The organism is Pinibacter aurantiacus (assembly GCF_019130065.1).
GTDB classification, from domain to species: Bacteria; Bacteroidota; Bacteroidia; order Chitinophagales; family Chitinophagaceae; genus Pinibacter; species Pinibacter aurantiacus.
The window spans coordinates 461,372-519,042 of the sequence record NZ_JAHSPG010000015.1; the positions used below are offsets into that span (position 1 = coordinate 461,372).

The following is a 57,671-nucleotide window of genomic DNA, read 5'->3' on the forward strand; positions in this document are numbered from 1 at the left end:
CACTTATGTGCTGTTCATGATGGCCATGACATTGATCACAGATTTCTCAACCGTTTTGCTCGACACCGCCGATAACCAGATCATACTTTCGCGTCCTGTTTCCAGCAAAACAATTTTCATGGCGAGGCTGGTGCACATTATGATCTATCTCTTGCAATTCACCATTGCACTCAGCCTGTTTCCTATTGCATTTACATTCTTCAAGTATGGACCGCTCACCGGTATTGGGTTTTGCGTCACGACATTCCTTACTGTTTTGTTGGCCGTGTTTACCACTTATCTTTTTTATCTCATCATGCTTCGTTTTAGCAATGAGCAAAAAATAAAAGAGATCGTTACCTACTTTCAAATATTCATGACCATCTTTTTTGCGATGGCTTATCAAATTGTTCCACGCATCATCAATTTTAAATCATTGGCAGGTTCGTTTGAATTGCATTGGTACGCTTATTTTCTTCCTCCGGTTTGGATGGCGCTTTTGCTGGACGGATTGCATTCACTTTCATTTGATCGTCTGCATATTTTAATGGCTGCACTCGCCATCGGCATGCCTGTGATCACTTTTTGGGTATTGAACAAATACCTCGCACCGTATTTTTCTAAAAAACTGTCTGTCCTTAACAACGATGCTGTTGAAGTATCAAAAGGAACAGACAATAATGTTCAAAAACGATCCATTGCGCAAAAGCTTTCTACGCTTGTTTGCAAAAAAGGTTTCGAGCGAAGCGCTTTTGAAATGACATGGAAAATAACAGGACGCGATAAACAGTTTCGACTGCAGTTCTACCCGAGCCTTGCATATATACTCATTTTTGTATTTGTGTTTGTTTTCAGAAGCAATCAAAGCATTGGTGAAAGCTGGGAAAATTTACCCGCCAGTTCGAATTTTCTTGTACTGATCTATGTCCCATTGTTCACCATTTCAATGGGAATTATGGTGATGGCATTCAACGAAAACTTCCAGGCTTCATGGATCTTTTACAGCACACCTGTTGATAAACCAGGCGAATTATTAACCGGCTCGTTGAAGGCACTGCTGGTAAAATATTTTCTGCCCGCCTATTTAATCATGTTTGTTCTGGCATTGTACATCTGGCACTGGGCCGTAGTTGATGATTTCTTTTTTGGCCTTTGTAATAATATACTTTGCTTTTTCATCATGGCAGCACTAACGCCGCATTATCTCCCATTTTCCCGGCAGCCAAGCACACAACAGCAAACAGGAAAGGTAGTGGTGGTACTCGTACAAATGGTAATGATCGGCGCACTGATCGGCATTCATTATGTGCTGATAAAATTCCCAATAATTTTCTACGCAGTCATCCCTTTCCTTGTGGCAGGAGTTATAGCAATTCTTAGAAACCTGCAAAGATTGCCGTGGCGGCGGATTGTCACCGCCTAATTTGAAAATATAGAAATTTGAAAATGCATTCTGTGTAACTTGCTAAATATTTTATAAAGGCAGTTTGCATCACGAGCATTTTCAAATTTCCAAATTCTCAAATTTTCAAATTATTCCATGGCTGTAAATATCGAGGCGTATAATAGCATAATTGACGAGCTAAAATCTACAAGTGTGCAACTGGTTGCTGTTTCTAAAACAAAACCGGTGGAAGATATCAGGACATTGTACGATGCAGGACAAAAGGATTTTGGAGAAAACTATGTGCAGGAAATTACAGAAAAACAGCCAGCCCTACCGGCAGATATCCACTGGCATTTCATCGGTCATTTGCAAAGCAATAAAGTAAAATACATTGCGCCTTTTGTTTACCTCATTCATGGCGTAGATAGTTTAAAGTTGTTGCAGGAAATAAATAAACAGGCCGCAAAAAACAATCGCGTTATTGATTGCCTTTTGCAAGTTTATATCGCACAGGAAGAATCAAAATTTGGACTGGATGAAAATGAATTGCAGGAAATCGTCGCCAATCTTTCATCATTGCAAAATGTGCGTGTTACAGGATTAATGGGAATGGCCTCTTTTTCAGATGATCTTTCAAAAGTGAGAACCGAGTTTAGTAACCTCAAAACGATCTTCAATAAATTAAAATCCCGGGAACTTCCAGCCAATTGTCAGCCCACCATTCTTTCCATGGGCATGAGCGGTGATTACCAGCTTGCCATTGAAGAAGGCAGTACCATGGTAAGAATTGGAAGTCTGCTGTTCGGCGCGAGGAAGTAGGGCATCGGAACGCAGATTTTCAAGATCGTCATGATTTATTATGATTTTCTTGAATCTTTTTGCAAAACCGTGAGGATGATGTGTAAGAACGAATTTCACATTATTCCCAATCTTAACTCATCATGAAAATCATGACAATCTGCGTTCTTTCTTCAAAATCCGTGTAAATCAGTCCAATCTGCGTCATCTGTGTGCTATCTTCCTCACATTTGCTTAAATTCGCAAGCCCAAAAGGCATTTTTTAAATATGAGCGAGATTAAGAAAGAAGAAGAAAAATCACTCAATTTTCTTGAAGAAATTGTGGAAGAGGATCTAAAGAACGGTCGTTACAAAAGCATTTTAACACGTTTTCCTCCGGAACCCAATGGTTACCTGCACATTGGCCATGCCAAAAGTATTTGCTTGAACTTCGGTCTGGCGCAGAAATACGGCGGCAAAACCAATCTCCGTTTCGATGACACCAATCCGGTTACAGAAGATACAGAATATGTAGACAGTATAAAAGATGACGTTCGCTGGCTCGGTTTTGAATGGGCCAATGAGTTGTATGCGTCAGATTATTTTGAACAGCTTTACAACTTTGCCGTGGAGCTGATTAAAAAAGGTTTTGCTTATGTGGATGATAGTTCTGCAGAAGAAATAGCCAAACAAAAAGGCACACCTACAGAACCGGGCGTTCCCAATCAATACCGCTCAAGAAGTGTGGAGGAAAACCTTCAACTTTTTGCGGACATGCGTGCCGACAAGTACAAGGACGGCGAAAAAGTTTTGCGTGCCAAAATAGATCTGGCTTCGCCAAACATGCACATGCGCGACCCGATCATGTATCGCATCAAGCATGCGCATCACCACCGTACGGGCGACAAATGGTGCGTCTACCCGATGTACGATTTTGCACACGGCCAAAGCGATAGTATTGAGAATATCACGCATTCCGTTTGTACGCTGGAGTTCATTCCTCACCGCCCGCTGTACGACTGGTTCATTGAGAATCTGGCCATTTTCCCATCCCACCAATATGAGTTTTCCCGACTTAACCTTACCTACACGGTAATGAGTAAGCGCAAACTGAAGCAACTGGTGGAGGAAAAACACGTTACCGGCTGGGATGATCCGCGAATGTCAACCATCAGCGGATTCCGTCGTCGTGGTTACACACCGCAAAGCATCCGGACCTTTGCAGAAAAAATAGGTGTTGCCAAACGCGAAAACCTCATCGATGTGTCGTTGCTGGAATTCTGCATCCGTGAAGACCTGAATAAATCGGCGCATCGCAGAATGGTGGTGTTTGACCCATTAAAAGTGATTATTACCAACTATGAAGAGGGTAAATCTGAAATACTGAAAGGCGAAGACAATCCGGAAGATCCAAATACAACATATCGCGACATTCCTTTTTCGCGTGAATTGTTTATTGAAAGAGAAGACTTCATGGAAGTAGCTCCTAAAAAGTATTTCCGCCTTGCGCCGGGACAAATGGTGCGTTTGAAAAGCGCGTACATCATTAAATGCGACGATTTTGTAAAAGATGCCGACGGCAACATTACAGAACTGCATTGCACTTATATTCCTGAAAGTAAAAGCGGCAGCGATACGAGCGGCATCAACGTGAAGGGCACCCTGCATTGGGTAAGCGCCCCTCATGCTGTTCACGCAGAAGTTCGCTTATACGACAGGCTTTTCAAAGTGGAAGATCCATCCAGCGAAGAGGGTGACTTTAAAGATTACATCAACCCCAATTCTTTGGAAGTAGTCGAAACTGTTTACGCTGAACCTGCGCTGGCACAGTCTAAATTTGAAGACCGCTACCAGTTTTTGAGAAAAGGTTATTTCTGCCTTGACAAAGATACATCCGAAGAGAAATTGATATTTAATAGAACGGTGACGTTGAAAGATACCTGGGCAAAAGAAGTGAAGAAAGGATAGTATTCTTTTGCAGCCTATAGCCAAACGCCTAATGCCTAACGCAAGTCCCTGCGTTTAGCGTTAGGCGTTTGACATTCGGGGCCCTCTGATTATTAGAAATTTTTCCAAACTTTTACCTCTCTTTCTTGTTATAACTAGTTGTTAGCTAATTAGCAAAACCCTAACACACTAACAGAAAAAATTCATTATCTTCAGATAACCGCCTACCCTTTACTGCCGCACTTTTTTTATATCTCAGAACAAAAGAAGAAAATATATGAAAAAACTCCTTTTTGCCGTATTCCTGTTTTTTTCTGTTACCGCTGTTATTGCACAGCCAACCGTTACGGAACAATTTCAAAAGATCTCAACGATGGAGCAGGCTCAAAAATTTATTGATGCCAATGCGCCGCTCAAGCCGGTCATCTTTAATGTTGTGGCGGGCAAGGACACTACCATGATCGCAAAGCGCTTGTTGCGTCAAACAAAGGGCAATGTGTTTAACGTGGGTTATACCACCTACAAGGTGCTGGAATCAAACGAGTCTGTTAAATACCGTGCCAGCTACATTTTCCTGGATGGCGGAAGTCTAAGCCCAGCGGAAGTTGACAGCATGAAAAAGATCATTGCAAAAAAGATCGATGCAGGACAATCGTTCGATGCCTTATCGGATCAATACACCATGGACGGTAACACCACACATGGTGATACGGGCTGGTTCTTTGGTGAGGAAATGATGCCGAAAGAATTCCAGGATGCCGTTTCCAAACACAAGACAGGCGAAGTGTTTTATGTTGATGTTCCCGATAAACAATGGCACTACATTGTAAAGAAAACTTATGACGATGATCTTAAAAAAGAGATGACCATTCTTAGGGCAAACGGACGATAATGAATTTATGTATAGAGCATGTCCAAATCCCTGCTTGACAATTGAGCGGGGATTTATTTTTTAAGCTCGTCTATGCGCATTTTAGGTAAATTGTCCGGGAAGTTTTTTTGAATGTATGTGATCATGTTTTCGCGAATGTAACAGCGAAGATCAAAGGCCTGACCCGAGTTTGCAGCACTCATCAGCGTCCTGATTTCCATAACTTTTTCTGTAATGTTCGTTACCTGCACAACGCCCACTTTTCTATCCCAAAGAGGTGATAGTTCCAAAAGCCGCATGTATTCTATACGCAAAGGTTCAATGGGCATTGTATAGTCTACATAAAAATAAACGTAGCCAAGCAAATCGGATGTATTGCGCGTCCAGTTTTGAAAGGGCTTTTCAATAAAATAGTTAATGGGTAATACAAGGCGACGCTTATCCCACAAATTCATCACCACATACGTAAGCGTAATTTCCTCTACCCGCCCCCATTCATTTTCAACGATCAGCACATCGTCAATGCGTATGGGTTGCGTGAAAGCAATTTGAAAACCTGCTAAAATATTAGCGAGCGATTTTTGCGCTGCAAAACCAATAATGATACCTCCAACACCCACACCGGTAAGCAGCCCGGCTCCGATTTTTTTTAGCCCATCAAAACTCAGCAGTACGGCGCAAATAGTTACAATAACAATGATCCCTACAATGAGTCTCCAAATAAACTGCACCTGCGTGCGTATCTTCCGCTCACGAAGATTGTCCGCTTTTGAAATATCGTAAGAATGATAAATATAGTCTCGCAAAACGTTTACCAACCCAATGAGTACTGCTGCAAACGTAATGGTTAAAAAAATACTCACTGTTTTATCCAGGTTGCTTTCAAAAGCAGGCCTTACCCGCATAAAGGGCAACATGAAATTGAATACCAGCACGGGAAGAAAATAGTTAAACGGCCTGCCAATATTGCTAAGAATGGATTTTGGCAAAGAATAATCCCGTCCTGGTTTCACAGCTGTATACCGCAGCGAAACCGATAGTATAAATTTGATAATGAACGCCAATATAATAGACGCACTTACCAATAATAAGTTCCACACCCAATCGGGTAACTTTCCAAATACACTTTGCAATTCGTCCATGGGCGGCAGGTTTATTATGCTAGAAACATTACAAACGATGTACCGGGAATGAGGACAAAGCTGAATAACTGAATAACCGAATAACTGAGTAATTGAAATTCAAAGTGAATGATCGAATGTAAACTTTCAGTTATTCAGTTACTCAGTTATTCAGTTACTCAGTTATTCAGTTATTGACCTGCGGTTACCTCACACTATCATACTGCATCACAAACTTGCTAAGATCCGGTGCATTCTTTTTTTGCCGTTGCAGCTCGTAGTTATAGATGATGTTGCCAACTTCTTCAAAAAAGGGATAACCGATCGTGTCATAGTCGTATTTATCGTCGTTTAAAATACCGTCGCTGTTGGTGTAAATAGTGGCTGTCAGCATAAACTCAACACCGTTTAGAAAATCGACAACATAGGCAGCATCAGTGAGAAAGCCATAGCTCCAGCCTGCTTTATTAAACACTCTTATATAAGGGGGTATTTTTTTCTTGCCTGCTTTAAAGAAGAAGAATTTGGTGTAGCTGTCAAAATATTCAGTAGTGTCGTATTTGGGAAAGTTTGTCTCAGAGGGATATTGCGACATGTATTTGTAGAGGAAACGATAGTCATCATCAGAGAGATCAAATCGTTTGGAACTGCTTACCGATGAAGGAAACAACACGGCCTGCAACATTTGCTGCATGTCCGTCAAGGCAAACTTATTATGTGTGGTAAAATCCATCGGCTGCATGATGAGGCTGTCATTTCTATCTAAATGTCCATTGCCGATTTTAATCTGTTTTGAAAAATCAAATTTGAAATTGCTGTAGGCTGCGGGTTGCGTGTAAAGCAAATGATCTCCATTCACAAATCTCACCTGGCTCGTGTGGCGGTTTTCATCTTCATTCATCGGAGCAAAAGAGCGGGTTATAACGGTGTTCCTATAGCCTTTTTTCTGCAGCGCGTCATTGATGTATTGTTGACCGTCAAACTCGTATAATCTGTTATAGGCATCATTATCGCTTATCAAAAATATCTTACGAACATAATGCGCAACCGACGGCAGCTTGTTTTCGCTTGTTGAATCGATCCATGCATTTGTTTGCTTGCTGTAAGAGCTGTCGAGCAACATGGTAGTGTATTTATCAACCATTGGCACACGCAGCTTATGAAGCTTTTCCAGTGCCAGCAAGGCAATGGGCAATTTCACTGTTGAGGCCGGATTGAAATACTGTTCTTTATCTACGTGTAAATAATAGTTGGTAAAGGTTGGATTGTTGTGTTTGCTCCTGTCAATTTGTGTGTAGATGAGCTGATATCGAAAGCTGTCGGGCTTGTCAAGGATATTCAATAACAAGGGCGAGCCTTTTTCAATCAATAGTTTTTGCAGGAAATCGTCGGAGCGAGATTGAGCCTGCAAACCTGCAAGAGCTACAAAAATTGGTATGAAACAAGATAACCATTTATACATACAAGATTTTTATCGATTACTTTAAATGAGAAAATCCTATTTATGATAAATTTGATCTGCCTAGCTATTCTGTCTCACTAAAGAAATTCAGTGATAAATTCATCCGGCGTCAAAACCGGCAGAGCGGCTATTGCTTCTTTTTTAAGGCGCTTATCCCGGCTTATGAAATAATTGATTTCATTGTGTATTGAGGCATAATACTGCAACGCATCTTCAATATCATCAATTTTGGAATTCAAGGCAAGCAACGTTATTTCATGTGGTGCATCTATTGCCTGCACATTGGTCAGTAATGTAATTAGTAAATTTCTCGCCTCTTTTTTACCATATTCCTTTACCAAAAAATATCCGGCTATATGTATAATTGTAGGAGTGATGAACGCCTGTACCTTTTCATCTTCGATCAATTCAAAAATCTCTTTAATTTTCTCATGCCCTGGACGTTGGAGAAAAAAATCCAAAAGAATATTGGCATCAAGAAATATTTTAGAACCCATATTTTTTTGCATTTTCTTTGTAGTACAATTCCTTCAAATCGATACTGGGGTCAATATTGGGCTTTTTCAATTTAGCCACAGCATCGATTATACTCTTTTTCCTGGCAGGTCTTATTAGCTTTTTTAAATAATTTTCTACCAACTCAGAAACACTAACATTGTTGCGCGATGCGTAATTCTTTACATTATCAAGTAGCGATTCCTCTATTGTAATATTTAGTCTTGTTTTCATACGCTCTTAATCTTTCTCAAATATACGCATATTTTAATTTTATGCGCATAAAGTAAGCCGGCACAAAAAATCCCCCGAAATACGGGGGATCTATATAGAAATTGATTCTTTGTAGAATTATGCTACTGCCTTGTTTACCAATGCAGCCGCTTCGCTCAACAAGATGGCACTTTGTACTTTCAGGCCACTCTCGTCAATCAGCTTCTTAGCTTCTTCAGCATTTGTACCTTGCAAACGAACGATGATAGGAACAGTAATGTTGCCCATTTTGCTGTAAGCATCGATAACACCTTGCGCAACACGGTCGCAACGTACGATACCACCAAAGATGTTGATCAGGATCGCTTTTACTTTAGGATCTTTCAGGATGATGCGGAAACCTGCTTCTACAGTTTGAGCATTTGCAGTACCACCTACGTCAAGGAAGTTTGCAGGCTCACCACCGCTCAATTTGATCATATCCATGGTTGCCATTGCAAGACCGGCACCATTTACCATACAACCTACGTTACCATCCAATTTTACGAAGTTCAGGTTGAATTTACCTGCTTCTACTTCTGTAGGATCTTCTTCGCTGATGTCACGCATTGCAGCCAGGTCAGGATGACGAGTCAAAGCATTATCATCAAGGTTCATTTTACAGTCAACTGCTATGATTTTTTCATCGCTTGTTTTGAACAATGGATTAATCTCAAGCATGCCGCAATCCAAACCTACATATGCATTGTAAAGATTGGTCACAAATTTTACGCAATTTTTAAAAGCTTCGCCGCTCAATCCGAGGTTGAAAGCAATTTTGCGAGCCTGGAAGGCTTGTAAACCACCACCAGGGTGAACCCATTCTTTAAAAATTTTATCAGGAGTGTTGTGTGCAACTTCTTCAATGTCCATACCACCTTCGGTGCTGTACATGATTACATTTTGTCCTTTTGCTCGATCCAACAGGATACTCAGGTAAAATTCTTTTACCGGATTAGGACCTTCATAATATACGTCTTGAGCTACCAATACTTTGTTCACCAGTTTGCCGGCTTCGCCAGTTTGGATGGTTACCAAAGTACCACCCAAAATATTTTGAGCGATCTCCTTAATAGCTTCTGCATTTTTGCCAACCGCTACACCACGTTGTTCTGATCCACGAATTTTTCCTTTACCACGGCCACCCGCATGGATCTGCGCTTTTACAACTGCAAAAGGACCACCATACTGAGTTTTAATTTGTTTGTAAGCTTCTTCTGCTTCGCCGGGAGTGTCGCAGGCAATACCTTCCTGAACCGGCACATTATATTTCTTTAGTAATTCTTTGGCTTGATACTCATGAAGATTCATATCAGAATATTTGAGTGCGAATTTAGGGTAAAATGATTAAACGGGAATTAGGAATTAGAAATTAGGAATTAGAAAGTGAAAATGTGTGGAAGTAACCTGTCGGGCACAGATGTGTGAGGGCTTGCAAACACCACTGTTGAATTAATATTAAAATAATATCGAATAGCATCACTCAATAAAAAAGGAGAACCGTTTTAAAATCGACGATTCTCCTTTTCAATTATTTGGGCGAATGCGATTCGCCCCTACTTCCTCTTCGGCAACACACTCCAATATATTAACACCACTCTTCTACGTTCGTCGACAGGTTTGTAATCTGTAATTTTCCCTGCTGGCAATTGCTCTCCTTTGCCTATTGAAAAGAAAGAATCAGAAAGATTGTTTACCGGAAACGAACTGCGCTGCAATCTATATTGTTCGCGAAGAATACTTGTAATGGCGTTCGCTCTTCTGTTCGACATTTCAACATTCAACTGGATTCTGCCAGGGGATGGCGAAGACATATTTTTTGTAAGGTCTTTGTAAAGCTCGCTTCCGGGAGTGAAGTTTTCTTCATCTGCATAACCTAACACTATAAACGAAGCGTGCAATTCTCTGTCGGAATGTTTCGCCGCAAACCTCAAAACTTCATCGGTTACTGTTCCCAGCATTTTTTCTGCTTCTGTATTGCTTTCTATTTTATATTGACCAGAACCAAAGAAAACGGCTGTGTTTAGTTTGGCAAAGGTATTTGCAGCAAGGAGTTCGTCAAAAAACAGCACATTCTCAAGATCTGCTTTATACAACATGCTTACATGACTGAAATGCTCCTGAGCTTTTCTATTTCTTCTTTTGTTTTTATAGCCGTTGGAGGCGATCGCATCATATTGCTGAATGCGGATTTGAATACTATCACGAAGTTGCCTGATGTACTGATACGTGGCAGAGTCAGTCATTTCGTCCAGTTCTCCACTATTTCTTTTTGAAATTCTCCTGGCGTCAATAGAGTCAAGCTTTTGCAAGAGAGATACCTGTTCACTTTTTTGCTCTTCAAGTTGCTTTTGTAAACTGTTTGCTTTTTTGTTACTTACACAACTTGTCAGCGCAACAAGTATTAATGAGGCTACGGTGAAATATTTTTTCATAAAAGAGGTCTTGATCAAATAAAAACACGCAAGTGTTTTCACTTATGTGGGTCGCAAAATTAGAAGTATCTCCCATTTGACTGTGTCAAAAAAGGACATAAAAATGTTGCAATCCGAATCGATCGTGACCTTATTTTTTTGAATATAACCTATCTTCTTCCTGGCGCATGTCGTTGCTGGTATGGCGTGATCCATCATGGCTCCACCCGGGCGCGCCGAACAGGTAACCCATTCGCGCTTTTAGTGAGATGCCTTTTTGCGTTACATCTTTCCAAATGCTCACCCATTCATGAAACACCAGGTACAACGGATTTTGTTTTTCAAGTGGGGAAGTCAAACCAAAACGAATGGGTTGATACTCTTCTATTGACAATTCTCTTTGAAATGTTCCAAAAAGTTTGTCCCAGAAAATAAGCAGCATTCCCATGTTCTTGTCAAGATATTTGGGATTTGAAGCGTGGTGAACTTTATGATGTGAGGGTGTTACAAGAATATATTCGAGAAATCCAAGTTTGCCCACTTTTTCAGTATGTACCATAATTCCCCAGATTTGCGTAGCGGAATAGATAAATACTATATCCAGCGGTTGAAATCCGCAAAAGGCCAGCGGCAGAAAAAATATGAATCTGTATAGCGGCTCAAATACGGATGATCTGAAACCTGTAGTGAAATTATATTTTTGAGACGAATGGTGCGTTACATGCACTGCCCATAAAAATCGGAGGGTATGATCCATTCGATGCAGCCAGTAGTACATAAAATCCTCAAACAATACCAGGATGAGCCAGTATGCAATAACATGATGGATCTCCACAATTCTGTGGGCATAGCACCAGGCAAGCACTCCGACATAAATCGCTCTGAAAACCAGGTCGATACCACCGTTCAGCAACATCATATAAACGTTTTGAAAGGTATCTTTTACTGTATAGGTTTCCTGTTTGCGAAGATTACTCAATACAATTTCCAGCCCGATAATAAAAATGTATAGCGGCGTACTAATCAATAAAAGCAACTGTTCCCGAAAATGCACAACTAAGGTTTTTAATAGTTTTAGGAAATAAACTGCAAATTTGCAGTTTAATTGCACACCGAGCAAACCATTCCACCTTATTAACCAGCCATTTATTTAATAATAAGTTGTATTTCAATCGTTATCATGAGCAAAGAGCTTCTTCATAATTGGGAAAAGAAATCTGCCGAAAAGCAAAAACAATACAAAAGTTTTTTGCAGCGGGCAGATAAGAACAAGGTGCTGAAACAGCTTCCCGACCTGCATGAAGAGGCATTTACGCATGTTGACTGCCTGCAATGTGCCAACTGTTGTAAAACTTACTCTCCTCGCTTCAAAACACCTGATATTAAGCGCATTAGCAAACACCTGAAGCTAAAAGAGGGTGACTTTATTGAAAAATATCTTCGCCTCGACAGCGATGGCGATTATGTGGTGAAACAATCTCCCTGCCCATTTCTTGGTAGCGACAATTATTGCAGTATTTATGAAGTTCGCCCGTCCGATTGTGAGCGTTTCCCCTACACCAATGAAGATGTGATCTTAAAAAGAATGAATATTACCCTGAAGAATTCAACGTTTTGTCCGGCGGTGTTTTATGTACTCGAAAAACTGATGAAGAGTTGAGAATTTAGAGTGGAGAATTGAGAGTTAAGCTTTCAGTGTGGAATTTTTTAAATATCCATTAGCTCTCAACTTTCAACTCTCCATTCTCAACTAAAAAGTGCAACTTACGTTGCACTTTTTTTGCTTTTTTCTCCATGTTTATTTAAGAATCGCCCTGCTGATCACTATTCTTTGCACCTCGCTGGTGCCTTCATATATCTGGGTAATTTTTGCGTCCCGCATTAGTCGTTCTACGTGGTATTCTTTTACAAATCCATAACCACCGTGTATTTGAACCGCTTCTGTACTCACCCACATGGCGGCTTCTGATGCAAATACTTTCGCCATTGAAGAACTAAGTGTGTAATCTTTTTGCTGATCCTTTTCCCATGCAGCTTTCAGGCAGAGCAATCTTGCGGCTTCTACTTTTGTAGCCATGTCTGCCAGTTTGAACTGTATTGCCTGATGATGCATGATCTCTTTACCAAATGCCTTTCTTTCTTTTGAGTATTTCAAAGCCAGTTCGTAAGCACCGCTTGCGATACCCAATGCCTGGGATGCAATTCCAATACGGCCGCCGGCCAGTGTTTTCATTGCAAATGTGAAACCAAAGCCATCTGCACCAATCCTGTTTTCTTTTGGCACTTTCACGTCGTTGAACAAAATGCTATGGGTATCACTACCGCGAATGCCCATTTTGTTTTCCTTTGCACCCACCACAACACCCGGCAAATTCTTATCTACAATAAACGCGTTGATTCCGTGGCTTCCTCTGGCTGGGTCGGTCTGTGCAATTACAAGATATACTGAAGCAGAGTTACCGTTGGTGATCCAGTTTTTGGTACCATTTAGCAAGTAATGATCGCCCATGTCTTCCGCAGTCGTACGCTGTGAACTCGCATCGCTTCCTGCTTCTGGTTCGCTTAAAAGAAATGCACCAATATATAGTTGTCCGTCCTTTTTGCCTTGCGCAAGAGGAACGAGATATTTTTGTTTTTGTTCTTCACTGCCAAATGTTTCCAATCCCCAGCAAACAAGGCTGTTGTTAACGCTCATGGCAACACTTACACTGGCGTCTACTTTACTCACTTCCTCCATGGCAAGAACATAGCTGATAGCGTCCATGCCGGCACCGCCGTATTTTGGATCCACCATCATTCCCATAAAACCGAGATCTGCCAGTTTCTCTACCTGTTCTTTCGGAAATTTTTGTAATTCGTCTCTTTCGATTACACCTGGTAAACACTCAGTTTGAGCAAAATCCCTTGCTGCTTTTTGTATCATCAGGTGCTCTTCGTTCAATTGAAAATCCATATGGCCGATTTGAAATTTATTGCCAAATATAGAGAAAGTTGTTTCACTAACTAATGATCGTTAGTAAATTTTTTTACAAAAAAACGCAGATTTTCATGATTGTCATGATTTGTAATGATTAGAAGAAGGTTTTGAAAACGACGATGGCGTAAGCACATCAAGATGGCTTCGATATGGAACGTCGATTTTTTGATAAAACCGGATAAAAAGGAAAATCATGAAAATCTTGAAAATCATGACAATCTGCGTTCGATCCCACAAAAAAAAGAGCCCCCAGCCCCTCAGGAATGAGGGCCTTTAGGGGCTCAGGTTAATAAAAACCAAATCACCGTGAGAAAAAGATTTTTAGCGCTCTGACCACGGTGACATTTGAGTGGTGTCTTAAGGTTTACTACTATTTTGCAACCGCAAGTTTCCTGCGGTTAAATTTTTCGAGTTGTGTATCGCAATCTGAAATTGAAAAGTCGGGATCGGCTTTTACTTTCAGCATCGCCATAATTTGTTGCTCTATCTCTATTCCTTTATCGAAATTGCCAGTCTCTACAAGAAGACTCGCATACGTATCCATGAATACCGGTTTCTTATACTGCATTGATGTCTCGGCCAGCTTTAATGCTTTTTGCAACACATATGGATCAGAAGATTTTTGCAGCAGCTTCCAGCACGTTGCATTTAACCAGTCTATCTGACTCGATGTATCTTTTTTGGGATATTTTGTAAGAATGGCCTCCATAGCGTCAACGTAGCCTTTCCAGTCGTTACTGCGATCTGCAGAGGCGGCATCACACTCAAGGGCAAGCATGTATCTTCCTGCAAAATTCATTTGATTGAGGCTGTCTTTCAGCTCCTTTAAATCTTCAACAGGAAAAATGGTGTTGGCTGCTTTTTGAATTGAGTTGCGATAGACTTCTACAAAATAATCTGACACAGAATCGGCTGAGAATTTTTGTTCGTAGCTTTTTTGATTCTTACGTACGTATTGAAAAACGGGCGACTGCTCTGTTCTAACGTAGCGATTTATAAAGTACCAGTTTTCTTTGGTTTGCCATTTTGCTTTTGGTGTTTTGCTGAAATATTCTTCTATTATTGCTCCTGTGTTTTCATGCAGCCCTTCCATCCGCGTCATGAACTTTGACATAAATGCAACACTCCTGTCGCCCTTTTTATACTGGGCCATCAGCGACTCAAGAGCATCTCCGCCCAATGACATTTTTCCGAATCTAAGAAATACTTTGCTGTCGACCGCGCCTATCTGCTGGCTGATCAATTTGCCTTCGGCAGTAATAAACAGCAAAGTTGGGTATGCGCGAACGTTATATTGTTTTGCCAATTGCGGGCCTTCGCCTTTTTCCATGTCAATTGATGCATTGATAAAATTGGCGTTGTAGTAATCGGCTATTTCATTTCTTGTAAACACTTCTTTGGCAAGCTTTTTACATGGACCGCACCAGCTAGTGTAACAATCCAGAAAAATTGCTTTCTTCTCTTTGGCTGCCCTGGCTTTAATTTCGGCCCAGGAGCTGTTATGTTCAAAGCTGATGGATCTATCCTGCGCATGCAATGCAACGCAAGTCAGCACGTTTATTATACAAAAAGCAAAGTATTTCATCTGCATATTTTTATTGTTTTTGGCCAGATGTTATTGATGAGTTATCTATTATTGTTTTTGGCCTCATCGAACTACGTTTCGCAACAAAAATTTTCATCGCAGTTGTACAAAGTTGCTCGAAAATTTTTATGGCTCATTTCATGTTATGTGTCTGTGTGGTGAATGGCGAATTGACAAACCGTGAAGTACCGATCATGAGCTGTAAACTATTTTCACGATTGCCTATTCACAAGTCTCCACTTTAGTGATTTAAAAGCGTTTCAATTGTTTTATCCATCTCCGGTAATCTGAACGGATTGTAAGCTGCCAGTCCAAATCTTATTATACCCGATTGATCAATTACGTATGAAGTGGGGTATGTTTTTATGTTGTACTGAATTGAAATACCGTTTCTTTTAGCGGGTATCATGGTATAGTTGAAATTACCGCTCGTTACAGCTTTGATTTTTTCCGCACTGTTGTCATTCACTTCAAACGCCAAAAACACTACATCTTTGGCTTTGTATTTTTCTACCAGCTTATTCAGTTCAGGCATTTCTTTTTTGCAAGGCGCACAACCAATGAACCAGAAATTCAACACGACTACTTTTCCTTTCAATTCGTGCAGGTCATACTTTACGCCATCTACATCCGTTACTGAAAACAAGGGTGCCGGTTTGTTCATTTGCGATGCAATTATTTTCTCACGCTCAATGCTTTCAGGCGTTTTTGCAAATACCAGTTTTCTGAATTCTTCAATCGCTTTCTCCTGCTCTTCCTTTGTTGCTATTCTGGCAACTTTTAGCCTGACCACAAAGCTGGAATCAACGTAAGTGTCTGTCGTTAATTTATAGTCGCTTTGATCTAAACGATTTTTAAATTCGTAACGATGCACTTTTTGAAAGTCCTGTGACAGGCAAATAATGTCGGCCTCTGAAACACCTTTTACATTTGAAACAGAATCTGCGTAATGCAATTCTTTATCAGAATTTACTTTTTGCAATCCTGACAAATACTTCGTTTTTCTTGCTTCCACCTGGCTTGCGCTATCGACTGCTGTCTGTGCACGCAACACACCAGTTGAAGACAAAAGAGCCAGAACCGATAAACTAAATACTTTCCTACCCAACATGATTTGATTTTTATTAAGTCGTGAAACGCCAACCGTAATCGTGAGTTTCATTCACACCTGAACTACCCTCACGATTTCCTGTTTACGATTGACGTTTCTCGATTATTATTCTGCAATAAGTTTTGGAATTGTTTTACCTAGTTCTTCAAGTGTGTAAGGATTGTATCCTACATATCCCATACGAACGATGCCTTTTTTGTCGATCACGAAGTTGGCAGGGAACACTTTTACCTGGTACAACGCAGCAGCATCTTTACCGCCTAAAGCCACCTGGTAAGCAAAAGGAACTCTTTTCAGGAATTTCTGAACGTCTGCCACTGTTGTTGCAGGAACCACTTCCGGTGCGAGGAACACTACATCTTTATTGTTCTTGTATTTATCAACAAAGGTGTTGAGTTTAGGCATCTCTTCTCTGCATGGAGGACATTGTGTAAACCAGAAGTTCAACACAATAACTTTTCCTTTCAGACTTTTAATGCTTACTTTTTTTCCGTCGATGGTGGTAACTGTAAAATCAGGAGCCGCACTACCAACAAGCTTGCTCACTTCTACATCGTTTTGCGCAATGGAAGTACCTTTTTTAGGTGCATAATATCCTTTAAGCGACGCTACTTTTTTCTCTTGTTCTTCGGGAGTTGCTCTGCGAAGCACAAATGCTTTTTTGCTATAGTTGATATCGCCATACATATCATCAACCCATTCTCCTGAAGGATCGAACAAAAATTTCCTGTATTGTTCGAATGGTACGTTAATGTATTCTGCAGTATAGTATGCCTGGTCCGTCAACTTGTAATTTTTATCTGCCGCAGCTTCATTAAAGGCTTTCTTAAATTCCGGCGTGGCTGTAGCCAAATTTGTCAAACCATTCAACACAACTGCCTTTCTCGCTGCAATTGAATCAGCATTTTTGAAGGATGGAGCTGTTGAATCGATGTTCACGAACTTTGCAGACTGGGCAAAGCTACTCTGCGCACACACAGTTAAACCAACTGCAAACGCTAGTAATTGTTTACGAGATATTTTCATTTTCATTTTTTTACTAAAGTGATTTTTTATTTTATTTTCTTGTTTTGACCGTCATACTCACAAATGATTTAAAGGGTCTAAACAATTCTTTTTGAACAATGATGCTTTTAAATTTTATACTGCCATTATTTCTTTACAAGATTTACCCCTGCGTCTTTAAACAAGGTCAATGCAGTAGAAAGCGTTGACGCATTTACCGTTTTAAATTTTGACCCTGAAGTGGAGCTGGAACTAACGTCTACTGTGTAAGTAGTTTTTTTACATTGCGACAGATCAACAGCTGCCCCACTGCTACCCGCTGTATCATCAAATGGATTAGTCAGGAGGTATAGCCTGAATGTTGTAGCCGCTGGCGTCCACGGCAGAGTAAATGATGTCAGGGCATTATTATCAAGATATAAAAAGTAGCTTCCGCTGGCAGGTGTTGCGTTTGGAAGTTTTGAAGCATCTACTGAAGCAATATTATTGAAAGAAAATTTCAAAGTAGCGAGCTTTGTGAGTGCCGTAAGGTCTGGTAATGAAGTGAGTGCGTTATTAGTGCATGACAGAGTTGTTAAATTCGTAAGCGTTGAAATACTTGCCGGCAATGTTTGAGCGTTTGTATAAGCGTATGTTAATGAGGTCAAAGCTGGAGTTTGCGAAAAATCAACTGAGGTTAGATTAGATGGCCCCCCAAAATTAGCGGATCCTCCACCACACGATAATGTAGTTAAATTCGGATTATTCAATTTCAAATAAGCAAGTGCAAAATTAGTTGAGCAATCCAACGATGTTAATGCAGGACATTGTGTTACATCCAGCGAATCTATCTGATTGTTGGAACAATTGATTTTAGTTAAAACCGGGTTGTTTAATTTTAACGACCTTAAATTAATTCCCCCCCATAAAGATTTACCTCCATTCGTTGGTTGATTGCAAGCTAAGTTGGTTAGCAAGGGGCAATTCGACACATCCAATTTAGAGATGCTTGTGGAGCTGCAGTCCACATTGGTTAATTTCGTGCAATTTGTCAAAGGCAATAAACCAATTCTATAATTGTGAGAACATATTAAGTTTGACAAATTCGGAAGATCTGCTACACTGGTTGACAATACTTGTATATCGTTGTAACTGCAGTTCAGCGATGTCATCTCAGACACCTTAGTGATATACAATGAAACAATATGTCCAACGCCGGCTTCCATAAAAGAGTTACTTGGATTATACCAGCTGGTTGAAGTATTCATGTTTCTATTTCCGGTACAATCGAAGGCACTCAAAGAATCACCTGTTATTGTAACGGTATAATCACCCAAACGTGGATATGTATGATAAGCAACTACAGTAACACCTGATCCTGCTGGATATAAAGAATCCACTCCATCACCCCAACTCACTTTGATATTTTTTCCGTTCAGATTAAATGCGGGAGTAGCAACAGAAAAATCGCCTTTATTACTGCTGGTAAATGACCCAACTTGCGCAAGCTGTGCAAGCTGCATTGTTATTGAATGGTCCGCTAACGGAGTATAAGGAGGAAGAGAAGGATTGTTTATATCAACCTTTTTACAAGAGAAAAAGATTATCTGTGCGCTGATTATAGCTATGAGCAACGATGCAATTTTATTCATCTGCCAATATTTTATTTTTTAACAAAATTTCATTTAACGTCTGCTGGCTCTAAATGATCATTCAACCTACCATCCGGGGTTTTGAGTTAATTTATTCCCTGGTATGTCTATTTCCGATTGTGGAATAGGAAACAGATAATTTCTTGCTGCAAAAGTTTTTGAATTGTTGAAATTCGTACCATAGGAATAAGTTTTGACGCCTGTTGTCGCATTATAGGTAATAGTTACTTTTCGGGTCGGAGTGAATCCCGTAGCACTATTAAACCAGGTAGTTGCCGTGCCCCATCTTTTTGCATCCCAGTAACGTTGATCTTCGAACGCCAGTTCCACACGACGCTCATGCCGAATAACTGTATCCATTCCTCCCTGTGTTAAAATACTTGCCACCTGTGGCATGCCCGCGCGGGCGCGAACCTGATTTACCGCGGCCAGAACGGAAGCATCCGGGCCAACTGCTTTATTTTGCGACTCTGCATAATTCAGCAGCACTTCAGCATAGCGGATCAATGGCCAATTATAGCCGCTTGCAGCACCAGAACCGCTTGGGGTAATACTTTCATTGATAAACTTCCTTAAATAATAACCGGTTGGAGTGGTAGCGTTAGTGTATGCCTGACCTGATGAATTGACCATGTCCTGGCCGCCGCTATACATTTGCATACTCCGGTTTCTAAATGCTACTCCATCATATAAAATTGTTGCATAAAATCTCGGGTCCCTACCTGCATAAGGATTTGCAGCATTATAACCCGAACCGGAAGCTCCAATCGCCAAACCCGTTTTCATCATCTCATAGTCATCAACCAGATTTTGGGTAGGGCAAGTGCTGCCCAAGCCTCCATAGTAAGGAGATTGGTTATTATAATCAAAATAGGTTGCGAGTTCAGCACTATTGAAATTATGTTGTACCGACAATATCATTTCGGCATTGTTTGGACTAGAGAAAATACTGCTATAATTTTTTGCCAGAACTGATGAATCTGTGCTGGCAACAATCAATAATGAGTTTGCTTTCAAATCCATAATGCCCTTAGCAGTAGCTGCTGCTGCTGCCCAATCCTGTGGTGACTGAGTAGATGACGCCTTCATCATTTGTACTCTACACTTTAAACCCCACGCGGCTTGTTTTGTTATCCTGCCTAGATCGGCAGTCGCGTATTGAGCAGGCAAGTCATTTGCAGCCGAATCAAGCTCGCTCACAATAAACTTTTGACAAGAATCAAGTGTATTGCGTGCGTGGAACATTGTTGAATCAACTGCTCCCTCAGCGACTGTAATAATAGGTACAGCACCGTAGTATTGAACTAAGTCATAATAATAATATGCACGCAAAAATCTTACTTCTGCTTTCAAGCGTTTGTTCAATTGTGGATCACCGGGTACGCCGTCAATTTTTGAAAGGTATATATTGGCTCTGCGTATGTATGTATAACGTGAACTCCATATTGGCGAAATCGTCCTGTAATAAGCATCATAGGTAGAAGTCGAATAATATTTCTGAGCAGTACTATTTGTATTTGCAGGTACCGCATCATCAGTAAGACAACTCATTAGCCATGCACCTCCGGTAATAACATTGGAACCGCCGAACCCGCTTGTTAGTTGAGAATAAAAATTATTAGTGTACAAAACTACGTTACTCTGATTTTCCCATAATTGAGGATCAGTGATCTGGTCCACAGGTTTCTGATCCAGGACCTTGTGACAACTTGCAAAAAGAAAAACACTCCCGGTTATTATTAGTGCTAAAAAAGTTTTAACTCTCATCTTTCTTCTTTTTAAATTAGATTACTTGTATTTGTTAAAATCCAACATTAACACCCAAATTCAGTGAACGCTGAATTGGATAATATCCTCCGTTTTCTAAATTCACATTTAGCATTTCCGGGTCAACAATATCTATTCCCGATTTAGCCCAGGACCACAAATTGGTCGCTCCCGCAGAGAACATCACGTTAGATAATCCAATTTTTTTCACAGCATGAGCCGGCAAACGATACGATATTTTTAGGTTTTTAAATCTTATATAATCTCCTTTAACCAACCAGAATGTGCTTGGATGACCAGACGCTGAGTTATTGGTTGAAAAAGCAGGAGAAGAATAACGGGGATAGCGTGCATCTCTGCTTTCCGGTCTCCATGCATTTTCATAACCATATACTGTCTGGTTTCCCGGTTGGAATTGAGCCACATTTCCGCCTGCTCCCTGCAAAAAGGTGTTAACAGAGAAATTTTTCCATTGGAACGTAAGATTTAATCCGAAAGAATAAGGTGGAAGATTGGTGTTGTTGATTATGACCATATCTTCTCTATCAACCTTCCCGTCATGATTTAAATCCGCATACTGTATATCTCCCGGTTTCAAGCGTGTGTTTCCAGCTCCATCCTGATTAACCGGATAGTTGTCGATATCCTTCTGCGTTTGAAACAAACCAAGAGATTTATAATAAGCCTTGTATTGAACGCCATGTTCCTGATATCTTCCATAAGCGGGATAAAGTGTGGAATAGTTGGGATCAACAGCTCGACTATTGGTATAACTGAAATTAAATGTGGTTTGTAAGGACATATCCCTTTTTAATTTCGTATTATTTGTAAGAGAAACTTCAAATCCACTAAAGTGCTGTTCTCCTGAATTAGTGTATGGGGCACTAATTCCCAAGGTTGCCGGAGTACTAAATGATTGACTTACCTGTAGGTTGGAAACATGTTTATCATAGATATCAAAAGTTCCGCTAATGAAGTTTTTCCATAATGAGAAATCAAGGCCAATATTCCGCATTAAGCTTTTTCCCCAGGTTACATTTGTATTGGGCAGAGTACTGTTGGCCAACACGAATGCAGGCTGATAAGTGCTACTGGTAGTTCCGTTCCCTCCAAAAGCGTATCCTCCGCCACCGCCGCCAGGGCCGGAGTTAATGACATTGTAATTGTAGTAGTAACTATACGCGGCACTTTGATCAATTCCCGTAAGGCCTATTGACGCCCTTAGTTTAAGGTCATTAATAAACCTGACATTATTTTTAATAAATTTTTCTTCGCTTATACGCCACGATACAGCAGCCCCTGGAAAATAACCCCATCTTTTACCCGGGGCGTAATGGTTAGAGGCGTCAGCACGCATGGTATACTCCAAATAGTATTTTTTTGCAAAACTGTAATTTAAGCGCATAACACCACCGATTCTGCCATCCTGCGTTTCTGTTCCTCCATTCGTCTGTCCCGTAGGCGAACCACCGTTAATAATCTCAACACCGTCAATAAGTCCGTAGCGGTAAGCCTGCAAATATGTAGTGGTGGAATAATAGTTTGTTCCTAAAACTGTTAGTCCCAAATTATGTTTAGCAAATGTTCTGGAATAATCAAAACCAAGGTCAGTGTTATAAGAACTAACACTTCCAAGATCCTCCGTGAGCGAATTGCTGTTTGTTGGCGAGTTTTGGAAGCCACCGGTTTGTCTGTAGCCTGTCGGCGATACCGCATCAGGCATAAACGTCTTGTAAAATTTTTGTAACTTTTTGTATTGTAAATTATTGAAACTAAGACTGTTGTTCACTTTGATAGTTAGCCCTTTAATAGCAATAGGTGTGTATGTGAAGTTAGCCTGCACAGACATGTTGCTACTTTGGTTATGTATATATCCCGATAGATCCGGTTGCGTATTCGCCCATTTGTTAGAGCCTGATGGACCATATAGAGAACCGTCTTTATTGAAAATAGGCGTAAGAGGATTGGCTGTAAGAATATCCAGGAATACACCTGATTGGGAAGCAATCGGGCTGGACTGATTAGTAGTAACATACTGCATGTTTAATCCCAGCTTCAAATCGCGATGGAGCTTAATATCTAAATTAGAAAGAATTGAATAACGTCTATAGTCATACGCTGCAAGAATACCTTTCTGGTCGGCTATTGAACCATTCACGTAATAACGAACCGCCTCAGTACCCCCCGAAGCTCCAAGTGAGTGTGTCTGGGCCATAGCATTACGTTGAACATCGCTCTCATAAAGACTTTTGGGATTATACACCCACGGATACTTCCCACTTTGAATTGAATCGATTGCTCCAGGCGAATAGTAAGTTCCTGAACCGTCATTTTGATACATTTCATTAGAGGCTTTAGCGTAGTCAACACCACTAAGCATTTCAGGGAATTTGGATGGTTTATCCCAACCAAAATTAGCCGTATAAGTAAACTGGGGCTTGCCCAATTTACCTCGCTTGGTGGTGATCACAAGAACACCATAAGCTCCCTGCATTCCATAAACAGCGGTTGCCGCATTATCTTTCAGGACTGTGATGCTTTCAATGTCATCCGGGTTTATATCATTCAGTGACATTCCAACACTACCACCGGAGCTTAAAGCAAATTGATTAGAAGACTTTACTGTATTATCAGGAGAAGTTGGACGATCTCTATAAAGAGGGACTCCATCCAACACAATTAAAGGCGCATGCTTGGGATCCGGGTCATTGCCGCGGATCATAATAACAGGTCTGCTACCAGGTGCACCGCCAACCGCGGCAATAATGGCTCCGTTTATCTTTCCCTGCAAAGCATCTCCAACATTTATAGCGGGAACCTGCATGATCTCATCTGCCTGAATGGTGGAAACAGCAGTAACAACATCTTTTTTTGCTTGCCTTCCGTATCCTACTACTACGATTTCCTCGGTTTGACGATCGACTTTTTCCATAGAAACACGGATCGACGTTCTGTTCCTTACGTTGATCTCCTGATACTTCATGCCGATGTAGCTAACCATCAAAAGCGGTTTATTTGCCTCTGGTATTTTAATCGTGAAGCCACCGGTATTATCGGTTTGGCAACCGATGTTTGTCCCTTTGATGAGCACAGTGGCCCCAACTATGGGCCTACCATTTTCATCTACTACTAAACCCTTCACTTCTGTTGGCGGATCAACAGATTGCAAGCCGTTTTTTTCAATTAATGTGGAACGTGGTTCTGATGAATCCACTACAGCTATTGCCTCTTGATTGACCAATGAAGAAGAAGTTGTAGATGAAGTCTGAATCTCTTTTATGATGTAATTTTTATTATTCAGGCGTACAAAAGTTAACTGGAAAGGAGCCAGTAATTCTTTCAAAGCATGATTAATATCCTTGCTGGGATTGATCTGGTATGAGGAGGTCAAACCTTCTACTTTTGTTTCAAACAGCAGGTTAACCTTATAAACATCTTGAATTTGTTTCAGGATTTCTTTTAATTGCTTTCTAGGCGTGTCTGATTCATTCTGCAACATCAAACTGGAAAGACTTCTTTCTTGTCCCTGGCAAAAAAGTACATTGAGTCCCAGAAGCAGGACCAAGGCTGCAGTCATTTTTCTCATGCTCGTTGGTTTAGCGTTAGTAGCGGTTAGTGTTTTAGTATAAGCGAATCACCCTTTTGGTCAAGTTTTATATCCAGCAGAATTGAAAGTCCATTCAGCAGGATTTCTTTGTTATCGGATGAAATGGCTCCCGATATTTTTTTGTTCCACAGCTTCTCATCCTCCACTCTTGCTTCCAGCCCGTAACTATCTTTCAGCAATTCCAATACTTCTTTTAATGAAGCGTTGTCAAATTCCCATTTGTGCTCTTTCCACGCACTTGCTGCAGATGATTTTGCTTCCGCATTTTCAATCATCAGTGAGTCATCCGCAATTTTCACCAACTCGCCAGGCTTCATTGTCATTGAGGGAAACTTGTTGTTAGCGGATCTTAACTCTATGCTTCCCGATGTTAGTGCGATACTTGCCACGTTGTGGCGATTGCTAACATTAAATGACGTCCCAAGCACTTCAATATCTACTCCGTTTATGTGAACAATAAACCGTTCGTTTGGCGTTACAGGTGCCGCTCCTTTGTGTAAATGATTTACGTCAAAGTAAGCTTCACCTGTTAACCAAACTTCTCGGGGTTTAGTGGTGTTCCATTTATCAGAATATCTGATTTCGGAATTTGCATTCAGAGTAACCTTTGAATGATCGGGTAGCTCCAACTGCTTGATTTCAGCGTATAGGGTATTAATCTTAGTTTCCTTTACGTAAGCCAGATAAGTAATGATACCAGCTCCTACCGTTAACAGCAGCATTGCGGCAACCCTTATCCAACTTAACTTTCGAACCAGCCTTCGAGGCTTTGTTTCAAGCGATTCTCTCATTATACCTTGCCACATTTTCTGTACCTGTTCTGTCGTGGGCGCTTGATCCCTGACAACGCTGTGCAGCAAAAACTCTTTTGTTTTAACTATTTTATCAGCCAGATGAGGATAAGCCTGGAGCACTTGCTTCCAGAGCTCATCGTCTGCCTCTGGCTTATTTTTGCACCAGGCAACAAAATCGTCGTCAAGCAAAAAATCCCTGACTTCGTAGTGTCCGTATTTCTCAATTCTTTCCTCCATAGGTTGGTATATACTATCTAATAGACGGCAATGCCATAAAGTGCCCCATAAAAAATTATTTTTTTATAAAGTTTTTTGTCCGGTGCGTAAAAAGTTCTACCTGGTGCGTAAAAGGAACAATAAAACGAAAAGGTGTGTTGTTGGAAGTAGCATGCGAAGTGTTTCGAGCGCCCTTGCGGTAAGCTTGTAGGTGGCACGAACTTGCATATTCATGATATCGGCGATCTCATCAAATCCCATATCCTGGTAAAATCGGTAATAAATGATTTCACGCTGACGGGGTGTAAGTTTGTCGAGAGCCTCTTCTATTTGTTGTTTGATCTGCTGGAAATGTTCGTTTTGGGTAAGTTTTTCATCCAGCGCCAATTCAAAATGGAAATCAAGGGCCCGGTCATCTTCCACTAAAACGGGAAGTGCATTTATTTTTTTATAAAGACTGTTTCTTAATGATTTATATAAATAGTTTTTAACGGAACCCGGAATACTCAGTCGTTCCCTGCTAGCCCACAAAGTGCAAAACAGGTCCTGAATTGAATCTTCAACCAATGTCACATCATTGGTAAATTTCATACCATAACTATATAGCTGGGCAACGAATGAGTTGTACAATTTAGCGTACGCATCTCCGTTACCAGATTGAAACTCACACCATATTTCAAGTTCATTTACCATATGCTCGTTACATCGGAGTTTGAACTTAAAACAAAGCTGGTACTGTTGTCGATTGTGAAAAATGAAATTACGCGGTCTGCGAGATGAGCGAAAAATTCATATGGCGATAACAAGTATTGCATAGAGTACACTAACAATTCAGGCAGATGGGTTTTCTTTTAATTATTCATTGTTTCAAAATATCGAGCCGCCGTAATAGCCGCCCAATAAGGGTTTTATCGTCCTGTGGTATTATTAATGCATCGTTGTTTTCTTAAAAGCAGGTTTAGTTTTTTCTTTTTCGAAAAATCAAATATATGATTTAAGGACATAAAAAAACTACCTGTTTAACAAAATAAATTACCATCAGATTAAAGAATAAATATAATTGTAGTTGATGAAACTCGAAAGAATTGCCTAAAAATGAAGTAGAAATACTTGAAGATATTTTTTCACATCTAACGTTTATAGTCAAACAGCGTTGCGGTGAAAACGCCATGTTCACGCTTCTTGAATGCCACGTGCCAGTTACCGTTATAGCGGATTAATTTGGGCACAAGATATTCTCCAAACTTGGTAAGCTGCACTTCCATGTGTACATCAAAATCATAGACTCCGGCATCGTAACTGAGATCGTATTTACGACCAACAATCTCCATCGTATTGCCGTCAAACCATGTGGTCATTTCATTAATCACCACATCGTTCTTTTCGCTACTGCTAAGATCGCTGCGGGCTTTTATTTTGAAAACGTAACAATTCTGTCCGAGATATTGCTCCATGTCAATCGTGAAATCATACAGCTTTGCCACATCATCGTCAAACAACGCCACTTTATTACCGATAAATGGAACGCCGGGAATTTTTCTTCCGGGATTAAAGAAGAGCATCTTCAATTGTTCTTTGTGCTTTTCAATGCCTTTCTTATCGCTCAGGTTGCGATCGAGGTCTTTTACAATGTTATTTTCGCCACAAACCGTACCATTTGTAAACATAAGCCCCGCGTACATTTCCAGCGTGTAGTAGTTCCAGGAACTATCGCTTTTATAAATATCGCCATGTGTGGTTTGCTGTAAAATATTCATGCTGCGGCAGCCATCCTTCACTACTTGCTCAGTTTTGCTGTCGAGCATCGCTTCGAGCTCGCCGTTTTTGTCGAGCATGCGTACGTCATTGAGGGAAACAAAACCCAAGACCTTTAAGTTGCGAAAAGCTTTGTAGAAAGTTGTGTCTGTTTGAATTCTGTGAATAAAAGAGGCGACATCAAAATTGCTGCGGACAATCACTTCTTTTAAAGTGACAACTTTTTTGTCGATTGTAACAATGCTATCCTGCGCCAGTACACCCTGGGCACAAAAAAAGAGAAAGAATAAAACCAATAGATATTTTATATTCTTTCTCATGTAAGGAACGGGGTTTGTAATTCGTTTCTATTTTGTGAACATTATTTTTTGTAGAGACGCATGATAATGCGTCTTCATAATGAAGATGACATGCAGCCTACAGAGACGCATTTTCGTCTGCTTTACAGAGACGCATTTTCATGCGTCTCTACTTGGCGAACATCATTTTATAATCCACTCTTATTTTACCCTTCGATATATCATCCAGTTTTCCTTTCAGCAATTTCTTTTTCAAAGGTTTCAAATAATCGATGAACAATTTTCCTTCAATGTGATCGTACTCATGCAAGATAACCCTTGCAGTAATACCATTAAACGTTTTAACATGGTGTTCAAAATTCTCATCCTGATATTCGATGGTTACAGATTCTGCTCTGTAAACATCTTCACGGATTTTTGGAATGCTTAAGCAACCTTCGTTGTAGGCCCATTCTTCACCATCCAATTCTGCTACATGTGCATTTATAAAAACCTGTTTGATGCCCTTATCGTTTGGATATTCCTTTTTTTCGTCCTCGTCAAGATTATTGATAATCTGCTCGCTATCAACTACAAAAAGTCTAATGTCACGGTTCACCTGCGGGGCCGCAATACCAACGCCGTTGCTATAGTACATTGTTTCCCACATGTCCGCAATAAACTCATTTAGCTTTGGGTAATCCGGGGTTATATCCTGTGCCACTTTTCTCAATACCGGGTGTCCATATGCTACAATTGGAAGTATCATCTTTCGAATATTTGTTAATTGGCAAAGGTAACTACAATTTGAAAATTTGAAGATTTGAAAATTTGAAAATGGCGTTTAATGTCTAAAAACGCCGCTCATACGATTGACTTTCAGCAAGTTGGAAAGTATAGAAGCAAGCTGAACCTAAAGCATTTTCAAATTTTCAAATTCTCATATTTTCAAATTTGCTGCAAGTACTCCTGCAGCATAATGGTCGCGGCAATTTCATCCACGAGCTTCTTGTTCCTGCGGTCTTTCTTCTTCATGCCGCTTTCTATCATGCTTTGTTTGGCCATTTTGGAGGTGTAGCGTTCGTCCACCATTTTGTAGGGAAGAGTGGGAAAATCTTTGACAAATTGTTTCACAAATGCATTCACAAGCGGCGTCGCGTGCGTATCTGACTCATCCCAGTTTTTTGGCTCGCCAATAATCACCAGCTCCACCTGCTCCTGCTGAAAATACTTTTTGAGAAATGGCATCAATTCTTTTGTGTCAACAGTAGTGAGGCCCGTTGCAATGATCTGCAAAGGATCTGTAACTGCTATGCCGGTGCGGCGAAGGCCGTAGTCTATGGAGAGGATTCGAGCCATGGGCTAATTTGAAAATTTGGGAATTTGAGAATTTGAAAATGGAGAGAACGGAACGCAGATTTTCAAGATTGTCATGATTTTGATGATTGAAAATTTCTTGTCAATGATTCAATTATTCAACCTTCAGTTATTATCTCAAAAACAAGTCACTGATCACAAACACAGCAAACACTACGCTCGCTATTCCATTCGCAGTCATGAAGGCAATGTTCACCTTGCTAAGGTCATTGGGTTTTACAATGGAGTGTTGATACAACAACATGCCTACAAACACTGCAATTCCCACCCAGTACAACCAATGAAAATGGCCGTAAACACCTGCTGTTATTACGCAAATCGCACTGCATAAATGCAACAACTCAGAGACTCTTAATGCTTTTGGCTTGCCCAAAACAGACGGTATGGAATATAAATTTTGTGATTGGTCAAAGTCAACGTCCTGTAAAGCGTAGATCACGTCGAACCCGCTTACCCAAAAGATTACTGCGAGTGAGAACAAAATTGGTAATAACTCAAATTTTCCAGTTACCGCCAAGTATGCACCAATGGGCGCCAATGATAAACCAAGCCCCAATACAAGGTGGCAAAGCGGTGTAAATCTTTTTGTATAGCTGTAAAACAGAATAACAAACAAGGCAACAGGAGAAAGAAAAAAGCAAAGTGTATTGATGAAAAAACAAGCTGCCATGAAAACGACGCAGCAGATAATAGTAAAACGCAAAGCACTGTCTGCAGAAATAATTCCGGCAGGAATTTCACGGATGGCGGTGCGTGGATTTTTTGCATCAAAGGCTCTGTCCAGATAACGGTTGAAAGCCATGGCGGCGCTTCGAGCAGTTACCATACAAACGAGAACCAATACAAATTTCAATACCAATTGCTGCCAGCCGATCGTATTTTCTTCACTGTTCATTTTAACCATTGCCAGAAAAAAACCAATCATCGCAAAAGGCATAGCGAAAATGGTGTGCGAAAACTTTATCAGGCTCAAATAATTTTTTACTGTACTCATTGGTCAAAATATTTGCTTAACCGTTCTTTTATTTCTTTATCTGTTATTGTTACTTGCTGAGATTTATCGTAGATGCTGATCAACAGAATCGTTTCAATGCTAATTTTCACAAATGTAATTATTCTTGCACCACCGCTCTTCCCCTTGCCTTTGCTTGAAATAGCAATTCTAACTTTATAGCAGTTGTTCCCGAGAGAAGTTCCCATAGTAGGATTCTCCGTCAATTCATTAATAAAATTCTGAAGATCAATTTTTAAAGAAGGATATTTTGATGCAAGTCGTTTGATTTCTTTTTCAAAATCTTTCGTATAAACAATCCTATAACTCATTCAATAAATTATTCACGTCTTTTAATTTCTTCTTTCCTTTTAAGAATGCAGCAGCATCTTTCGCACCACTTTCAATGCTGTTAAGAATATCTTCAGACGTAGGCTCTTTAAATACCTCTACCCGAACTTTCATTTTGCGAAGTACTTGCATCAGCAAATTAAGTTCCTGATCATCATGAGGTTTTATGACTAGCGTATCCATAATTTTAAAATTACATAAACTTTGGAACAAAGTTCCTTACTATTTCCCATATCACCACGCCGGCAGCGGTTGCGATATTCAGCGAATGTTTCATGCCTAGTTGCGGAATTTCAATGGTGCCATTACATAAAGCAATGGTTGACTGCTCCACTCCTGTTACTTCATTTCCCAAAACAATGGCAATTTTTTCGTTTGTACCGAAATTGCATTGGTGCAGTTTCAAGCTGTTTTCCACCTGCTCTATGGCAAAAACTTTATAGCCGTCCTGTTTCAATTCTTCTACCGCTTCACCGGCATTTGCAAAGCCTTTCCAGTGAACGGAATCTTCTGCACCAAGTGCTGTTTTTTTGATTTCTTTATGAGGTGGCTTTGCAGAATAGCCACATATATAAACCGCTTCCAGCAAAAAAGCATCTGCTGTGCGGAAAACGCTTCCAATGTTATAAGCGCTCCTGATGTTTTCCAAAACAACGATTAAGGGAACTTTCTCAGATTCTTTGAACTCCTCCACCGATTTACGGTTAAGTTCATCCATGCTCAGTTTTCGCATAGCGGCAAAATTAGGCAGTTTCACGCAAAAACAACGAAGGTTTCGCGCGGCGAACGCAACGGTGCAGCGACGCGGCGTTTCATTATCAATGTTTTCAAAACTCAATGGAAGATCAACTTTCGCGAACCAGCAGCATCGCTTTTTCGCCACGTTCGCCGCGTGAAATCTTTAGGATCTGTTGATAACTTGTCAAAAATTAGCCACTTGCAACCTGCTATCTACTACCCGCAACTTGCCGCCAATTGCTAAATTTGCCAGCTATGGCAAAAGCAACTGGCACTGAAACTCCGTTAATGCAACAGCACAATGCAATCAAACAGCGCTATCCAGACGCGGTTTTGTTGTTTCGTGTGGGTGACTTTTACGAAACCTTTGGTGGAGATGCCATCATTGCTTCACAAGTGCTGGGCATTACGCTCACCAAAAGAAATAATGGCTCGCCGTCTTCCAGTGAACTGGCCGGTTTTCCGCACCATGCATTGGATACATATTTGCACAAATTGGTGAAGGCAGGTTACCGTGTTGCTATTTGCGATCAGCTGGAAGATCCGAAAACGGTAAAGGGCATCGTGAAAAGAGGGGTTACTGAAATGGTGACTCCCGGTACTGCCACCAACGACAAACTACTTGAACACAACAGCAATAACTTTCTTGCCGCCCTGCATTTTGTTGATGACAACAAATATGGTTTAGCATTTCTCGACATTTCAACGGGCGAGTTTTTCCTTGCAGAAGGCGATCGTGAGTATGCAGATAAGCTTCTGCAAAGTTTCAAACCTGCGGAAGTTATCTTTCAGCGTCACCGGCAAAAGCAATTCAAAGAATTTTTCGGAAGCAAGTTTTACACTTACACGCTTGATGAATGGATCTTTCAAAACGTGTATGCACAGGAAACTTTATTAAAACATTTCCAAACGCATTCCCTCAAAGGCTTTGGCGTTGAAGAACTGGAAAATGGATTGATCGCGGCAGGAGCCATTTTGCACTATTTAAAAGACACCGAGCATCCCAATCTGCAACACATCGTGAGCATGCAGCGCATTGATCGCGATGATTTTTTGTGGATGGATCGTTTTACAATCCGCAATCTTGAATTGCTGGGCAGTGGCGTGGAAAACGGGCAAACACTTTTGCGCACGCTTGACAACACGGTTTCACCGATGGGCGCAAGGCTGCTGAAACGCTGGCTTGTTTTCCCTTTAAAAGATATCACCAAAATAAATGAGCGTCTTGATCTCGTTGAATATTTGATCAAAGATGTAGACGCAAGAACAAAGTTTTCGCAGCTCATTAAACAATGTGGCGATGTTGAAAGACTAGTGAGTAAGATTCCTTTGAAGAAGATCAACCCGCGTGAAGTGGCGCAGATCGCAAGGGGCTTACAACAAGTGGATGCCATTAAAAAATTGTGTGCTGAAAGTGAAAATAGTTATCTGAAAAGATTGGGTGATGCATTGAATCCATGTCATTATATAGAAGAAAAAATTCAGAAAGAAATTACTGAAAATCCTCCCGCAACTGCTGTGAAAGGGGGCATGATTGCCAGTGGCATTAGCAGCGAACTGGATGATCTGCGCAACATTGCTTCTAACGGCAAGCAGTATCTTACACAATTGCAACAAAAGGAAGCGGATGAAACAGGTATTTCTTCTTTGAAGATTGGCTTCAACAATGTGTTTGGCTATTTTCTTGAAGTAACAAACACGCACAAGGATAAAGTGCCCACTACCTGGACGCGCAAGCAAACGCTTGCCAATTGTGAGCGCTACATTACTCCGGAACTAAAAGAATACGAAGAAAAAATAACAGGCGCGGAAGATAAAATTTATCAGCTCGAAATGTCTTTGTACGAGGCATTGCTGAATGAATTGCAAACCTACCTAGCTCCTATTCAAACGAACGGCAACATTCTTGCGATCATTGATTGCCTGTTGTGCTTTGCACATAATGCCACTCATTTCAATTATAAAAAGCCGCTGTTGCATGAAGGTGCAGAACTGGTAATTAAAGATGGGCGCCACCCAGTGATTGAACGAAATCTTGGCACCGGCGAAACTTATATCGCCAATGATATTGAACTGAATAAAAACACGCAGCAGGTCATCATTTTAACGGGCCCAAACATGAGTGGTAAGAGTGCTTTGCTTCGTCAAACGGCGCTTATTACACTAATGGCGCATATCGGAAGTTTTGTTCCTGCGGCAGATGCGTTTGTTCCATTAACAGATAAGATCTTTACACGTGTTGGTGCGTCTGATAACCTAAGTGGCGGCGAATCTACTTTTATGGTGGAGATGAATGAAACCGCCAGCATTATCAACAACATTACGGACAGAAGCCTGATCCTGCTGGACGAAATTGGCCGCGGCACATCTACGTATGATGGTATTTCAATCGCCTGGAGTATTGTAGAATTTTTGCAAAAATCTCCGTGCCAACCGAAGACATTGTTTGCCACGCACTACCATGAATTGAATGAGTTGGAGAATAAACTGGTAAACGTAAAAAATTATCACGTTACCAATAAAGAGGTTGGCAATAAAATTATCTTCCTTCGCAAACTTGCGCCAGGCGGCAGTACGCACAGCTTTGGTATTCATGTGGCGAAAATGGCGGGCATGCCTCCTTCACTTATTGATCGTGCAAATGATGTGTTGAAACAGTTGGAAACAAAGCATGTGGACGCGAGCATAGAGGACCAGGTGAAACAACTTTCCATGCCGAAGATGCAGCTTTCTATTTTCGATGCGCACTCGCAAACTTTTGAAGAAATACGCGGGTTGTTAAACAATATTGATATCAATAGATTAACACCAGTGGAAGCGCTGTTGAAATTGCAGGAGATTAAGGAGAGGGTGAGGTAATTTGAAAATTTGAAAATGGGGAGAGAGAACACAGATTTTCATGATTGTCATGATTGTCATGATTTGATGAATGTAGGGGCGAATCGCATTCGCCCTGCAGCACAGAAAGAATTCTTAATTCTTAATTCTTAATTGCCATAAAAAAGAGAAGCAGCTAATTGTTTAGCTGCTTCTCTTTTTTATGATTTGATATGATTATTTAATTCAGCGGATCCGCGTCTATCAAGATAACTTTTGCTTTAAGTACGGCATTTGGAGGAGTGAGTGTGCCGCCAAAAACGTCCGATATTGAGATGTAGACATGCCCAACATTATGCGTTACTATGTAAGAAAATGCATCATATGTTTCAGGCAAGGCGTCATAGTTTGTACCATCAAAAGCTATGTAAGCAAGCACGCCGCCATTTGTGTACATGTATTGGTCAAGTTCCGGAACTGGTATATCAATTGTTGCCGTTTTACCGTCATTGCTCAATTGCCATGCATTCGGTTGTAAATTAAAAAGAATGGAATAAGCCTGTTTTACCTGCTGCACTTCTGTTACTTCTTTCTTACATGCACTAAACGCAAACAATGAGAATAGTGATAAAGCGATGATCGATAGTTTCATATTTTGGATGTTTTTTGACAATAAATTATTTATAGGACGATTTAAAACGAAAAATGTTTAACCGTAGCGAAAATAATTATGCAAAAAGCGAACCAAGAACAGCCATGCAAAACGCTAAACGCCTAACGCAGGGTGTTGCACCAAAACTGCGTTAGGCGTTAGCCATTAAGCATTAAGCGTTACACCAAGCTTTTCAATTTCTCAATCACCGCATCCACTTCTTCTTTCGTATTGAGTTTACTGAAGGAGAACCGAACGGGAACCTGGTTAGGGTTGTTATTGATGGCGCGAATTACGTGTGAGCCGATGTCTACGCCGCTTGTACAGGCGCTTCCGCCGGAAACACAAATATGATTGATATCGAGGTTGAACAAGATCATTTCAGACTTTTCATTCTTAGGAAATGAAACGTTCAAAACAGTATACAAACTTCTTCCGTCTACATCGCCGTTAAAACTTACGCCAGGAAAACTCTTCTGCAATTGCTCCTTCATGTAAGTTTTGATCTCTTTGATGTAAGCGCTGTCTTTTTCGAAATTGGCAGTTGCAAGCTCTAATGCTTTTGCAAAACCAACGATGCCGTAAAGATTTTCCGTACCTGCACGCATGTTACGCTCTTGCGAACCACCGTGTATGTAGGGTTTTATTTTTACATTTTCGTTTATGTACAAGATACCAACGCCTTTAGGACCGTGGAATTTGTGTCCTGCACCAGTTATAAAATGTACCGGTGTATTGCGCAGATCAAATGGATAGTGCCCAACCGTTTGCACCGTATCTGAATGGAATATTGCGTTGTATTTCTGGCAAATACCTCCCACCGCATTTAGGTCAAGTAAATTGCCAATTTCATTGTTGGCGTGCATCAGAGTAACGAGCGTTCTTTCTTCGCTTTCCGCCAATAATCTTTCCAGGTCCTCAAGATCAACGTGACCGCTTGGCAGTACTTTTACAAAGCTGAGTTTTATTTCATCGTTGTGGTGAAGGTACTCTACTGAATGTAATGTAGCGTGGTGCTCTATTGGCGAAGAAATGATATGTCTGCAACCGAGGTCCCTTATTGCAGCAGTAATAACTGTGTTGCTGCTTTCTGTTCCACCGGAAGTAAAGAAAATTTCTGCTGGATGTGCATTCAGGATTTTTGCAACGGACTTCCGCGCGTTTTCAATAGCTAGCCTGCTTTCGCGGCCATATGAGTATATAGAAGATGGGTTACCAAATTTTTCAGTCAGGTAAGGCATCATGGCTTCAAGCACCGATGGGTCCAGTGAAGTGGTAGCGGCATTATCGAAATATATTCTTTGCACGATCTGTTTAATTTAGGTTTCAAAGAAGGTGCAAATTTACAAAAGAACGGGTATTAAAAACGAACGCAGATTATTCTGATCCCAATTGACCGGAAGATTTTTACAAACCCCCGTTAATTAGTGACGATCATCATAATCTGCGTTGCGAAAATAAAATAACAGTTGGCTTATGCCATGAATTCTTTAATGTCGTGCATCAAGCGTAATGCAATGTTATTGGCAGTGGTTTCAAAATTGCTTTCCGCGTAAATACGGATGATTGGCTCCGTGTTGGATGTGCGTAAATGAACCCAATCCTGGTCAAATTCAATTTTTAAACCGTCTTCTGTGTTAACGGGTTGCTTTTTGTATTTCGCTTTGATTTTTTCGAAAATATCTTTCACATCCACTCCATTGCTCAGTTCCATTTTATTTTTGGAAATGAAATAGTCAGGATATTTTGCTCTGAAAGATTTCATTCCGTTTTTATGCTGGGCAAGTGAACTCAGGAACAAACCGATACCGATCAGGGCGTCGCGGCCGTAATGAAGATCCGGAACGATAATGCCTCCGTTTCCTTCACCGCCAATAACTGCATTCATCTCCTTCATTCTGTTCACCACATTCACCTCACCTACTGCAGATGGATAGTATTCTCCGCCATGGTGCAATGTAATTTCCTTCAAAGCCTTTGTAGAAGACATATTGGAAACTGTGTTGCCTTTCTTTTTGCTCAACACATAGTCAGCCACGGCTACCAATGTAAATTCTTCACCAAACATGCTACCATCTTCGCATACGAAGCAAAGACGATCAACGTCCGGGTCAACAGCTATACCAAATGAAGCGCCATGTTTTTTAACTTCTGCGCTCAGGCTGGTAAGGTTTTCCGGCAATGGCTCAGGATTGTGGGCAAATTTGCCGGTAATCTCGCTATTGATCACAATAACTTCTTGTACGCCTAAAGCCTCAAGAAGCATTGGTATTACAGTTGCGCCGGTTGAATTGATGGCATCTACGACCACTTTATATCCTTTAGCAGCAATGCCTTCTTTATTTACCAAAGGATAATTTACAATGGCGTCAATATGTTTTTGTAAATAAGTATCGTTAACTGAATAGCTACCCAATTTATCTACGGGCGCAAATTTGTATGAATCTTTTGCAGCCAGTTCAAGAATGATGGCACCAGCTTCCGCGCTGATGAATTCGCCCTGATTGTTTAGCAATTTGAGTGCATTCCACTCTTTAGGATTGTGACTCGCGGTAATAATAATACCACCATCAGCTCCTTCCCACTTTACAGCCATTTCAACTGTAGGCGTAGTAGAGAGGCCGAGGTCCACAACGTCGAGGCCCAGTCCCAATAAAGTGTTTACTGCAAGTTGGCTTACCATTTCTCCGCTGATTCTACCATCACGGCCAATAACTACTTTCTTACCATTGTTTTTTTCTATTAGCCAGGTCCCATATGCAGCTGTAAATTTTACCACATCAAGTGGCGTCAAATTCTCAGACGGATTGCCACCAACAGTTCCTCTAATGCCGGAAATACTTTTAATCAATGCCACAGATCTAACGGTTTAAATTTTGTATCTAAATAAATTTTCAAGTCCAATCGAATGACCAGTGCTTTTATAGGATGTGAGATTGCAAGGGGGACAAATTTAAGAATTCTACCGACCATTTCTACGGTAAATTAATAACATTCTACTTTTTAGGAATCAAATCGTTGAAAATAAACTGTTAACAATCATTAATCTGATGTTATCTGTCGACGATATATTTCCCGAAGCAGCATAAAACTGCAAAAGGCGTACCGGGTATGAGTTATGAGTGTTAAGTTTTGAATTATGAGTTATTAGACCACAGTTCGAAGCTCGAAGCATTATTGATTCCCATGCCTTTTTAATCCAAAACCCATAACTTAAAACTCACAACTCAAAACTCTTACCTACTTTTACAGCGTTTATTACAAAAATTATGGACCTACAGGCTAATTGGTTTAAAGATTGGTTTAATTCACAATATTATCATCAGTTATATTTTAAAAGAGATGAAAAGGAAGCAGCGGAGTTTATCCACTTACTTATCGAGAGATTAAATCCTCCAGCCAATAGCCTTATGCTGGATGTGGCCTGTGGAAAAGGCAGGCATTCGAAAATACTGGCCGATCATGGTTTTGACATCACAGGCATTGACATTTCCCCCGACAGCATTGCAGAGGCAAAAGAATCTGAAAATGAACGTCTTCATTTTTTCGTGCAGGATATGCGCTTGCCGTTCATGATCAATTACTTTGATTACGCATTTAACTTTTTTACGAGCTTCGGCTATTTCAAGTCTGAACGGGAACATTATAATGCGATAAGATCCATCGCACAATCCATTAAGCCAAACGGCACCCTGGTAATAGACTACTTGAACGTGCATTATGCCGAAGATCACCTCATACACAAAGCTGATAAAGAAATTGACGGTATTAACTTCTTTATTACCAAGTGGTTCGACGAGACACATTTCTATAAAAAGATAGTAGTGGAAGACGATGAACTAACCGAGCCGCTCGAATACACAGAGAAAGTTGCCAAGTTCACTTTGGGTGATTTTAATGATATGTTTGCCTACCACAACCTGCAAATTCAGGAAGTCTATGGGGATTATCATTTCGGAGCCTACGATGTGCGGAAGTCACCGAGGTTAATAATGATTGCGAAGAAAGTTGTTAGTTGATAGTTGTTCGTTGCTAGACTTTTTGTGCTATCAACACTTAATTTGAGTGGCAACCTATTAATTATTCTTTATTAATTATTAATTGCCAAAACGCTCTAATTCCTAATTTCTAATTCCTAATCACATGTCTCTTCTCCAATGGCTGCAACATATAGATGAAACGATGTTCATATTCGTTCACCACACAGCCAGCGCTCCGTTTCTAGACAACTTCATGCTGTTGATGCGCAACGCTAATACATGGATTCCGTTATATGCTTTCATGCTGTTTTGGAGCATTAAATTTGGAAAGCCCTACACTATTATTTTTATAGCCTGCACACTTATCACTTTTGCATTGGGAGACTATATCAGTTCCGGTATTATTAAGAACCTTGTCGCACGCCCGCGCCCTTGCGACACAGCGAGCCTGGAACCTTACTTACGACACCTGATCGGCTGTGGTGGTTACTCGATGCCGTCTTCACACGCGACCAATCATTTTGCGCTGGCGACATTCTGGTTCCTGGCAATAAAAAAAATCAGGGGAAGAAAATGGCAATGGCTTTGGTTCTGGGCCGCGCTGGTGGCATATGCACAAGTATACGTGGGCAAACACTATCCGTTTGATGTGCTGGCAGGCACCGTTCTGGGCATACTCATCGGTCTTGGCACGAGCAAATTATTTGACTACGCAATCAAAAAACAGGAGGAGCGTCAAAAGTCAAAAATCAAAAGTCAAAAATAGCCTTACTGCTACATTCACTTTTGAATTTCGCTTTTTGAATTTTAACTTTTGAATTTTCACAATATGCAACAACCCGATTTACAATCCTGGCTCAATAAATGGTTCCCGATAATTGTAATTATAGGAATCGCGGTAAACGCAAGCGGTTTGTTTCTGCCTATACTCGGCACTGATGGCGCTTTGTATGCCCATGTGGCAAAAACAATGTCGCTCAATAACAACTTCAATGATTTATATGTTGAAGGAAAAGACTGGTTGGATAAGCCTCACTTTCCTTTCTGGGTGACTGCCCTATTCTTTAAAATTTTCGGCACCAATTCATTTGCTTATAAACTACCGGGATTGCTTTTCTGGGCACTTGGTATCTTTTATACATACCGGTTTGCAAAGCTGTTTTATAATGACACGACTGCTAAAGTCGCTGTGATCATTTACCTGACGGCAGAACATTTGGTGTTGTCCAACAACGACGTTCGTGCGGAGCCTTTCCTGACCGGCATGGTCATTGGCAGTGTTTATCATTTTTATAAATCATATGGTAAAACGTTCAGCCTCGACCTCGTGCTGGGCGCTTTGCTGGCGGGATTCGCAGTCATGACGAAAGGGCTTTTCATTCTGTTGCCAATTGGTGGCGGCTTCATTGTGCACTGGATTATTAAAAAAGAATGGAACCAGTTCTTTCAATTCCGTTGGATACTAGCGATCATTCTCACTTTCGCTTTTGCAACACCGGAATTATATGCATTGTATCACCAGGTTGACTTGCATCCTGAAAAAACATTTATTGTTGGCGACAAACCAGATCCTTCTGTAAAATCGGGCATCAAGTTTTTCCTTTGGGACAGCCAGTTTGGCCGTTTTTTCAATACCGGACCCATCAAAGGAAGCGGTGATAAATCATTCTTCCTGCACACTTTGCTCTGGGCATTTTTACCGTGGTCACTGGTTATGTATGCGTCTTTGTATAGAAACATCAAAAGCATTGTCAAGAAAGATGGTTATGCGAAAGAATACATTTCACTCGGCGCTTCTATCCTAACGTTGTTGCTTTTCTCTTTATCAAAATTCCAATTGCCGCATTATTCCAATATTATTTTTCCATTTCTTGGCATCTTAACTGCTCATTTCCTTTGCTCGTTGAAAATGCCAAAGTCGATCAAAGCCGTGTACATTATACAAGCTGTTATAGGAATTATTGCCGTTCTGCTTCCGGTTATACTGTTGATTTTCTTTAGACCGCCACATTATATCTTAGCGGCATTCTGGATAACAATTGTAGTGGTTTTGTCAGTTTACTGGTTTGGGAAAAAATCAATAACATCGGCCATTGGCATTGGTTTCGCGACAAGTGTACTGATAAACATTTTTCTGAACGCTTTCTTTTACGGGCCGCTCATGCAGTACCAGGCTGGTATGAAAGCTGCATGGTATATTAATGAAAATAACCCGCAACATTTAAAAGCCGGGGAATTTGATACACAGTCGTACCACTATGCATTTTATTTAAACCAACCGAATTACCAATGGAGCATTGATGACCTGAAAACTGAAGCAAAACAACAACCTGTGCTGGTGTTAACTGAGCGTTCCAAACTGGATTCTCTTAATAATGCAGGATTGAAAACAGAAGTATTGGCACCTTTCGAAGATTTCAGGGTAGCCATGCTTACCGGAAAATTTGTGAACTATACAACCAGGAGCGAGGCGACTAAAAAAATGGTAGTCGTGAGGGTAAATAATAATTAATAAAGAATAATTAATAGTCGCAGCCCGCTAAGAAAACATGGGCGCATCTAATTTCTAATGAGGTTTGGCAAGGTTGCTTTCAATCATGAAACTCGCCCTATTAATTCTTAATTATTAATTATTAATTCCCCAATTTGCCATTATCTTCACTTCTAAATTAGACTAACCCATCTGATATCCAACTTAATAAAACATGACGGAAATTCTAATAATACTTGGATTAATTTTGTTGAACGGGCTTTTTTCGATGGCTGAGATTGCCCTTGTCTCGGCACGAAAATCAAAACTTGAACTTCAGGCGAGCAAAGGTGATACTCGCGCAAAAGAAGCTTTAAAACTTTCCAGCAATCCGGATACTTTTCTTTCCACTGTACAAATAGGAATCACATTAATAGGCATTTTGACCGGTATTTACTCCGGCGATAAGATAAAATCCAGTCTTGTAGAATTTCTTACCGGACTTGGATTTATAAAACCATCCCTTGTTGGCGGTGTCGCTACAGTAATTGTACTGATCATTTTGACGTATTTCTCATTGGTTTTGGGAGAATTGGTTCCCAAAAGAATTGGTATGGCAAACCCGGAAAGGATTGCCAAATTGGTCGCACGTCCCATGAGAGTGGTGAGCATTATTACGCATCCATTTATCTGGTTATTGTCGAAATCCACCAACTTTATCACCAAAATATTCAATCTTCAATCAACTGACAGCCAGGTAACGGAAGAAGAAATCAAAGCGATCATCAGTGAAGGAACCGAGCAGGGTACCATTGACGAAGCGGAACAAGAAATCATCGAAAGGGTTTTCCACCTTGGCGATAGAACCATTACGTCGCTGATGACACATAGAAGCGATATCATCTGGTTCGATCTTAATGATAATGAGGAATCTATAAAAGAGAAAATTTTAAGAGAACCACACTCCGTTTACCCGATTTGCGAAGGCGAACTGGATAACATGAAGGGTATCGTTTCCATAAAAGACCTTTATACTTCAAACGATAAAGTGCTTTTCAAGCACATTATGCAGCCGGCAATGTTTGTTCCTGAAAATAACTCCGCTTATAAAGTGCTGGAGAAATTCAAGCAGTCAAAGAACCATAGCTGTTTCATTGTGGATGAATACGGTAGTGTTCAGGGAATGATCACTTTAAACGATATACTCGAAGCCATCGTCGGTGACATGCCACAACCGGATATGGAAGACTACGAAATCACGGACCGCGGCGACGGAACTTACCTCGTGGATGGGCAAATTCCTTTCTACGATTTCCTTCACCGCTTCGACATGACCGACCTGATGAATGAGGGCGAACAGGAATTCAATACCCTCGCCGGATTTATCCTTCACATACTGGAACACATTCCACATACAGGAGAATCCGTTGACTGGCAAGGCTTTAAGTTCGAGATCATAGATATGGACGCGTTGCGTATTGATAAAATCCTTGTAACCGGGCCGCAAACGCCCGCTTCGGAAGTACCAGAGGAATAATTGAAAGTTAGTGGAGAGTGGAGAATGGAGAGTTGAGAGTTATTTGAAAGTCAACCATTAGGATAATATTGCAAAACCTCTGTATCTTCGGAGGTTTTATTTTTTCTCAACTCTCAACTCTCAACTCTCAACTCTCAACTCTCAACTCTCAACTCTCAACTCTCAACTCTCAACTAAATCTGCCATCCTGTCATTTATTTCCCTCTTTTTAGCTATTTTTGCACACTTACAAAAAATTGAAAAATGCTGGATGTTGTAGCAGAAAAAGCGCATGATGAAGCAAGGCAGGGAGAAGCATATGCTCCATTTGCCAACGACCCCAATCAATACAAGAAAAAATTCTATATAGAAAGTTATGGCTGTGCCATGAACTTTGCGGATAGCGAAATAGTAGCCTCCATTTTAAACAAAGATGGCTTTGGTGCTACCAGCAATTGCGAAGACGCAGACCTTATTTTACTGAACACCTGCTCGATCCGTGAAAAAGCGGAGCAGACGGTAAGAAAACGTCTTACTGAGTTTCGCAAATTGAAGCAGGCAAGGCCCGGCACGTTGGTTGGAGTGCTGGGATGTATGGCCGAGCGACTAAAGGCTAAATTGCTGGAAGAAGAAAAGCTTGTTGATATTGTCGTGGGACCAGACGCTTACAGAAGCCTTCCAGCGCTGATTGAAGAAGCAGACGGCGGGCAGAAAGCCGTAAACGTACTGCTGAGCCGCGATGAAACTTATGCAGACATCTCTCCTATCCGTCTTAACAGCAACGGCGTAATGGCATTTGTGAGCATTATGCGTGGTTGCAACAATATGTGCTCATTCTGCGTGGTGCCGTTTACACGTGGCCGTGAAAGAAGCCGCGATGCCGCAAGCATTGTTGCTGAGTGCCGCGATCTTTTTGAAAGAGGTTACAGGGAAGTCACACTGCTCGGACAAAACGTAGACTCTTACTATTACACATCAGATATCAGTTCGAATAACGTGGTAACATTTGCCAACTTGTTGGAAATGGTGGCGCTTGTGTCACCTGACCTCCGCGTACGCTTTAGCTCTTCACATCCGAAAGATATTACCGAAGAAGTTTTGCAGATGATTGCCAAATATGAAAACATTTGCAAATCCATACACCTTCCTATTCAAAGCGGATCTAACCGCGTGTTGCAGTTAATGAACCGTACTTACACACGTGAGTGGTATAAAGCAAAAGTGGACCGCATTAGGGAAGTATTACCGGGTTGCGCAATTACCTCAGATGTCATCGCTGGTTTTTGTACCGAAACAGAAGAAGATCATCAGGACACAATAGAGATGATAAAATACAGCAAGTACGATTTCGGGTACATGTACTTCTACAGCGAAAGACCAGGCACATTGGCCGCGAAAAGATACAAAGACGATGTTCCTGAAGATGTGAAAAAAAGAAGATTGGCAGAGATTGTAGCACTGCAGAGACGCATTTTTGAAGAAAGCAATACTGCTGATATCGGCAAAACTTTTAAAATATTAATTGAAGGAGATAGCAAACGCAGCGACAAAGATTGGATGGGACGCACCAGCCAAAGCAAAGTCGTTGTTGTTCCTAAAGGAACCAGCCAATATAAACCGGGTGATTACGTGATGGTGAAAGTAGTTGAGTCAACCGGAGGCACGCTAATCGGGGAAATAATTGAATAACTGAATAACTGAGTAACTGAATAACTGAAGTGAATCAAAACATAAGGCACACCTCAGTTATTCAGTTTATTCAGTTATTCAATAATTACAACAGCATGGACACACAAAGCATAAAAAACAGGTTTGGTATCATTGGTAATTCACCGGCACTTAACCATGCGTTAAACGTGGCTGTGCAGGTGGCAAATACCGATTTGAGCGTATTGATCAACGGAGAAAGTGGTGTGGGTAAAGAGGTTTTTTCGCAGATCATTCATGCATTGTCTGCAAGAAAACACAATCCTTTTATTGCAGTAAACTGCGGTGCCATTCCAGAAGGCACGATCGATTCTGAATTGTTTGGTCACGAAAAAGGTTCATTCACCGGAGCGGTTGATAGTCGCAAAGGCTATTTTGAAACAGTGAACGGAGGAACCATTTTTCTTGATGAGATAGGTGAAATGCCACTCGGCACACAAGCAAGATTGTTGCGCGTTTTGGAAACAGGCGAATACATTCGTGTAGGTTCTTCCAAAGTTCAAAAAACGGATGTACGTGTAATTGCCGCCACCAATAAAGATCTGCTGGAATTTACTTACAAAGGAAAATTTCGTGAAGACTTGTATTATCGCTTAAACACAGTGCCTATCCGCGTTCCGGCATTGCGCGACAGAAAAGAAGACATTCCATTATTGTTCAGAAAATTCAGCGTGGATTTTGCAGAGCGCTATAAAACAGCTCCTGTTCAATTGGATGACGATGCAAGAAATGTATTGGTAAGCTATGGCTGGCCAGGCAATGTGCGTGAATTAAAAAATATTGCGGAACAGATCTCCGTTCTTTCTATTGATAAAAATATTACCGGCAGAGAGCTACAAATATTTCTCCCGCAAAACAATAACAGCAACCGTTTACCCATGTTGGTATCATCCAACACAAACGCAAACGGTAATGAATTCTCTAATGAAAGAGAAATTCTGTACAAGCTTTTTTTCGACATGAAAAAAGACGTTACGGAACTGAAAAAGATGTTTGCAGAAATCATCAAAAACCCTTCTAATGCCGCTGTTGCCGCTGCCTACGCGCACGACAACCTGATGAATGACTATACTCCGATCGGAGAATTACAACCAAACGCTCCTATCCAGGCTCAGCCTTATATGCAGGTGCAAGCGCCGCCTACGCACGCTGCGCAGCCCGTTATTATGGAACATGATGACATCCACGAGCACGAAGAAGTAGAAGAATCCCTGAATATAATGGACAAGGAAAAAGAGCTGATCGTAAAGGCTTTGAAAAAACACAAAGGCAAGCGCAAAGATGCCGCCCTAGACCTGGGAATCAGCGAAAGAACTTTGTACAGAAAGTTAAAAGAGTACGATATTGATGATTAATTGAAAGTTGAAAGTTGAAAATGGAGAGTTGAGAGTTAATGATTGATGCTGTTAAGCAAAATGTTAAATCTAAATAATTTTCAATTTTCAACTTTCAATTTTCAACTCCCCACTCTCAACTATTTTCATACATTTACTTTACTTTCGAATTTCACACATGAATAAATCTTTTGCACGAATAATAAAACAAACAGGTTTGGTACTTACATCATTGTTGGTATGCGCCTTTTTGTTTAGTGCATGTTATACATTCAAGGACATTTCTATTCCGCCGGAAATAAAAACGGCCCGTATAAATTATTTGGATAACCATGCCCGCTATATAAATCCGCAATTGAGTCCACAGCTAACAGACGCATTGCGCCAAAAGATCAACAACCAAACAAGGCTCACGCTTATAACCAGCGACGAAGCAGATTTCGATATTGCCGGCTTTATAAGCGATTACAGCGTCACTACCTCCGGTATTTCCAATCAGCAGGCAGCTAGTAACCGTCTCAATGTCTCTGTTCACATTATATTTAAGAACAGGAAGGACGAAAAGAAAAATTTCGAGGCCGATGTAACGCGCAACTTCGACTTCAATGCCAGCCTGAGTTTGCAACAGGCTGAAACTCAGCTGATGCCAGACATTCTCAAAAACCTTACCGACGAAATTTTCAACCGTATTTTTTCAAACTGGTAAAATGCCGTTATCTTGCTAATCCAGAAATGAATATATCTAGTATCATACAAGAAATTTTTCACCAGAGGAGGCTTGAAGATGTTTCGTTGGAGCAGCTTCAAACACTTGCCGCTGATGAACCCTATTTTGCTCCCGGGCATTTCCTGCTATTAAAGAAGTTGCAACAAACGGCTGATCCCGGATTTGAAAGCCAATTGCACAAAACTGTTCTTTACTTCGGCAATCCTTTATGGCTGCAATATCTTTTGCAACCAACTATTAATGAGCCTGTTACAGAAATAAAACGAGAACACGTTCATGCTGCCAATGTTCCCGCTACGCAACCTGAAGCAGCCATAGCAGCGCCGGTTGTTGATTATCAACCGCAGACCGCAATCGCTGTTCAGGAGGAGGAAGTGCTACAAAAAGAGGCGGTAAATGATGACAGCGAGGTAATTAACGCGCACAGTAATGAAGCGATCAAGTTAGAACCTGCCGTAACGGAAGAAAAAACCGCTTCCCAGGAAGACAGTGTAATTTTTGAACCTTATCACACAATTGACTATTTCGCGTCACTGGGTATAAAAGTTGGCAAAAATGTGCCCGTAAATGACAAGCTTGGCAAGCAATTGAAAAGCTTTACCGAATGGCTGAAAACGCTCAAACGTTTGCCAGACAGCACTATAGCTGCACAGGAAGCTGAAGAACATCAACCGATGCCGGATGCGCGGGTAGAGGCCATGGCAGAGGTTTCAATAAAAGAAAAAGAAACTTTAACAGAATCAATGGCTGAGGTTCTGCTGAAACAGGGAAAAAAAGAAACAGCGATCGAAATGTACAATAAATTAAGTTTGCTGAATCCCGACAAATCCCATTATTTTGCAGCCAAAATAGAAGCTTTAAAACAAAATTAATATGGTTATTCTTTTCGTTATACTGATCATTATCGCATGTGTGGTGCTTGGTTTCGTGGTATTGGTTCAAAATCCTAAAGGCGGTGGTCTTGCCGGAAACATCGGCGGTATCGGCAACCAATTCATGGGTGTTAAACAAACAACCGACGTTTTGGAGAAAGGTACATGGATCTTCGCAACAATTATCGCTTTATTGTGCATTTTCTCTGCAGTATTCATTCCTTCAACTACTGTAAAAAGCAAAGGTTTGATGAATGAGCTGAATACATCTGTACCAGCACAGCAAGTTCCTGCACAGCCAGTAACACAGCCTACTGCTCCTGCTGCTAAGCCGTAAGAAATAGCATTTATTTAAATTTCAAATACTTCCCTGTTCTTTAATTTGTTTAATGAACAGGGTTTTTTATTTAATTTAAGGAGATTTTACACCAATGCGCAAAACTTTATTCATCACCCTTGGAGCTATCGTATTAATAGGAGCCATCGTTGCCTGGCTTGTATTTGGCCCTGCCACTTCTTTCACAGAAAAAAAATATTTTCTGAATATCAAAAGCTTCAGTGATTATTCCGCAGTCTTAAAACAAATAGAAACGGAAAAGATAATCACCTCGCCTGCCACCTTCAATTTTCTCGCGAAAAGAATAGGTTATCCGCAAAAAGTAAAAGCGGGACGCTACGAGATAAAAAAAGGCATGAGCGTTTTTACCATATTAAGAATGCTGAAAAATGGAAGGCAGTCCCCTGTTAATCTTGTCATTACCAAACTGAGGACAAAAGAAGATTTTGCAGGTATGGTAGGTAGAAAATTTGAGTGCGATTCCGCTGCTTTCATTGGCTTTTTGAACAACCAGGATTCCTTGAAAAAATATGGACTGGATACAAACACCATTATGACGGCTGTTTTGCCAAACACTTATACCTATTTCTGGAACATTACGCCTGCAAAAGTGTTCTCAAAAATATTTGATAGCTATACTTCCTTCTGGACCGCGGAAAGAAAACAAAAAGCCGCACAAAAAGGTCTCGATCCGCAACGGGTAACTATTCTTGCTTCTATTGTGGAAGAAGAAACCAATAAAAATGACGAAAAAGGAAATATAGCAAGCGTGTACCTTAACAGAATGGCAAAAGGCATGCGACTTGGAGCCGATCCCACCGTTAAGTTTGCTCTGAAAGATTTCTCACTAAAGAGAATTTACAATAAGCATCTTGCGGTAGAGTCCCCATATAACACCTACCGTGTGTATGGTTTGCCTCCGGGCCCAATCTGCACACCCTCTGAAGTTACTATAGACGCTGTTTTGGACGCTCCCAAAACGGACTATATGTTTTTTGTAGCCAAAAGTGATTTCTCAGGTCATCATAACTTTGCAGCTACTTATGAGGAGCATTTAAAATACGCAAAAGAATATCAACAGGCACTAGATAAGTGGATGGAAAAAAAGGCTGCGAAGGACAGTCTGGAAACCAATTGATAATTGAGAGTGGAGAGTTGAGAATTCATTTCAGTTCAACTCTCCACTCTCAACTTTCAACTCTCAACTTATTCAAATGACAAAATTTCAACGCATCATCATTTCAACGGGTCCTATTAATTATTTAATAGAGAAGAGCAAGGTATGGGAACTGCCTGGCTTTCAGGGCCTGTGTTTGTATGATGTGGTGGCGTTTTTTGGAACCCGCGTCAAAGAAGTTGGATTGAGCGAAAGAGCAGCAGCCATCTCTTTTAATCTGCTAATGGCTATTCCGGCAGCGACCATTTTCCTTTGTACACTTATTCCTTACATGCCGGTGTCAAAACTGATTACGCGTGAGTTGCTTCTTTTAACAAGAGATATTACACCTAATCTTAACACCTATTTACTGGTAAAGGATTTCCTGGTCGACTTTTTGGATACGCCCCGGGAAGGCTTGCTGTCATTGGGTTTCCTGCTGGTAATGTTCACTTCTTCCAATGCGATGATTGGCGTTATGCGATCCTTCAACAGATCGTTGATGCATTCGACGAAGCGTAACTTTTTTCAGAAAAGATGGGTAGCCCTTAAACTTACGGTGCTGCTTATCTTCCTTATCATTGCCACCGTAATGTTGCTTGTAACACAGGGAGCTGCACTAAAATGGATTTTGAAAGCTATGCATTTGCACAGAACGGATGCCTGGACCATGTTTTTTATTAAATTCATCCGTTTTATTATCATCATTGCACTGTTCTTCTACGGCATTTCTTTTATGTACAAATATGCTCCTGCAGTAAAAAACAGGCAGAAACTGAATACACCGGGTAGCATTTTGGCCACCTTCCTAACGGTTTTGCTTACACTCGCTTTCTCATACTGGGTTAACAAGTTCGGCAACTACAACAAAATTTATGGGTCCATTGGTACCATCATTATCCTTATGGTGCTTATTTTCCTGAACTCCCTTGTTTTATTGATCGGCTATGAATTAAACGTGAGTATCCAAACACTGAAGATCATAGCGGCAAACAGAAAACAAGAGCACGAACAGGAACTAATAAGTAAAAAGTAAAAAATGTGCCCGGCTCGTGGCGACGTTTCCAATTTTTGATTTTTTACTTTTGATTTCTTTTGAATGCATACCTCCCACATGCAGCTTTTCTATGCTTTTTACAGTCTTAGTAGTGCAATAAGCGTTTACCCTTATGCGTTGATTTATAAATATTTACAGCATCCGATTTAAACCCTCGTCAACACTTATATTCTAATTTTGCATAACTTTATTAAGCCTTAAAATTCACTTATATGAAAACAAAATTGATCACCCTGTTGCTAGGGATATTTGCCCTAAGCTCGTCGGTTCATGCGCAAAATGGTCTGGCAATAGGATCTGCTATGCCAAAAGCGACTGTCAAAATGAAGGACGTATCAGGCAAGGTTGTTTGTCTTAACGATGCAAAAGAATCAAACGGATTACTTGTAATGTTCAGTTGCAACACCTGTCCATACGTTATCAAGAATCAGCAACGCACAAAAGATATCTGCGAATATTCCAAAAGCCAAAATATTGGTGTCATTATTTTGAATGCAAATGAAGGGAACAGAACAACCGACGACTCCTTTGCATCCATGAAAGAATACGCAAAAGCACAGAACTATAAATGGTTCTATGCGGTTGACAGCAATAACGATCTCGCAGATGCGTTTGGAGCCAACAGGACGCCTGAGTGTTTTTTATTTGACAAAAATGGCAAACTGGTTTATCACGGTGCCATCGACGACAGTCCTTCCGACGAAACCAAGGTAAGTCGTCATCACCTGCAAGAGGCGATAAACGAAACCGTGGCAGGCAAGCCTGTTACAGTGAAAGAAACGAGGTCAGTTGGATGTGTGATAAAAAGGAAGGGATAAACCCAATTTGAAAATTTGAAGATTTGAAAATTTGATAATGAAGAGGGTCGAACATTGTTAAAATGTTCGACCCTCTTCATTATTTAGATTGATAGCGAAATTTAAAACCAGAAGCTTTTCATTTTCAAATCTTCAAATCTTCAAATTTTCAAATTATTTCTACTGTCCCGCCTTATCCACTGCCAGCACCGTCCTCGCGCCTAGTTCACGCGCTACACGCATTACAGCAACCACGTTCTCTACGGGCACTACTTTATCGGCATTGATCACAATCGAAGGTTGATCAGTTTCTTTGGCCAGTATTGGTTGCAATTTTTGTTTTAACTCCTCCAGGGTTACTTTGGCTGTACCTACATAAAAGTTATTGTTTACGTCAATAGAAACAACCACTGTTTGCTTTGCCTTTGTATCACTTTTTGCCTTCGGCTGTGAAAGCTTGATCACATTGGGATTGGCCAGTGTTGACACTATAAGGAAAAACAGCAAGAGGATGAACAATATATCGTTAAGCGCACCTGTGTGCACCTCCGCATGCGATCTTAATCTTCTTTTTAAATTCATTATTCAAATTTTGATTGGTGGGAGACGCGTGCAACGCGTCTCTACGGTATTCATCATTCATCATTCATAAATCATCATTACCGTGTCGGTTCCTGCAAAATATCGATAAACTCTGCACTTGCTGCTTCCATTTTGTTGGCATTCTTATCTATCTGTGCATTCAAAAAGCTGTAGCCAACATAAGCGATCAGACCGATGATAAGTCCGCTTGCAGAAGTGATCATTTTCACATAAATACCACCGGCAATAGTGCTCAAAGTATATTCACCCGTAGAAGAAATTCCATAAAAAAGTTGCACCATACCCACAATCGTTCCTAAAAACCCGAACATTGGGGCGATACCGGCGATCAAAGACAATGCAGAAAGATTTTTCTCCATCTTGTACATTTCAAGTTTGCCAACATTCTCCATGCTTTTTTCAATGGCGTCGATTGGTTTACCTATGCGCTGCAATCCTTTATCGATCATTCTTGCAACCGGATTGTTGGTATTTTTTGCCAGCGCCCGGGCCGAAGAAATATTGCCCGCTAAAATATTATCACGAATAATGTAAATGAAATTAGGATCCACTTTACTTGCTTTGTTAATAGCGATCCATCTTTCGAAGAAGAAATAAATAGCCAGCACCAAAAGTAAAAACAGCGGAATCATCAAAACACCACCCTGCATAAGCAGGCCCCATAAATTCATTTGAGGTGCGGGACTCGCGGCTGCTGTTGTTGCTGTGTGTGTAGAATCAATCAATCGTTTTGCGGAATCTGTGATCTGCAATAAGAAAATAGTCATGTAAGGCTGTTTATTTGAACAAAAATAAAAGAACTAAGCAAACGATGCTCCAATTCTATGCTCAACGTGAAAAAACACCAATAATTGTTGACAAAAATATGTATTGGCAGAGTGTTAACAATTAGGAATTAGAAATTAGGAGCTAGGAGTTAGATAAGTGAGATTCAATGCAGCTATCTAATTCCTAACTCCTAATTTCTAATTTCTAATTCTTAGTTGCCCGTTCCTGCTTGCTTCACCATCATCGCCTGTATCTGCTTCATCGTTTTCTCCATACCATCTGCACTACCATCCAGGAATATGACGTTTCCTTTGCCATATTCAGCAAAGTTTTTAACGGCCTCTGTCCACATACTGAACAAAATAACGTTTGTATCGAGGTTTGCTTGTTTCATTTCTGCAGCAGCCTGACTCATACCCTTTGCCACTTCTTCACGGAAAAGTGCTACGCCCTGTCCACGCAATCTTGCAGCTTCGCGTTCTGCTTCAGCCGCAATTTTGATAGCATTACCTTCTGCTTCAGCCGCTTTGGTTTTTGTGATCAGCATTGCCTGACCTTCGTTTTCAGCCGCCGCTTTCAGGTTGTTACTCGCCACCACTTTGCTCATACTTTCAAGAATAGCTTTATCAAACGTAATGTCGTTTATCTGCAAATCGATCAGGTGATACCCCCACTCTTCCAGCAAAAGATCGATCTGTTCTTTTACATATTCCACAATCTCTCTTCTCAATGCGAGAATCTCCGCTTGTCTTTTCGTAGCAACAAAAGAACGGATCGTTCCTTCGATGGTTCTGGAAAGCGCTTGCATCAGATCCCTTTCGCTGATGAACTTAAAGGCTACTTTCTTAATTGTTTCATCTTGTTCGTTTTGAACAGCATATAGCAACATGCTTTTAAAGTAAACATTTGCCTGATCAGCTGTTACCGCCTGGAACTCCATTTCCACGGAACGGTTTTGGATAGAAACACGTTTAGTGATCTGATCAAGAAAAGGAACAATAACGTTAAGACCGGGATGTAATACACGCTTGTACTTACCGAAACGCGTAACCACACCAACCGTTCCCTGAGCAATCGTTTTAAGGCCCATTAGAATAACCAATACGATAACGGCCAAAATAATTAAAGGGGTCGAGATCATGATTTAGAATTTTAAAATTGAAAGTACGGCTTTATGGTGAATGGTGAATCGTGAATCGTCAATCGTGAATGGAGAGCCTAAATGATCTATGTTACCTTTCGGTTTTACTTTCATTATTTTCAGGTAGCGAATTGAGAATGACCGGATATGTCTGAGTGACACATTCACGATTCACGTTTCTCCATTCACGATTCACGTGTTAAATTTGAAAAATGAACAATCATTATAACATCATAATTATTGGCGGCGGCCCCATCGGGCTTGCGTGTGCATTGGAGGCGAAAAAGGCAGGACTCGACTACCTCATCATTGAAAAAGGTTGCCTGGTAAATTCGCTGTATAACTATCCCATGAACATGACCTTTTTCTCTACTTCGGAGAAAATTGAAATTGGCGAAATCCCTTTTGTATCCAACAATATAAAGCCCACGAGACCTGAGGCGCTCGAATATTACAGGCGTGTGGCAACTTCCAATCACTTAAAAATCAACCTGCAGGAAAAAGTGGAAAGGGTGAAACAAACCGCAGATCATAACTACGAAGTTGTTACCTCGAAAAACTTCTACTATGCACGGAATGTAATCATCGCAACAGGATTTTATGACATTCCCAACCTGATGAACGTGCCAGGTGAAGATTTACCTAAAGTTGCGCATTACTACAAGGATCCACATTTTTACGCGATGCAAAAAGTGCTCGTCGTAGGTGCCGCAAATTCTGCTGTAGACGCCGCTTTGGAAACCTTCCGCAAGGGTGCTGAAGTGACAATGGTTGTCAAAGGTCCGGCAATTGGCGAAAGGGTAAAATATTGGGTGAAACCAGATATCGAAAACAGGATTAAGGAAGGCGGTATAAAAGCATATTTCAATTCAACGGTCACGGCTATTCGCGGAAAGGATGTGGACATTCAAACTCCTGATGGTATCATAACTGTTCCGAATGATTATGTAATTGCAATGACAGGTTATCAACCAAACTTTGATTTTCTTAAAAACATCGGCATCGAACTTTCAAATGATGCGGATTTGTGTCCTGCTTACAATCCGGATACGATGGAAACAAACTTACCCGGCATTTATCTCGCAGGCGTAGTGTGTGGCGGAATGAATACACACGTGTGGTTCATCGAAAACTCAAGGGTTCATGCAGAGAAGATAGTGAAGGATATTGTGGTGAAGAATAGTAAGCTGGAAGAAGCTTAAGAGAGGCTGCGCCTCCTTTTCTTTTGCCACAGAGGAACAGAGGGCACAGAATTTTAATAAAAACACCTCGTGAAAGGCATAAAAAATTTATATGGTAAACGATAAACATTCACAGTTCAGCCCCCATAAATCAAAGTTTTTCTGCTAACAAAAACTCAGCGCCCTCTGTCCCTCTGTGGCAAAATCCCAAAGCGAAGCTTTTAACTCCTCTCCTCCCACAACCTTGCCAAATGCACCAGCGTTTCCACACTTTTTTGCATGTCTTGTATGCTTACGTATTCGTGTTTGCTGTGTAAAGCCATTTCACCTGTAAATAAATTAGGACAAGGCAGGCCCATGTATGACAGGCGCGAGCCATCTGTTCCGCCGCGTATAATTAGTTTTGCAAAATCAATTCCCGCTCTTTTGATCGCCTCTTCTGCGAGTTGTGTAACCTGCGGGTTTTGATCCAACACTTCCTTCATGTTTCTGTATTGTTCCTTCACCACAAAATCTGCTTTTGCTCCTGGGAATTTTTTGAGTGTAGCTTCCAATTGCTGCTGCAAAAAGGTTTCATACTCTTTCAATTTTGCAGTCTCGAAATCACGGATGATGAAACTCACCGTTACTTTTTCCGCAATCCCTTCGATGTGGATTGGATGAACAAATCCTAATCTTCCTTCGGTAGTTTCCGGCGACAACGCATCTTTGGGCAATGAATCCAAAAAGCTCGCCGCAACTTTCAAAGCATTCACCAGTTTATTTTTCGCCGTTCCCGGATGCGCAATAATGCCGTAGATATTGATGGTAACTCCATCTGCGGAAAAGTTTTCATCTTCCAGCGATCCCAGTTCCCCTCCGTCAAGTGTGTAGCCAAAATCGGCCCCAAGCTTTTTCATATCTACTTTATCCACGCCGCGACCGATTTCTTCATCTGGTGTAAATAGAATTTTAATGTCACCATGTTTTATTTCAGGATGGGTGATCAGGAAATTCGCAAGATCCATGATAATGGCTACGCCAGCCTTGTCATCTGCGCCCAGCAAAGTATTTCCCGATGCAGTGATGATATCATCTCCTATTTTGGTTTTCAAATAAGGATGTTCTTTCGTAGTGATCACTTGTGAATTGTCGTCGGGCAAAATAATATCGCTGCCATCGTAATTTTTATGTACGATCGGCTTTACATCTTTGCCGCTGCAATCCGGCGCTGTATCTACATGTGAGCAGAAACAAATGACAGGAACTTTTTTGTCTGTATTCGGCGGAATTGTTGCGTACACATATCCAAACTCGTCGAGATGTGCATCTTGAATGCCAATAGCTTTTAGCTCCGTTACCAATATACGGCTAAGATCTTTCTGCTTTTCTGATGATGGTTGAGTTTTAGAATGCGGATCGCTCTGGGTGTCTATTTGCACGTATTGTAAAAATCTTTCCGTAACTGTATATTGATAATTTTGGAACATATTTGGATATTTTTGAGCAAATTAACGCATCTATGGAATCTGTCAATCAACAAAAGAGGAGTTTCTTTAAGCAGGGCTGGGTCAGGGCCATTGGTTTGCTGGCTGCTTTTTTATTGATGAATATGGTCATTGGGCTGATATTCGCCGGTTATGTAATTGCCCAACATGCAGAGGAAATGAAAAATGGCACCTTCAATGTACAGGATGTTTTATCCGGACCGTTGTTTCGCCCGCTTGTGCTGCTGATCGTTACAATTATTGGCTTCGGGTTGGTTTGGCTTTTCACCAAATTCTTTGACAAACGTTCCGTTTACTCACTGGGATTTCAATGGAAAGGCTATGCAAGCCAGGCGGGCGTTGGGTTTTCTCTGCCGTTCATTTTACTCGGCATTGGCACACTGATCTTATCTTATTCAAAATACCTCACGTGGACAGATATTCATTTTGATGGAACGTTGTTTTTTATCAATATTGTCCTAATGCTCTTAGTAGCATTTGGGGAAGAACTTGTATTCAGAGGTTATGTGCTCAACAATTTGATGCAGTCACAAAAAAGACGCGTTGCCTTGCTCACCAGTGCTTTGTTATTTGCAACCTTTCATATGGGAAGCCCCGGTGCAAACATCTTACCGTTGATAAATGTATTTCTCGCTGGGTTGGTGCTGGGTGTGAATTACAGCCACACACGAAACCTGTGGTTCGGCATGGCCTTTCATTTTGCATGGAATTTTTTCCAGGGGCCGGTATTGGGTTATAAAGTGAGCGGTAAAGCTTTTGGTAGTGTCTTAGAACAAGATTTACAGGGACCTTCGTTATTAACTGGGGGAAAGTTCGGATTTGAAGGTTCTACGCTTTGCACAGTGATGATGCTGATTACAGCGATCCTATTAGAGTGGTTGTATGTTTCTAAAACAGAGAAAGTGGTGAGTGCTGAGTTGTAAGTGATGAGTAATGAGTTTTGAGTGACTGAAATTGCTAACAACTATAAACTTAAAACAAACAATTCATCACTCATAACTCACTACTCAAAACCAAAATTATTTTTTCGCAACTCGCTTCTTCGCCTGTTGTTGCTGCTGCTTTTTCGCCGCCGCTGCAGCCGCCGCTGCTTCTGCGTCCTGTTGTTTTTTCAGGTCATCAGCATAAACAACGGTGCGTTTCGGGATAATTAATTCATCAGAAATATCACGCATTACTTCTCTCGCATTGATAAGCATACCTTCAGAAATTTCAACAAACTTCCAGGAATTGCCTTCATCTTCAGATTTGCCCACCACGTATGTAGTAACCCACGCTTTGCGGTCCTCGTAATAGACCTCTTTCACTTTTTCCACCACGCACTGCCATGCATTGTCTTTGGCAACAATTTGCAATACTTTTTGGTTAGAGACTTTCTCGCCAATATCCTGGTTAAGCACCATCCAAAGGCGTTCTGCGTAATCAATAACGCCGGCTTTACCGCCCAGGAACTTGATAAGTCCGGGTTGTGTAAGCGACACATACTGATCCCATAATTTGTTTTGATAAGCTTTGTCTAGACTGTCTGCAAAATATGCAGCTCTTTGTTTGATAAATGCACTGTCAATTTCCTGCGCTTTTGAGAAGAGAGGGAATAGAAACAGAAGAACGAATACTCGGGTAAATATTGTTTTCATCGGATCGAATTTGAACACAAAATAAAAAAACTGCTGAAAGAAGCGTATAGTATTAACACTCGACTTTCAGCAGTATTTTATCTATCTGTTCAAACAGAATTAAGGCATAATAATGCGGGACTTGCTACCCACAATCTCCACCAGTTCAAGGTCGAAGATAAGATCTTCACCTGCCAAAGGATGGTTAGCATCAAGAATCACAACATCGTCTTTTACTTCTGAAATAACCACAGGAAACACATGTCCTTCAGCATTATTCAGATTAAGGCGCATTCCTTTTTCAGGAGTCATTCCTTCAGGAAACTGATTGCGTGGAAATTCAATGATCATCTCTGCATTTTTCGGACCATATGCATTGTCAACAGGGATGTTGATTGTTTTTTTCTCACCCACAGCCATACCTGTCACACCATCATCAAAGCCTTTGATCACCATTCCGCTTCCTACTTCAAACTCCAAAGGTTCGCGTCCTTCTGAGCTGTCGAAAGTTGTTCCGTCTGTAAGGCGGCCATGATAATGTACTTTAACTGTATCGCCGCTTTT

Annotated in this window: 52 protein-coding genes (2 of these 52 running past the window's edge); 20 read left to right on the forward strand and 32 right to left on the reverse strand. The window is 40.8% G+C overall.

Annotation, left to right across the window (positions count from 1 at the left end; all coding sequences use genetic code 11):
- The 4 genes from KTO63_RS20305 to KTO63_RS20320 all read left to right on the forward strand — a co-directional run.
- A protein-coding gene (locus KTO63_RS20305; protein ID WP_217793782.1) for a hypothetical protein crosses the window boundary here: on the forward strand, positions 1-1,402 show its 3' portion. It extends 263 nt beyond the left edge of the window; the window shows 1,402 of its 1,665 coding nt (coding positions 264-1,665); its start codon lies off the left edge, out of view; its stop codon occupies positions 1,400-1,402.
- A gap of 117 nt (positions 1,403-1,519) precedes the next feature.
- Positions 1,520-2,185 carry a YggS family pyridoxal phosphate-dependent enzyme gene (locus tag KTO63_RS20310; protein WP_217793784.1) on the forward strand — a complete coding sequence of 222 codons (666 nt, stop codon included), beginning with the start codon at positions 1,520-1,522 and terminating at the stop codon, positions 2,183-2,185.
- Between the two features lie 247 nt (positions 2,186-2,432).
- Positions 2,433-4,112: a glutamine--tRNA ligase/YqeY domain fusion protein gene (locus KTO63_RS20315; protein ID WP_217793786.1), complete on the forward strand. Its 1,680-nt coding sequence runs from the start codon at positions 2,433-2,435 to the stop codon at positions 4,110-4,112.
- Between the two features lie 256 nt (positions 4,113-4,368).
- The gene (locus KTO63_RS20320) at positions 4,369-4,983 is read left to right on the forward strand and encodes a peptidylprolyl isomerase (protein WP_217793787.1); all 615 of its coding nucleotides are present in this window, start codon (positions 4,369-4,371) and stop codon (positions 4,981-4,983) included.
- A gap of 53 nt (positions 4,984-5,036) precedes the next feature.
- Here the strand turns inward: KTO63_RS20320 and KTO63_RS20325 are convergent, their stop codons facing one another.
- The 7 genes from KTO63_RS20325 to KTO63_RS20355 all read right to left on the reverse strand — a co-directional run bounded on the left by KTO63_RS20325 (position 5,037) and on the right by KTO63_RS20355 (position 11,760).
- Positions 5,037-6,104, reverse strand: a complete 1,068-nt coding sequence (locus KTO63_RS20325; protein WP_217793788.1) for a mechanosensitive ion channel family protein — start codon at positions 6,102-6,104, stop codon at positions 5,037-5,039.
- Between the two features lie 184 nt (positions 6,105-6,288).
- Positions 6,289-7,545: a serine hydrolase gene (locus KTO63_RS20330; RefSeq protein WP_217793789.1), complete on the reverse strand. Its 1,257-nt coding sequence runs from the start codon at positions 7,543-7,545 to the stop codon at positions 6,289-6,291.
- Between the two features lie 77 nt (positions 7,546-7,622).
- Positions 7,623-8,042 (reverse strand): type II toxin-antitoxin system VapC family toxin, encoded by a 420-nt coding sequence (locus tag KTO63_RS20335; RefSeq protein WP_217793790.1) that lies wholly within the window; start codon positions 8,040-8,042, stop codon positions 7,623-7,625.
- Positions 8,032-8,274 (reverse strand): DUF6364 family protein, encoded by a 243-nt coding sequence (locus KTO63_RS20340; RefSeq protein ID WP_217793791.1) that lies wholly within the window; start codon positions 8,272-8,274, stop codon positions 8,032-8,034. Before KTO63_RS20340 ends, KTO63_RS20335 begins: the two co-directional genes overlap by 11 nt.
- A gap of 117 nt (positions 8,275-8,391) precedes the next feature.
- A complete protein-coding gene (sucC, locus tag KTO63_RS20345) occupies positions 8,392-9,603 on the reverse strand; it encodes an ADP-forming succinate--CoA ligase subunit beta (RefSeq protein ID WP_217793792.1) in 1,212 nt (403 codons plus the stop codon).
- Positions 9,604-9,848: 245 nt separating this feature from the next.
- Positions 9,849-10,727, reverse strand: a complete 879-nt coding sequence (locus KTO63_RS20350; protein ID WP_217793793.1) for an OmpA family protein — start codon at positions 10,725-10,727, stop codon at positions 9,849-9,851.
- A 130-nt stretch (positions 10,728-10,857) separates the two neighbouring features.
- Positions 10,858-11,760 (reverse strand): sterol desaturase family protein, encoded by a 903-nt coding sequence (locus KTO63_RS20355; protein ID WP_317195787.1) that lies wholly within the window; start codon positions 11,758-11,760, stop codon positions 10,858-10,860.
- A gap of 126 nt (positions 11,761-11,886) precedes the next feature.
- Between KTO63_RS20355 and KTO63_RS20360 the strand changes: the two genes are divergently transcribed.
- Entirely contained in the window at positions 11,887-12,366 is a 480-nt protein-coding gene (locus KTO63_RS20360; protein WP_217793795.1) for a YkgJ family cysteine cluster protein, read from the forward strand.
- Between the two features lie 138 nt (positions 12,367-12,504).
- Here KTO63_RS20360 and KTO63_RS20365 read toward each other — a convergent pair whose 3' ends face one another.
- The 16 genes from KTO63_RS20365 to KTO63_RS20440 all read right to left on the reverse strand — a co-directional run bounded on the left by KTO63_RS20365 (position 12,505) and on the right by KTO63_RS20440 (position 30,884).
- Positions 12,505-13,659, reverse strand: a complete 1,155-nt coding sequence (locus KTO63_RS20365) for an acyl-CoA dehydrogenase (protein ID WP_217793796.1) — start codon at positions 13,657-13,659, stop codon at positions 12,505-12,507.
- A 394-nt stretch (positions 13,660-14,053) separates the two neighbouring features.
- Positions 14,054-15,268, reverse strand: coding sequence for a thioredoxin family protein (locus KTO63_RS20370; protein WP_217793797.1), 1,215 nt, complete (start codon positions 15,266-15,268; stop codon positions 14,054-14,056).
- A gap of 241 nt (positions 15,269-15,509) precedes the next feature.
- Entirely contained in the window at positions 15,510-16,379 is an 870-nt protein-coding gene (locus KTO63_RS20375) for a TlpA family protein disulfide reductase (RefSeq protein ID WP_217793798.1), read from the reverse strand.
- A 105-nt stretch (positions 16,380-16,484) separates the two neighbouring features.
- Positions 16,485-17,405 carry a TlpA family protein disulfide reductase gene (locus KTO63_RS20380; RefSeq protein ID WP_217793799.1) on the reverse strand — a complete coding sequence of 307 codons (921 nt, stop codon included), beginning with the start codon at positions 17,403-17,405 and terminating at the stop codon, positions 16,485-16,487.
- Positions 17,406-17,530: 125 nt separating this feature from the next.
- Entirely contained in the window at positions 17,531-19,015 is a 1,485-nt protein-coding gene (locus KTO63_RS20385; RefSeq protein ID WP_217793800.1) for a leucine-rich repeat domain-containing protein, read from the reverse strand.
- Between the two features lie 66 nt (positions 19,016-19,081).
- Complete coding sequence (locus tag KTO63_RS20390; protein ID WP_217793801.1) at positions 19,082-20,782, reverse strand: RagB/SusD family nutrient uptake outer membrane protein; 1,701 nt, start codon at positions 20,780-20,782, stop codon at positions 19,082-19,084.
- Positions 20,783-20,816: 34 nt separating this feature from the next.
- Positions 20,817-24,368, reverse strand: coding sequence for a SusC/RagA family TonB-linked outer membrane protein (locus tag KTO63_RS20395; protein ID WP_217793802.1), 3,552 nt, complete (start codon positions 24,366-24,368; stop codon positions 20,817-20,819).
- A gap of 26 nt (positions 24,369-24,394) precedes the next feature.
- Positions 24,395-25,420, reverse strand: a complete 1,026-nt coding sequence (locus KTO63_RS20400; protein WP_217793803.1) for a FecR family protein — start codon at positions 25,418-25,420, stop codon at positions 24,395-24,397.
- 96 nt (positions 25,421-25,516) lie between these two features.
- Complete coding sequence (locus KTO63_RS20405; protein ID WP_217793804.1) at positions 25,517-26,092, reverse strand: RNA polymerase sigma factor; 576 nt, start codon at positions 26,090-26,092, stop codon at positions 25,517-25,519.
- Positions 26,093-26,529: 437 nt separating this feature from the next.
- On the reverse strand, positions 26,530-27,474 hold the full coding sequence (locus KTO63_RS20410; RefSeq protein ID WP_217793805.1) for a hypothetical protein: 945 nt from the start codon (positions 27,472-27,474) through the stop codon (positions 26,530-26,532).
- A 148-nt stretch (positions 27,475-27,622) separates the two neighbouring features.
- Positions 27,623-28,201, reverse strand: coding sequence for a peptide deformylase (gene def / locus KTO63_RS20415; RefSeq protein WP_217793806.1), 579 nt, complete (start codon positions 28,199-28,201; stop codon positions 27,623-27,625).
- Between the two features lie 179 nt (positions 28,202-28,380).
- On the reverse strand, positions 28,381-28,791 hold the full coding sequence (gene ruvX / locus KTO63_RS20420; protein WP_217793807.1) for a Holliday junction resolvase RuvX: 411 nt from the start codon (positions 28,789-28,791) through the stop codon (positions 28,381-28,383).
- A 130-nt stretch (positions 28,792-28,921) separates the two neighbouring features.
- Entirely contained in the window at positions 28,922-29,803 is an 882-nt protein-coding gene (locus tag KTO63_RS20425; RefSeq protein ID WP_217793808.1) for a UbiA-like polyprenyltransferase, read from the reverse strand.
- Positions 29,800-30,132 (reverse strand): type II toxin-antitoxin system RelE family toxin, encoded by a 333-nt coding sequence (locus KTO63_RS20430; RefSeq protein WP_217793809.1) that lies wholly within the window; start codon positions 30,130-30,132, stop codon positions 29,800-29,802. Before KTO63_RS20430 ends, KTO63_RS20425 begins: the two co-directional genes overlap by 4 nt.
- Positions 30,122-30,334 carry a hypothetical protein gene (locus KTO63_RS20435; protein WP_217793810.1) on the reverse strand — a complete coding sequence of 71 codons (213 nt, stop codon included), beginning with the start codon at positions 30,332-30,334 and terminating at the stop codon, positions 30,122-30,124. The genes KTO63_RS20430 and KTO63_RS20435 overlap by 11 nt, the downstream gene beginning before the upstream one ends.
- Positions 30,335-30,344: 10 nt before the next feature.
- A complete protein-coding gene (locus tag KTO63_RS20440; RefSeq protein ID WP_232373260.1) occupies positions 30,345-30,884 on the reverse strand; it encodes an RNA methyltransferase in 540 nt (179 codons plus the stop codon).
- A 260-nt stretch (positions 30,885-31,144) separates the two neighbouring features.
- On the opposite strand from KTO63_RS20440, the gene mutS reads away from it, so the two are divergent.
- Positions 31,145-33,748, forward strand: coding sequence for a DNA mismatch repair protein MutS (gene mutS / locus KTO63_RS20445; RefSeq protein ID WP_217793811.1), 2,604 nt, complete (start codon positions 31,145-31,147; stop codon positions 33,746-33,748).
- Between the two features lie 199 nt (positions 33,749-33,947).
- On the opposite strand, the gene KTO63_RS20450 is transcribed toward mutS, so the two are convergent.
- The 3 genes from KTO63_RS20450 to glmM all read right to left on the reverse strand — a co-directional run bounded on the left by KTO63_RS20450 (position 33,948) and on the right by glmM (position 37,215).
- The gene (locus tag KTO63_RS20450; RefSeq protein WP_217793812.1) at positions 33,948-34,358 is read right to left on the reverse strand and encodes a hypothetical protein; all 411 of its coding nucleotides are present in this window, start codon (positions 34,356-34,358) and stop codon (positions 33,948-33,950) included.
- A gap of 179 nt (positions 34,359-34,537) precedes the next feature.
- Complete coding sequence (locus tag KTO63_RS20455) at positions 34,538-35,665, reverse strand: cysteine desulfurase family protein (protein ID WP_217793813.1); 1,128 nt, start codon at positions 35,663-35,665, stop codon at positions 34,538-34,540.
- A gap of 167 nt (positions 35,666-35,832) precedes the next feature.
- The gene (gene glmM / locus KTO63_RS20460) at positions 35,833-37,215 is read right to left on the reverse strand and encodes a phosphoglucosamine mutase (RefSeq protein ID WP_217793814.1); all 1,383 of its coding nucleotides are present in this window, start codon (positions 37,213-37,215) and stop codon (positions 35,833-35,835) included.
- A 412-nt stretch (positions 37,216-37,627) separates the two neighbouring features.
- On the opposite strand from glmM, the gene KTO63_RS20465 reads away from it, so the two are divergent.
- The 12 genes from KTO63_RS20465 (at position 37,628) to KTO63_RS20520 (ending at position 50,332) form a co-directional block, all read left to right on the forward strand.
- Positions 37,628-38,377, forward strand: coding sequence for a class I SAM-dependent methyltransferase (locus KTO63_RS20465; RefSeq protein ID WP_217793815.1), 750 nt, complete (start codon positions 37,628-37,630; stop codon positions 38,375-38,377).
- A 124-nt stretch (positions 38,378-38,501) separates the two neighbouring features.
- On the forward strand, positions 38,502-39,104 hold the full coding sequence (locus KTO63_RS20470) for a phosphatase PAP2 family protein (RefSeq protein WP_217793816.1): 603 nt from the start codon (positions 38,502-38,504) through the stop codon (positions 39,102-39,104).
- Between the two features lie 63 nt (positions 39,105-39,167).
- Positions 39,168-40,850: an ArnT family glycosyltransferase gene (locus KTO63_RS20475; RefSeq protein WP_217793817.1), complete on the forward strand. Its 1,683-nt coding sequence runs from the start codon at positions 39,168-39,170 to the stop codon at positions 40,848-40,850.
- Positions 40,851-41,043: 193 nt separating this feature from the next.
- A complete protein-coding gene (locus KTO63_RS20480; RefSeq protein WP_217793818.1) occupies positions 41,044-42,345 on the forward strand; it encodes a hemolysin family protein in 1,302 nt (433 codons plus the stop codon).
- A 243-nt stretch (positions 42,346-42,588) separates the two neighbouring features.
- On the forward strand, positions 42,589-44,013 hold the full coding sequence (gene miaB / locus KTO63_RS20485) for a tRNA (N6-isopentenyl adenosine(37)-C2)-methylthiotransferase MiaB (protein ID WP_217793819.1): 1,425 nt from the start codon (positions 42,589-42,591) through the stop codon (positions 44,011-44,013).
- 95 nt (positions 44,014-44,108) lie between these two features.
- Positions 44,109-45,386 carry a sigma-54 interaction domain-containing protein gene (locus KTO63_RS20490; protein ID WP_217793820.1) on the forward strand — a complete coding sequence of 426 codons (1,278 nt, stop codon included), beginning with the start codon at positions 44,109-44,111 and terminating at the stop codon, positions 45,384-45,386.
- A gap of 157 nt (positions 45,387-45,543) precedes the next feature.
- A complete protein-coding gene (lptE, locus tag KTO63_RS20495) occupies positions 45,544-46,071 on the forward strand; it encodes an LPS assembly lipoprotein LptE (RefSeq protein WP_217793821.1) in 528 nt (175 codons plus the stop codon).
- 26 nt (positions 46,072-46,097) lie between these two features.
- A complete protein-coding gene (locus KTO63_RS20500; protein WP_217793822.1) occupies positions 46,098-46,964 on the forward strand; it encodes a hypothetical protein in 867 nt (288 codons plus the stop codon).
- A 1-nt stretch (position 46,965) separates the two neighbouring features.
- Positions 46,966-47,301: a preprotein translocase subunit SecG gene (gene secG, locus KTO63_RS20505; protein ID WP_217793823.1), complete on the forward strand. Its 336-nt coding sequence runs from the start codon at positions 46,966-46,968 to the stop codon at positions 47,299-47,301.
- 94 nt (positions 47,302-47,395) lie between these two features.
- Complete coding sequence (gene mltG, locus KTO63_RS20510) at positions 47,396-48,439, forward strand: endolytic transglycosylase MltG (RefSeq protein WP_217793824.1); 1,044 nt, start codon at positions 47,396-47,398, stop codon at positions 48,437-48,439.
- 76 nt (positions 48,440-48,515) lie between these two features.
- A complete protein-coding gene (locus KTO63_RS20515) occupies positions 48,516-49,493 on the forward strand; it encodes a YihY/virulence factor BrkB family protein (protein ID WP_217793825.1) in 978 nt (325 codons plus the stop codon).
- A 233-nt stretch (positions 49,494-49,726) separates the two neighbouring features.
- Entirely contained in the window at positions 49,727-50,332 is a 606-nt protein-coding gene (locus KTO63_RS20520; RefSeq protein ID WP_217793826.1) for a thioredoxin family protein, read from the forward strand.
- A 159-nt stretch (positions 50,333-50,491) separates the two neighbouring features.
- Here KTO63_RS20520 and KTO63_RS20525 read toward each other — a convergent pair whose 3' ends face one another.
- The 3 genes from KTO63_RS20525 to KTO63_RS20535 all read right to left on the reverse strand — a co-directional run bounded on the left by KTO63_RS20525 (position 50,492) and on the right by KTO63_RS20535 (position 52,823).
- Positions 50,492-50,893 carry an ExbD/TolR family protein gene (locus KTO63_RS20525; RefSeq protein ID WP_217793827.1) on the reverse strand — a complete coding sequence of 134 codons (402 nt, stop codon included), beginning with the start codon at positions 50,891-50,893 and terminating at the stop codon, positions 50,492-50,494.
- Positions 50,894-50,970: 77 nt separating this feature from the next.
- Positions 50,971-51,681, reverse strand: coding sequence for a MotA/TolQ/ExbB proton channel family protein (locus tag KTO63_RS20530; RefSeq protein WP_217793828.1), 711 nt, complete (start codon positions 51,679-51,681; stop codon positions 50,971-50,973).
- Between the two features lie 212 nt (positions 51,682-51,893).
- A complete protein-coding gene (locus tag KTO63_RS20535; protein ID WP_217793829.1) occupies positions 51,894-52,823 on the reverse strand; it encodes an SPFH domain-containing protein in 930 nt (309 codons plus the stop codon).
- A gap of 212 nt (positions 52,824-53,035) precedes the next feature.
- Here KTO63_RS20535 and KTO63_RS20540 point away from each other — a divergent pair, with 212 nt between their 5' ends.
- On the forward strand, positions 53,036-54,025 hold the full coding sequence (locus KTO63_RS20540; protein WP_217793830.1) for a YpdA family putative bacillithiol disulfide reductase: 990 nt from the start codon (positions 53,036-53,038) through the stop codon (positions 54,023-54,025).
- A 200-nt stretch (positions 54,026-54,225) separates the two neighbouring features.
- Here KTO63_RS20540 and pepT read toward each other — a convergent pair whose 3' ends face one another.
- Positions 54,226-55,473, reverse strand: coding sequence for a peptidase T (gene pepT, locus KTO63_RS20545; RefSeq protein ID WP_217793831.1), 1,248 nt, complete (start codon positions 55,471-55,473; stop codon positions 54,226-54,228).
- Between the two features lie 32 nt (positions 55,474-55,505).
- Between pepT and KTO63_RS20550 the strand changes: the two genes are divergently transcribed.
- Positions 55,506-56,414: a CPBP family intramembrane glutamic endopeptidase gene (locus KTO63_RS20550; RefSeq protein WP_217793832.1), complete on the forward strand. Its 909-nt coding sequence runs from the start codon at positions 55,506-55,508 to the stop codon at positions 56,412-56,414.
- A 96-nt stretch (positions 56,415-56,510) separates the two neighbouring features.
- Here KTO63_RS20550 and KTO63_RS20555 read toward each other — a convergent pair whose 3' ends face one another.
- Together KTO63_RS20555 and KTO63_RS20560 are read right to left on the reverse strand one after the other, a co-directional pair.
- The gene (locus KTO63_RS20555) at positions 56,511-57,128 is read right to left on the reverse strand and encodes a hypothetical protein (RefSeq protein ID WP_217793833.1); all 618 of its coding nucleotides are present in this window, start codon (positions 57,126-57,128) and stop codon (positions 56,511-56,513) included.
- 99 nt (positions 57,129-57,227) lie between these two features.
- Positions 57,228-57,671, reverse strand: partial view of an FKBP-type peptidyl-prolyl cis-trans isomerase gene (locus KTO63_RS20560; protein ID WP_217793834.1) — the 3' portion only. It continues 12 nt past the right edge of the window; only the last 444 of its 456 coding nucleotides appear in the window; its start codon lies beyond the right edge, outside the window; the stop codon is at positions 57,228-57,230.

Excerpts from the sequence above, each read along its gene's own strand:
- KTO63_RS20310 (WP_217793784.1), top strand. The coding sequence starts at position 1,520 with ATGGCTGTAAATATCGAGGCGTATAATAGCATAATTGACGAGCTAAAA.
- KTO63_RS20315 (WP_217793786.1), top strand. The coding sequence starts at position 2,433 with ATGAGCGAGATTAAGAAAGAAGAAGAAAAATCACTCAATTTTCTTGAA.
- KTO63_RS20320 (WP_217793787.1), top strand. The coding sequence starts at position 4,369 with ATGAAAAAACTCCTTTTTGCCGTATTCCTGTTTTTTTCTGTTACCGCT.
- KTO63_RS20325 (WP_217793788.1), bottom strand. The coding sequence starts at position 6,104 with ATGGACGAATTGCAAAGTGTATTTGGAAAGTTACCCGATTGGGTGTGG.
- KTO63_RS20330 (WP_217793789.1), bottom strand. The coding sequence starts at position 7,545 with ATGTATAAATGGTTATCTTGTTTCATACCAATTTTTGTAGCTCTTGCA.
- KTO63_RS20335 (WP_217793790.1), bottom strand. The coding sequence starts at position 8,042 with ATGGGTTCTAAAATATTTCTTGATGCCAATATTCTTTTGGATTTTTTT.
- KTO63_RS20340 (WP_217793791.1), bottom strand. The coding sequence starts at position 8,274 with ATGAAAACAAGACTAAATATTACAATAGAGGAATCGCTACTTGATAAT.
- sucC (WP_217793792.1), bottom strand. The coding sequence starts at position 9,603 with ATGAATCTTCATGAGTATCAAGCCAAAGAATTACTAAAGAAATATAAT.
- KTO63_RS20350 (WP_217793793.1), bottom strand. The coding sequence starts at position 10,727 with ATGAAAAAATATTTCACCGTAGCCTCATTAATACTTGTTGCGCTGACA.
- KTO63_RS20360 (WP_217793795.1), top strand. The coding sequence starts at position 11,887 with ATGAGCAAAGAGCTTCTTCATAATTGGGAAAAGAAATCTGCCGAAAAG.
- KTO63_RS20365 (WP_217793796.1), bottom strand. The coding sequence starts at position 13,659 with ATGGATTTTCAATTGAACGAAGAGCACCTGATGATACAAAAAGCAGCA.
- KTO63_RS20370 (WP_217793797.1), bottom strand. The coding sequence starts at position 15,268 with ATGAAATACTTTGCTTTTTGTATAATAAACGTGCTGACTTGCGTTGCA.
- KTO63_RS20375 (WP_217793798.1), bottom strand. The coding sequence starts at position 16,379 with ATGTTGGGTAGGAAAGTATTTAGTTTATCGGTTCTGGCTCTTTTGTCT.
- KTO63_RS20380 (WP_217793799.1), bottom strand. The coding sequence starts at position 17,405 with ATGAAAATATCTCGTAAACAATTACTAGCGTTTGCAGTTGGTTTAACT.
- KTO63_RS20385 (WP_217793800.1), bottom strand. The coding sequence starts at position 19,015 with ATGAATAAAATTGCATCGTTGCTCATAGCTATAATCAGCGCACAGATA.
- KTO63_RS20390 (WP_217793801.1), bottom strand. The coding sequence starts at position 20,782 with ATGAGAGTTAAAACTTTTTTAGCACTAATAATAACCGGGAGTGTTTTT.
- KTO63_RS20395 (WP_217793802.1), bottom strand. The coding sequence starts at position 24,368 with ATGAGAAAAATGACTGCAGCCTTGGTCCTGCTTCTGGGACTCAATGTA.
- KTO63_RS20400 (WP_217793803.1), bottom strand. The coding sequence starts at position 25,420 with ATGGAGGAAAGAATTGAGAAATACGGACACTACGAAGTCAGGGATTTT.
- KTO63_RS20405 (WP_217793804.1), bottom strand. The coding sequence starts at position 26,092 with ATGGTAAATGAACTTGAAATATGGTGTGAGTTTCAATCTGGTAACGGA.
- KTO63_RS20410 (WP_217793805.1), bottom strand. The coding sequence starts at position 27,474 with ATGAGAAAGAATATAAAATATCTATTGGTTTTATTCTTTCTCTTTTTT.
- def (WP_217793806.1), bottom strand. The coding sequence starts at position 28,201 with ATGATACTTCCAATTGTAGCATATGGACACCCGGTATTGAGAAAAGTG.
- ruvX (WP_217793807.1), bottom strand. The coding sequence starts at position 28,791 with ATGGCTCGAATCCTCTCCATAGACTACGGCCTTCGCCGCACCGGCATA.
- KTO63_RS20425 (WP_217793808.1), bottom strand. The coding sequence starts at position 29,803 with ATGAGTACAGTAAAAAATTATTTGAGCCTGATAAAGTTTTCGCACACC.
- KTO63_RS20430 (WP_217793809.1), bottom strand. The coding sequence starts at position 30,132 with ATGAGTTATAGGATTGTTTATACGAAAGATTTTGAAAAAGAAATCAAA.
- KTO63_RS20435 (WP_217793810.1), bottom strand. The coding sequence starts at position 30,334 with ATGGATACGCTAGTCATAAAACCTCATGATGATCAGGAACTTAATTTG.
- KTO63_RS20440 (WP_232373260.1), bottom strand. The coding sequence starts at position 30,884 with ATGCGAAAACTGAGCATGGATGAACTTAACCGTAAATCGGTGGAGGAG.
- mutS (WP_217793811.1), top strand. The coding sequence starts at position 31,145 with ATGGCAAAAGCAACTGGCACTGAAACTCCGTTAATGCAACAGCACAAT.
- KTO63_RS20450 (WP_217793812.1), bottom strand. The coding sequence starts at position 34,358 with ATGAAACTATCGATCATCGCTTTATCACTATTCTCATTGTTTGCGTTT.
- KTO63_RS20465 (WP_217793815.1), top strand. The coding sequence starts at position 37,628 with ATGGACCTACAGGCTAATTGGTTTAAAGATTGGTTTAATTCACAATAT.
- KTO63_RS20470 (WP_217793816.1), top strand. The coding sequence starts at position 38,502 with ATGTCTCTTCTCCAATGGCTGCAACATATAGATGAAACGATGTTCATA.
- KTO63_RS20475 (WP_217793817.1), top strand. The coding sequence starts at position 39,168 with ATGCAACAACCCGATTTACAATCCTGGCTCAATAAATGGTTCCCGATA.
- KTO63_RS20480 (WP_217793818.1), top strand. The coding sequence starts at position 41,044 with ATGACGGAAATTCTAATAATACTTGGATTAATTTTGTTGAACGGGCTT.
- miaB (WP_217793819.1), top strand. The coding sequence starts at position 42,589 with ATGCTGGATGTTGTAGCAGAAAAAGCGCATGATGAAGCAAGGCAGGGA.
- KTO63_RS20490 (WP_217793820.1), top strand. The coding sequence starts at position 44,109 with ATGGACACACAAAGCATAAAAAACAGGTTTGGTATCATTGGTAATTCA.
- lptE (WP_217793821.1), top strand. The coding sequence starts at position 45,544 with ATGAATAAATCTTTTGCACGAATAATAAAACAAACAGGTTTGGTACTT.
- KTO63_RS20500 (WP_217793822.1), top strand. The coding sequence starts at position 46,098 with ATGAATATATCTAGTATCATACAAGAAATTTTTCACCAGAGGAGGCTT.
- secG (WP_217793823.1), top strand. The coding sequence starts at position 46,966 with ATGGTTATTCTTTTCGTTATACTGATCATTATCGCATGTGTGGTGCTT.
- mltG (WP_217793824.1), top strand. The coding sequence starts at position 47,396 with ATGCGCAAAACTTTATTCATCACCCTTGGAGCTATCGTATTAATAGGA.
- KTO63_RS20515 (WP_217793825.1), top strand. The coding sequence starts at position 48,516 with ATGACAAAATTTCAACGCATCATCATTTCAACGGGTCCTATTAATTAT.
- KTO63_RS20520 (WP_217793826.1), top strand. The coding sequence starts at position 49,727 with ATGAAAACAAAATTGATCACCCTGTTGCTAGGGATATTTGCCCTAAGC.
- KTO63_RS20525 (WP_217793827.1), bottom strand. The coding sequence starts at position 50,893 with ATGAATTTAAAAAGAAGATTAAGATCGCATGCGGAGGTGCACACAGGT.
- KTO63_RS20530 (WP_217793828.1), bottom strand. The coding sequence starts at position 51,681 with ATGACTATTTTCTTATTGCAGATCACAGATTCCGCAAAACGATTGATT.
- KTO63_RS20535 (WP_217793829.1), bottom strand. The coding sequence starts at position 52,823 with ATGATCTCGACCCCTTTAATTATTTTGGCCGTTATCGTATTGGTTATT.
- KTO63_RS20540 (WP_217793830.1), top strand. The coding sequence starts at position 53,036 with ATGAACAATCATTATAACATCATAATTATTGGCGGCGGCCCCATCGGG.
- pepT (WP_217793831.1), bottom strand. The coding sequence starts at position 55,473 with ATGTTCCAAAATTATCAATATACAGTTACGGAAAGATTTTTACAATAC.
- KTO63_RS20550 (WP_217793832.1), top strand. The coding sequence starts at position 55,506 with ATGGAATCTGTCAATCAACAAAAGAGGAGTTTCTTTAAGCAGGGCTGG.
- KTO63_RS20555 (WP_217793833.1), bottom strand. The coding sequence starts at position 57,128 with ATGAAAACAATATTTACCCGAGTATTCGTTCTTCTGTTTCTATTCCCT.